55 protein-coding genes (2 of these 55 cut by a window edge) are annotated in these 57,671 nt (G+C 44.7%); 28 read left to right on the top strand and 27 right to left on the bottom strand.

What is annotated here, in order from left to right:
• A protein-coding gene (gene znuA, locus G511_RS0102885) for a zinc ABC transporter substrate-binding protein ZnuA (protein ID WP_036551038.1) crosses the window boundary here: on the bottom strand, positions 1-908 show its 5' portion. 46 nt of this gene lie to the left of the window's left edge; 908 of the gene's 954 nt are visible here — the first part of the coding sequence; the start codon lies at positions 906-908; its stop codon lies beyond the left edge, outside the window.
• A 96-nt stretch (positions 909-1,004) separates the two neighbouring features.
• Here znuA and G511_RS0102880 point away from each other — a divergent pair, with 96 nt between their 5' ends.
• Genes G511_RS0102880 through G511_RS0102865 form a run of 4 tightly spaced genes read left to right on the top strand, consistent with a single transcriptional unit; the run spans position 1,005 to position 4,452 of the window.
• Positions 1,005-1,499, top strand: coding sequence for a Fur family transcriptional regulator (locus G511_RS0102880; RefSeq protein WP_028468296.1), 495 nt, complete (start codon positions 1,005-1,007; stop codon positions 1,497-1,499).
• Positions 1,496-2,293, top strand: coding sequence for a zinc ABC transporter ATP-binding protein ZnuC (gene znuC, locus G511_RS0102875; RefSeq protein ID WP_028468295.1), 798 nt, complete (start codon positions 1,496-1,498; stop codon positions 2,291-2,293). Before G511_RS0102880 ends, znuC begins: the two co-directional genes overlap by 4 nt.
• A complete protein-coding gene (gene znuB, locus G511_RS0102870; RefSeq protein WP_028468294.1) occupies positions 2,294-3,094 on the top strand; it encodes a zinc ABC transporter permease subunit ZnuB in 801 nt (266 codons plus the stop codon).
• A complete protein-coding gene (locus tag G511_RS0102865) occupies positions 3,094-4,452 on the top strand; it encodes an MATE family efflux transporter (protein WP_028468293.1) in 1,359 nt (452 codons plus the stop codon). The genes znuB and G511_RS0102865 overlap by 1 nt, the downstream gene beginning before the upstream one ends.
• 14 nt (positions 4,453-4,466) lie before the next feature.
• Here G511_RS0102865 and G511_RS0102860 read toward each other — a convergent pair whose 3' ends face one another.
• From G511_RS0102860 to prlC, 3 genes are all read right to left on the bottom strand, one after another.
• A complete protein-coding gene (locus G511_RS0102860) occupies positions 4,467-5,060 on the bottom strand; it encodes a DNA-3-methyladenine glycosylase I (protein ID WP_028468292.1) in 594 nt (197 codons plus the stop codon).
• Between the two features lie 71 nt (positions 5,061-5,131).
• On the bottom strand, positions 5,132-5,410 hold the full coding sequence (locus G511_RS0102855; RefSeq protein ID WP_028468291.1) for a YheV family putative zinc ribbon protein: 279 nt from the start codon (positions 5,408-5,410) through the stop codon (positions 5,132-5,134).
• Between the two features lie 20 nt (positions 5,411-5,430).
• The gene (gene prlC, locus G511_RS0102850) at positions 5,431-7,461 is read right to left on the bottom strand and encodes an oligopeptidase A (RefSeq protein ID WP_028468290.1); all 2,031 of its coding nucleotides are present in this window, start codon (positions 7,459-7,461) and stop codon (positions 5,431-5,433) included.
• Between the two features lie 190 nt (positions 7,462-7,651).
• Between prlC and G511_RS0102845 the strand changes: the two genes are divergently transcribed.
• From G511_RS0102845 to G511_RS0102835, 3 genes are read left to right on the top strand one after another with little or no spacing between them, the layout of a single operon-like run.
• A complete protein-coding gene (locus G511_RS0102845) occupies positions 7,652-8,191 on the top strand; it encodes a gamma carbonic anhydrase family protein (protein ID WP_028468289.1) in 540 nt (179 codons plus the stop codon).
• A 36-nt stretch (positions 8,192-8,227) separates the two neighbouring features.
• The gene (locus G511_RS21605) at positions 8,228-9,010 is read left to right on the top strand and encodes a DUF4344 domain-containing metallopeptidase (RefSeq protein ID WP_036551035.1); all 783 of its coding nucleotides are present in this window, start codon (positions 8,228-8,230) and stop codon (positions 9,008-9,010) included.
• Positions 9,011-9,026: 16 nt separating this feature from the next.
• Entirely contained in the window at positions 9,027-10,148 is a 1,122-nt protein-coding gene (locus G511_RS0102835; RefSeq protein ID WP_028468288.1) for an agmatine deiminase family protein, read from the top strand.
• Between the two features lie 89 nt (positions 10,149-10,237).
• On the opposite strand, the gene G511_RS0102830 is transcribed toward G511_RS0102835, so the two are convergent.
• On the bottom strand, positions 10,238-10,525 hold the full coding sequence (locus G511_RS0102830) for a hypothetical protein (RefSeq protein WP_028468287.1): 288 nt from the start codon (positions 10,523-10,525) through the stop codon (positions 10,238-10,240).
• 117 nt (positions 10,526-10,642) lie between these two features.
• Positions 10,643-11,581, bottom strand: coding sequence for a LysR substrate-binding domain-containing protein (locus tag G511_RS0102820; RefSeq protein ID WP_028468286.1), 939 nt, complete (start codon positions 11,579-11,581; stop codon positions 10,643-10,645).
• A 156-nt stretch (positions 11,582-11,737) separates the two neighbouring features.
• Here G511_RS0102820 and G511_RS0102815 point away from each other — a divergent pair, with 156 nt between their 5' ends.
• Positions 11,738-11,974 carry a DUF1127 domain-containing protein gene (locus G511_RS0102815; RefSeq protein WP_051221466.1) on the top strand — a complete coding sequence of 79 codons (237 nt, stop codon included), beginning with the start codon at positions 11,738-11,740 and terminating at the stop codon, positions 11,972-11,974.
• Positions 11,975-12,088: 114 nt separating this feature from the next.
• Here the strand turns inward: G511_RS0102815 and G511_RS0102810 are convergent, their stop codons facing one another.
• A complete protein-coding gene (locus G511_RS0102810) occupies positions 12,089-12,376 on the bottom strand; it encodes a hypothetical protein (RefSeq protein WP_028468284.1) in 288 nt (95 codons plus the stop codon).
• Between the two features lie 354 nt (positions 12,377-12,730).
• Here G511_RS0102810 and G511_RS0102805 point away from each other — a divergent pair, with 354 nt between their 5' ends.
• Positions 12,731-13,624 carry a tetratricopeptide repeat protein gene (locus G511_RS0102805; protein WP_028468283.1) on the top strand — a complete coding sequence of 298 codons (894 nt, stop codon included), beginning with the start codon at positions 12,731-12,733 and terminating at the stop codon, positions 13,622-13,624.
• A 44-nt stretch (positions 13,625-13,668) separates the two neighbouring features.
• Here the strand turns inward: G511_RS0102805 and G511_RS0102800 are convergent, their stop codons facing one another.
• Positions 13,669-13,959, bottom strand: a complete 291-nt coding sequence (locus G511_RS0102800) for a hypothetical protein (protein WP_028468282.1) — start codon at positions 13,957-13,959, stop codon at positions 13,669-13,671.
• Between the two features lie 155 nt (positions 13,960-14,114).
• Between G511_RS0102800 and G511_RS0102795 the strand changes: the two genes are divergently transcribed.
• From G511_RS0102795 to G511_RS0102785, 3 genes are read left to right on the top strand one after another with little or no spacing between them, the layout of a single operon-like run.
• Positions 14,115-14,588, top strand: a complete 474-nt coding sequence (locus G511_RS0102795) for an HAD family hydrolase (protein WP_211224850.1) — start codon at positions 14,115-14,117, stop codon at positions 14,586-14,588.
• A gap of 17 nt (positions 14,589-14,605) precedes the next feature.
• A complete protein-coding gene (locus G511_RS0102790) occupies positions 14,606-14,947 on the top strand; it encodes a 5-carboxymethyl-2-hydroxymuconate Delta-isomerase (protein ID WP_028468280.1) in 342 nt (113 codons plus the stop codon).
• 47 nt (positions 14,948-14,994) lie between these two features.
• Complete coding sequence (locus G511_RS0102785; protein ID WP_028468279.1) at positions 14,995-16,035, top strand: NAD(P)H-dependent flavin oxidoreductase; 1,041 nt, start codon at positions 14,995-14,997, stop codon at positions 16,033-16,035.
• Positions 16,036-16,180: 145 nt separating this feature from the next.
• Here the strand turns inward: G511_RS0102785 and G511_RS0102780 are convergent, their stop codons facing one another.
• The 3 genes from G511_RS0102780 to G511_RS0102770 all read right to left on the bottom strand — a co-directional run bounded on the left by G511_RS0102780 (position 16,181) and on the right by G511_RS0102770 (position 18,966).
• On the bottom strand, positions 16,181-16,468 hold the full coding sequence (locus tag G511_RS0102780; protein WP_028468278.1) for a hypothetical protein: 288 nt from the start codon (positions 16,466-16,468) through the stop codon (positions 16,181-16,183).
• 174 nt (positions 16,469-16,642) lie between these two features.
• A complete protein-coding gene (locus G511_RS0102775; RefSeq protein WP_028468277.1) occupies positions 16,643-18,256 on the bottom strand; it encodes a sensor histidine kinase in 1,614 nt (537 codons plus the stop codon).
• The gene (locus G511_RS0102770; protein ID WP_028468276.1) at positions 18,253-18,966 is read right to left on the bottom strand and encodes a response regulator transcription factor; all 714 of its coding nucleotides are present in this window, start codon (positions 18,964-18,966) and stop codon (positions 18,253-18,255) included. Before G511_RS0102770 ends, G511_RS0102775 begins: the two co-directional genes overlap by 4 nt.
• A gap of 389 nt (positions 18,967-19,355) precedes the next feature.
• On the opposite strand from G511_RS0102770, the gene G511_RS0102765 reads away from it, so the two are divergent.
• The gene (locus G511_RS0102765) at positions 19,356-20,024 is read left to right on the top strand and encodes an outer membrane protein (RefSeq protein ID WP_028468275.1); all 669 of its coding nucleotides are present in this window, start codon (positions 19,356-19,358) and stop codon (positions 20,022-20,024) included.
• Between the two features lie 75 nt (positions 20,025-20,099).
• Here the strand turns inward: G511_RS0102765 and G511_RS0102760 are convergent, their stop codons facing one another.
• Positions 20,100-20,390 (bottom strand): hypothetical protein, encoded by a 291-nt coding sequence (locus G511_RS0102760; RefSeq protein ID WP_028468274.1) that lies wholly within the window; start codon positions 20,388-20,390, stop codon positions 20,100-20,102.
• A 178-nt stretch (positions 20,391-20,568) separates the two neighbouring features.
• Entirely contained in the window at positions 20,569-21,744 is a 1,176-nt protein-coding gene (locus tag G511_RS0102755; protein WP_028468273.1) for a cytochrome-c peroxidase, read from the bottom strand.
• Positions 21,745-21,824: 80 nt separating this feature from the next.
• On the opposite strand from G511_RS0102755, the gene G511_RS0102750 reads away from it, so the two are divergent.
• The 5 genes from G511_RS0102750 to G511_RS0102730 all read left to right on the top strand — a co-directional run bounded on the left by G511_RS0102750 (position 21,825) and on the right by G511_RS0102730 (position 27,948).
• Positions 21,825-23,096, top strand: coding sequence for an imelysin family protein (locus tag G511_RS0102750; RefSeq protein WP_028468272.1), 1,272 nt, complete (start codon positions 21,825-21,827; stop codon positions 23,094-23,096).
• Positions 23,097-23,105: 9 nt separating this feature from the next.
• A complete protein-coding gene (locus G511_RS0102745; protein WP_051221465.1) occupies positions 23,106-24,590 on the top strand; it encodes a di-heme oxidoreductase family protein in 1,485 nt (494 codons plus the stop codon).
• Complete coding sequence (locus tag G511_RS0102740; RefSeq protein WP_051221463.1) at positions 24,590-25,717, top strand: imelysin family protein; 1,128 nt, start codon at positions 24,590-24,592, stop codon at positions 25,715-25,717. The genes G511_RS0102745 and G511_RS0102740 overlap by 1 nt, the downstream gene beginning before the upstream one ends.
• Entirely contained in the window at positions 25,704-26,819 is a 1,116-nt protein-coding gene (locus G511_RS0102735; RefSeq protein ID WP_028468269.1) for a DUF1513 domain-containing protein, read from the top strand. Before G511_RS0102740 ends, G511_RS0102735 begins: the two co-directional genes overlap by 14 nt.
• Positions 26,820-27,057: 238 nt before the next feature.
• On the top strand, positions 27,058-27,948 hold the full coding sequence (locus G511_RS0102730) for a DMT family transporter (protein WP_036551029.1): 891 nt from the start codon (positions 27,058-27,060) through the stop codon (positions 27,946-27,948).
• A gap of 48 nt (positions 27,949-27,996) precedes the next feature.
• Here G511_RS0102730 and G511_RS0102725 read toward each other — a convergent pair whose 3' ends face one another.
• The 3 genes from G511_RS0102725 to G511_RS0102710 form a co-directional block, all read right to left on the bottom strand.
• Entirely contained in the window at positions 27,997-28,440 is a 444-nt protein-coding gene (locus tag G511_RS0102725) for an Lrp/AsnC family transcriptional regulator (RefSeq protein ID WP_245573801.1), read from the bottom strand.
• 43 nt (positions 28,441-28,483) lie between these two features.
• Positions 28,484-29,389, bottom strand: a complete 906-nt coding sequence (locus tag G511_RS0102720; protein WP_245573800.1) for a DUF2971 domain-containing protein — start codon at positions 29,387-29,389, stop codon at positions 28,484-28,486.
• A 156-nt stretch (positions 29,390-29,545) separates the two neighbouring features.
• Positions 29,546-34,309, bottom strand: a complete 4,764-nt coding sequence (locus G511_RS0102710) for an NAD-glutamate dehydrogenase (RefSeq protein ID WP_028468265.1) — start codon at positions 34,307-34,309, stop codon at positions 29,546-29,548.
• Positions 34,310-34,668: 359 nt separating this feature from the next.
• Here G511_RS0102710 and G511_RS0102705 point away from each other — a divergent pair, with 359 nt between their 5' ends.
• Positions 34,669-35,052 carry a c-type cytochrome gene (locus tag G511_RS0102705; protein ID WP_028468264.1) on the top strand — a complete coding sequence of 128 codons (384 nt, stop codon included), beginning with the start codon at positions 34,669-34,671 and terminating at the stop codon, positions 35,050-35,052.
• 56 nt (positions 35,053-35,108) lie between these two features.
• On the opposite strand, the gene G511_RS0102700 is transcribed toward G511_RS0102705, so the two are convergent.
• The 6 genes from G511_RS0102700 to G511_RS0102675 all read right to left on the bottom strand — a co-directional run bounded on the left by G511_RS0102700 (position 35,109) and on the right by G511_RS0102675 (position 42,203).
• The gene (locus G511_RS0102700) at positions 35,109-37,487 is read right to left on the bottom strand and encodes a Lon protease family protein (protein ID WP_028468263.1); all 2,379 of its coding nucleotides are present in this window, start codon (positions 37,485-37,487) and stop codon (positions 35,109-35,111) included.
• Between the two features lie 99 nt (positions 37,488-37,586).
• The gene (aroE, locus tag G511_RS0102695) at positions 37,587-38,411 is read right to left on the bottom strand and encodes a shikimate dehydrogenase (RefSeq protein WP_028468262.1); all 825 of its coding nucleotides are present in this window, start codon (positions 38,409-38,411) and stop codon (positions 37,587-37,589) included.
• 2 nt (positions 38,412-38,413) lie between these two features.
• On the bottom strand, positions 38,414-39,328 hold the full coding sequence (gene hemF, locus G511_RS0102690) for an oxygen-dependent coproporphyrinogen oxidase (protein ID WP_028468261.1): 915 nt from the start codon (positions 39,326-39,328) through the stop codon (positions 38,414-38,416).
• Positions 39,329-39,357: 29 nt separating this feature from the next.
• Positions 39,358-39,915, bottom strand: a complete 558-nt coding sequence (tsaC, locus tag G511_RS0102685; protein WP_028468260.1) for an L-threonylcarbamoyladenylate synthase type 1 TsaC — start codon at positions 39,913-39,915, stop codon at positions 39,358-39,360.
• Between the two features lie 72 nt (positions 39,916-39,987).
• On the bottom strand, positions 39,988-41,130 hold the full coding sequence (gene dprA / locus G511_RS0102680; protein ID WP_028468259.1) for a DNA-processing protein DprA: 1,143 nt from the start codon (positions 41,128-41,130) through the stop codon (positions 39,988-39,990).
• 35 nt (positions 41,131-41,165) lie between these two features.
• Positions 41,166-42,203 (bottom strand): LysM peptidoglycan-binding domain-containing protein, encoded by a 1,038-nt coding sequence (locus tag G511_RS0102675; protein ID WP_028468258.1) that lies wholly within the window; start codon positions 42,201-42,203, stop codon positions 41,166-41,168.
• Between the two features lie 159 nt (positions 42,204-42,362).
• On the opposite strand from G511_RS0102675, the gene def reads away from it, so the two are divergent.
• The 5 genes from def to G511_RS0102650 all read left to right on the top strand — a co-directional run bounded on the left by def (position 42,363) and on the right by G511_RS0102650 (position 48,054).
• Entirely contained in the window at positions 42,363-42,875 is a 513-nt protein-coding gene (def, locus tag G511_RS0102670; protein ID WP_028468257.1) for a peptide deformylase, read from the top strand.
• Between the two features lie 66 nt (positions 42,876-42,941).
• Positions 42,942-43,901 (top strand): methionyl-tRNA formyltransferase, encoded by a 960-nt coding sequence (gene fmt / locus G511_RS0102665; RefSeq protein WP_028468256.1) that lies wholly within the window; start codon positions 42,942-42,944, stop codon positions 43,899-43,901.
• The gene (gene rsmB / locus G511_RS0102660; RefSeq protein ID WP_084628987.1) at positions 43,898-45,196 is read left to right on the top strand and encodes a 16S rRNA (cytosine(967)-C(5))-methyltransferase RsmB; all 1,299 of its coding nucleotides are present in this window, start codon (positions 43,898-43,900) and stop codon (positions 45,194-45,196) included. The genes fmt and rsmB overlap by 4 nt, the downstream gene beginning before the upstream one ends.
• 17 nt (positions 45,197-45,213) lie before the next feature.
• Positions 45,214-46,590: a Trk system potassium transporter TrkA gene (gene trkA, locus G511_RS0102655; RefSeq protein WP_028468254.1), complete on the top strand. Its 1,377-nt coding sequence runs from the start codon at positions 45,214-45,216 to the stop codon at positions 46,588-46,590.
• Positions 46,591-46,605: 15 nt separating this feature from the next.
• Entirely contained in the window at positions 46,606-48,054 is a 1,449-nt protein-coding gene (locus G511_RS0102650; protein ID WP_028468253.1) for a TrkH family potassium uptake protein, read from the top strand.
• A gap of 2 nt (positions 48,055-48,056) precedes the next feature.
• Here G511_RS0102650 and G511_RS0102645 read toward each other — a convergent pair whose 3' ends face one another.
• Entirely contained in the window at positions 48,057-48,953 is an 897-nt protein-coding gene (locus G511_RS0102645) for a lysophospholipid acyltransferase family protein (RefSeq protein ID WP_028468252.1), read from the bottom strand.
• 225 nt (positions 48,954-49,178) lie between these two features.
• On the opposite strand from G511_RS0102645, the gene glyQ reads away from it, so the two are divergent.
• Positions 49,179-50,144: a glycine--tRNA ligase subunit alpha gene (glyQ, locus tag G511_RS0102640; protein ID WP_028468251.1), complete on the top strand. Its 966-nt coding sequence runs from the start codon at positions 49,179-49,181 to the stop codon at positions 50,142-50,144.
• A complete protein-coding gene (gene glyS, locus G511_RS0102635) occupies positions 50,144-52,195 on the top strand; it encodes a glycine--tRNA ligase subunit beta (RefSeq protein ID WP_028468250.1) in 2,052 nt (683 codons plus the stop codon). The genes glyQ and glyS overlap by 1 nt, the downstream gene beginning before the upstream one ends.
• Positions 52,196-52,285: 90 nt before the next feature.
• Here the strand turns inward: glyS and G511_RS21600 are convergent, their stop codons facing one another.
• Positions 52,286-53,185 carry a DMT family transporter gene (locus G511_RS21600; RefSeq protein ID WP_051221461.1) on the bottom strand — a complete coding sequence of 300 codons (900 nt, stop codon included), beginning with the start codon at positions 53,183-53,185 and terminating at the stop codon, positions 52,286-52,288.
• Between the two features lie 146 nt (positions 53,186-53,331).
• Here G511_RS21600 and G511_RS0102625 point away from each other — a divergent pair, with 146 nt between their 5' ends.
• Positions 53,332-54,261, top strand: coding sequence for an AraC family transcriptional regulator (locus G511_RS0102625; RefSeq protein WP_051221459.1), 930 nt, complete (start codon positions 53,332-53,334; stop codon positions 54,259-54,261).
• A 65-nt stretch (positions 54,262-54,326) separates the two neighbouring features.
• Here the strand turns inward: G511_RS0102625 and G511_RS0102620 are convergent, their stop codons facing one another.
• Positions 54,327-55,211, bottom strand: a complete 885-nt coding sequence (locus tag G511_RS0102620) for a LysR family transcriptional regulator (RefSeq protein ID WP_028468248.1) — start codon at positions 55,209-55,211, stop codon at positions 54,327-54,329.
• A gap of 55 nt (positions 55,212-55,266) precedes the next feature.
• Positions 55,267-56,736 carry an SLC13 family permease gene (locus tag G511_RS0102615; protein WP_084628986.1) on the bottom strand — a complete coding sequence of 490 codons (1,470 nt, stop codon included), beginning with the start codon at positions 56,734-56,736 and terminating at the stop codon, positions 55,267-55,269.
• Between the two features lie 304 nt (positions 56,737-57,040).
• On the opposite strand from G511_RS0102615, the gene G511_RS0102610 reads away from it, so the two are divergent.
• Positions 57,041-57,331 carry a hypothetical protein gene (locus tag G511_RS0102610; protein ID WP_028468246.1) on the top strand — a complete coding sequence of 97 codons (291 nt, stop codon included), beginning with the start codon at positions 57,041-57,043 and terminating at the stop codon, positions 57,329-57,331.
• Positions 57,332-57,548: 217 nt separating this feature from the next.
• On the opposite strand, the gene G511_RS0102605 is transcribed toward G511_RS0102610, so the two are convergent.
• Positions 57,549-57,671, bottom strand: the 3' end of a protein-coding gene (locus tag G511_RS0102605; RefSeq protein WP_028468245.1) for an Lrp/AsnC family transcriptional regulator. It continues 297 nt past the right edge of the window; 123 of the gene's 420 nt are visible here — the last part of the coding sequence; the start codon falls outside the window, past its right edge; it ends in the stop codon at positions 57,549-57,551.

Genomic DNA, 57,671 nt, shown 5'->3' with positions numbered 1-57,671 from the left:
AACGCCAGATAAGCACCTTTTCCAGGTGTTATGCTCTGCCCCAGAGGGTCTAGCTCTGCAGTACGAACATTCGTCCCAGAAGCAATTGTTTTCAGTATGGATGCACTAAATTGTGGCTCGCTAAAAATACAGACAGCTTTACTCTGGATGACCGCCTCACGTAGCTCGCTTAAATGCTTTGCCCCTGCTTTGCGTGATGGATTAATAGTCACCGCGCCGAGTTGTTGCAGGTTGTAGTGCTTAACAAAGCGGCTGTATGCATCGTGAAATACGACAAAACCTTGATCACTTAAAGGGGCCAACTGAGACATTATTAGTTGGTCTTTTTCTAATAAACCGGCTGCAAATTCTGCATAGTTTTGTTCGAGCAACGCTTGCTTGTCTGGCGCTACTTTGATTGCTGCATCACGAATTATTTCAGCCATTTCCAGTGCATGTGCAGGGTCAAGCCAAAGATGAGGATCAATACCTCCGTGGTCGTGCTCGTCATGTTCTTTGCTGCTTTCTAAAAGGTTTTCATCGCTATCATGATGCTGTGACCCGTGCTCATCTTCCTCTTCATGAGCCGCTTCGCCTTCGTGTTGATGCCCTTCCTCTTCTTCCAGAAAAGACAAGACTGTCGCATCTGTTTTACTGAGCGTTTTTTCTAGAAAACGCTCCAATTCAGGTCCAATCCAAAAAATCAGATCAGCTTGTTTCACTTTGCGCACATCCGAGGGGCGTAAAGAGTATTGATGCGGTGAGGCACCAGGGGGCAATAACACTTCAGGCTGTGAAACACCGGCTAGTACTTCACTCGCGATAAGCTGTACGGGCGTAATACTCGTGAGCACTTTTAACTCTGCTGCCCCTGCAACAGGTATAAATAAGGTAAGTAGTAGTGACGATAATAATCTTTGTAGGTGCATGCTCTTTTTCCAGCGTAATTTGATGTTACAATATAACAAGCTCATATAGTTGTTACAATATAACAAAGCTTAATTGTTGCCCATGGTTCATTACCTATGAATAACTCAGAAATTGCTTTCCAACCAGAACATGACCATAGCCGCTGCATTACCCAGGCTTTAAAAGACGCGGCTGAACTTTGCTCTAGCCGCCAACAGCGTTTAACGCCTGTTCGCGAACTGGTACTACAGCTCATTTGGCAAAGCCATAAGCCACTGGGTGCTTATGATATTTTACCGGCTCTAGCTAAGGCAGGCTTTAACTCTGCGCCCCCTACTGTTTATCGGGCACTAGACTTTCTTCAAGAACAAGGCTTAGTCCACCGTATTGCCTCTCTCAACGCTTTTATTGGTTGTAGCCACCCAGAACACCAGTGCAACAATACCTTTTTGATCTGCACTCGCTGCCACAGCGCTGTTGAGTTAGAGTCTGCTAGCGTCTCTAAAGCCATTAAGGCTTCTGCCAAGGCTGTTGGTTTTAGCGTAGAAACCGAAATGTTAGAAGTCGCAGGCATATGCCCAAATTGCCAACAGGAAGACAACACCCCATGAGTCACCCCGTCGACTTAATTAGACTCGATAGCATTAATGTTCAGTTTGGGCATAGCCATGTACTGCAAGATGTTAACCTAACTCTTCATAAGGACTGTATAACCACACTGATAGGCCCAAACGGCGCAGGCAAAACCACACTCGTTCGCATTGTTTTAGGCTTAATCAAGCCTACGAGTGGGAAGGTCTGGTTGCAACCTAATTTGCGTGTGGGTTATATGCCGCAAAAGTTACACATTGACCGCACATTTCCATTAACAGTTAAGCGTTTTTTACAAACAGCACGTGTAAAAGACCTATCTAAAATGCAAAGTGCCCTTAAAGATGTGAGTGCCGAGCACTTGCTAGAGCACTCCATGCATGACCTCTCTGGCGGCGAAACACAGCGTGTTATGCTGGCACGAGCACTCTTGCGCGAACCTGAGTTATTAGTATTGGATGAGCCTGTTCAAGGTGTTGATATTAATGGCCAGGTTGAGCTTTACAATCTAATCACTAGCATCCGTAAACAGCGCGGCTGTGGTGTATTGATGATCTCTCATGACTTACATCTGGTGATGTCTTCTACTGATCATGTGATATGCCTTAATCACCATGTCTGCTGTTCTGGACGTCCTGAACATGTCAGTACAGACCCATCCTTTATTGACTTATTTGGCAAACAGGGCGCTGAAAGCCTAGCTCTCTATAGCCATCATCATAACCACAATCACGACACCCACGGTGATGTTATTGCGGACCATCCTCACTCCAACGACCATAGCCCAAAAGCACATAGCGAGTGTAATCACTAAATGACTTATGATTTTTTAATTTACGCCATTGTAGGCGGTCTTGGTGTCGCCGCTGTTGCTGGCCCGCTAGGTGCATTTGTTGTGTGGCGTCGCATGGCCTATTTTGGTGACAGCTTGGCACATTCGGCACTTTTAGGCGTAGCACTAGGGATTTTACTCGACATTAGCCTCAACCTTGCCGTTATTGCCTGCTGTGTACTCTTAGCGCTCATATTGGTTTCCCTTCAAAAGCAGCGACTAATCGCGACCGATACCCTACTTGGGATCATGGCCCACAGCACCCTGTCACTGGGCTTGGTTACTATCTCGTTTATTGATGGCGCTAGGCTAGATTTAATGGATTATCTTTTTGGTGATCTACTCGCCATAGCCCCAGCTGACCTTGCATGGATTCTCGTGGGAGGCGCCGCCGTCTTGCTTACCATCCGTATCTTCTGGGAGCCATTACTTGCCATAACAATCAACGAAGAGTTAGCACAGGTTGAGGGCATCAATGTTAGTCGGACTCGTCTTATTTTGATGGTTCTTATTGCTGTTGTGATTGCCGTATCGATGAAGATCGTTGGGATCTTGCTCATTACATCTTTGCTAGTAATCCCTGCTGCGGCCGCTAGGCGTCTTTCTAGCACACCCGAGCAGATGGCTATTTACGCCTCAATACTGGGTTGTGTAGCAGTACTAATCGGCATATGGGGCTCTTGGACGTGGGATACACCAGCAGGCCCATCAGTTGTTGTTGCGGCATTGTTTGAGTTCATGATTATTTACCTGATGCCATCTAGGCACTCAGCAAACGCCTAATGCTTAAGGCACGTCCAACTTACTGGCCCACTCAACGCGACCATAAAGAGGTGTGGTCATTGGCGTGGCCAATGATTCTTTCCAATATTACCGTACCGCTGGTCGGTTTAGTCGATACAGCAGTTATTGGCCACCTGCCAGAGAGCCAACATCTGGCAGCGGTGGCAATTGGCAGCATGATCTTCTCGATTGTCTATTGGGCATTTGGCTTTTTGCGTATGGGTACTACTGGCTTAACCGCTCAGGCTGTTGGCGCAGACGACGACGCCACCAATCGTACTTTATTGGCACAATCTCTGGTGATGGCTACCTTAATTGGTATCTGCATTATTTTGCTGCAAGGCCCTATTATACAGCTAGCATTACATTGGATCGCTGCCGAGCCATTGGTAACAGAGGAAGCGCTTAATTACGCGTCTATTCGCATCTACGGAGCACCCGCTGTTTTGTGTAATTTTGCATTGCTCGGCTGGTTTGTTGGCAATCAAAATACCAAAATCCCTCTGCTGCTATTAACAGTAACCAACCTACTCAATATGTTGATGGATATTATTGCGGTTTACGGACTGGGCATGTTTGCTGATGGCGTAGCCTTAGCAACGGTCATTGCAGAGTATGGCAGTTTATTACTAGGGTTATATCTTTGCAGACGCGTCTTAAAGCCAATGGGAGGCCAGTTATTAAGGAGCTCTCTAACACAAATTAAACATTACACTGAGCTGTTTAAAGTTAACCGCTACCTCTTTGTACGTACGCTCGCTATTCTATTCTCATTGGCTTTTTTTACCGCACAAGGCGCCCGCCAAGGCACTGATATTCTCTCTGCTAATGCGGTACTGCTGAACTTCCTATTATTAATATCAAATGGGCTTGATGGCTTTGCACATGCAACCGAAGCCTTAGTAGGAAAGCGCGCCGGGCGACAAGATATAAAAGGCTTCTATCGTACCATTACTACTGCTGCTATCTGGTCACTCATGACTGCCCTGCTGTTCACACTATTTTTCTGGCTGTTCGGTGGAACAATCATCCGCTTACTCACATCACTTGAAAGCGTGCAGCAACAAGCGATGGTTTACCTACCCTGGCTAATTGTTTTACCCATTATCAGTGTGTGGAGTTACTTACTGGACGGTATTTTTATTGGCGCTACACAGGTTAAAGCAATGCAAAACACTATGCTATTTTCAGTGTTTTGCGTATTTTTGCCTGTTTGGTGGCTGCTGCGTCCATTAGAAAATCACGGTTTATGGATCGCATTTCTAACATTGTTTTTAGCACGTGGAGTCAGTGGTGGCTGGGTGTTCTGGCGCTTATCTCACCACCAGCTGTGGCAAATCAAACGTAAAGGCGTTTAGCTTATTAGCACGCTTTAGCTTAAAGAAAAGGCAGCACCGGCGTCACTACAGGCTTGGTATCGGCAACAGCTCACTTCATGATCATTGACCATGCCAACGGCTTGCATATAAGCATACATAATCGTTGGGCCAACAAAGCGCATTCCCTCTTTTTTTAGCGCCTTTGAAAGCTGTTTTGAGATGTCAGTTTCGGCAGGGACTTCGGTGTAATCTTTCCAGCTATTTTGTATCGGCTTATTATCTACAAAGCGCCACAAATAACGCGCAAAGCTACCATGTTCTTTCTGCAAGCGTAAAAACTCACGCGCATTTGAGATAGACGACGCCACTTTAAGCTTATTACGAATAATGCCCGGATCAGCCAGCATTACCTGCTGCTGAGCATCGTCAAATGCCGCCACGGCTACCGGATCAAAGTTAAGGTAATGATGACGATAACCCTCTCGCTTTTCCAAGACAGTGCGCCAGCTCAAACCCGCCTGAGCTGCTTCTAATACAAGAAACTCAAACAGCACGTTATCGTCTGTTTGCGGCATTCCCCACTCGTTATCGTGGTAATCCTGCTCTAACAAAGTCTGATTGGTTGCCCAATGGCATCGCTGGCACATAAATAACTCCTTTTTTAGCGCTAACAGTCTATTTAAACCTATATCGTTTAAATAGACCGCTTAGTTACCATCTAATCTTTTTTCTTAAGACCCGGGTTGGGTACAAACATCAAAGGTTGAGCAGCAGGGTTAGGGTCTGGCTTAGGCTCTGATTGCTTACTCGATTGCTTATTCACGCGTGTTTCTAACTCAGCCTCTTCAGGTGAGCCATCTAAGTTTTGTCCATCCACATAGTCGCATTTAACACATTCACGGTATTCGCGAATTTCATTGCGATAAACACGAATAGTATCCATCTCTCCACAACGAGGGCACACAGCCCCCGCTACAAAACGTTTAATAACCGACATAACTGTTCCTTACTATAAATCTAAACATTAATACCGGAATGTCTTAACAAGGCATCAACTTTGGGCTCACGACCACGAAAAGCAACAAACAGCTCCATAGGCTCTTTTGAGCCACCCTGCTCTAGTACGGTTTCGCGAAAGCGCTGCCCTGCTTCAGGGTTAAACACACCCTGCTCTTCAAACATAGAAAAAGCATCTGCAGAAAGTACTTCTGCCCATTTGTAGCTGTAGTAACCCGCCGCATAACCGCCACCAAATATATGGCTAAAGCTATGTTGAAAGCGATTAAACTCAGGTGGGGTAATTGCAGCTACTTGCTGGCGAACACCCTGCAATAATGACCGGATATCCGTTTTACCGGCTTCAAACTCATGATGCAGTTTAAAATCAAAAATAGAAAATTCTAACTGGCGAACCATCATCAATGCAGACTGGAAGTTTTTAGCGGCTAGCATCTTATCTAGCAGCTCAACCGGCAGTGTTTCACCGGTTTGGTAGTGCCCAGAGATAATCTCCAGTGCTTCAGGCTCCCAACACCAGTTTTCCATAAACTGGCTTGGTAACTCTACAGCATCCCACGCAACGCCATTAATACCGCTGACATCAGCATACTCCATCTGCGTTAGCATGTGATGTAAACCATGGCCAAATTCATGGAACAAGGTGGTCACTTCGTTATGCGTTAATAACGCAGGGTCACTGCCTACTGGGCCATTAAAGTTACACACAAGGTAAGCCGTTGGCAGCTGTAACGAGCCATCTTCTAAACGTCGGCGGGTACGGCACACATCCATCCATGCACCACCGCGCTTATTAGCGCGTGCATAAGGGTCTAAGTAAAAGCGTGCGATGGTTTCTGCATTACGTTTAACGACAAACAGACGCGCATCAGAATGCCAGCTATCAACCTCAGTGACTTCTTCTATTTCGATGTTAAACAAACGCCCTGCAACCTCAAACATTCCCTCTAGAACTTTAGGAAACGGAAAGTAAGGACGTAACATTTCTTGCGATAACGAATAGCGCGCTTGTTTGAGCTTTTCAGAATAATAAGACACATCCCAAGACTCAACACTCTCTGCGCCATAGTCATCTTTTGCAAACGCACACAGCTCTTTATATTCCTGGCGAGCCACATCAACGCTTTTATCGGCAAGGTCGTATAAGAACTGCAACACTTGCTCTGGCGTATCTGCCATCTTGGTGGCTAGCGAATAATGTGCATAACTATCAAAGCCCAACAGCGCGGACATCTCTTGACGCAATGTCAGGATTTCAGTCATCACCTCTGAATTATCCCACTGGCCAGCATTAGGCCCTTGATCAGAAGCTCGTGTTGCAAAGGCTTCATACACTTCACGGCGTAATGCTTGATCATCACAATGCGTAATCACAGGGAAGTAAGAAGGGAACTCAAGCGAGAGTAAATAGCCTTCTTTACCTTTTTCTTCAGCAGCCTGCTTTGCTGCCGCTAGCGACATTTCAGGCATACCTTTTAACAATGCTGGATCAGCGATTAGCTTTTCCCAGCCTTGTGTAGCATCCATCACATTTTCAGAGAACTTTGTGCTCAGCTCGGATAAACGTTGGCTAATGTCAGCGTAGCGCTGTTTTTTATCCACAGGCAGATCAATACCTGATAAACGAAAATCACGCAGGTTATGCGCTATGACCGTTTTCTGAGCCGCATCTAAGCTTGAGGGTTGTTCAGCAACGCGCTGATAAGCATTGAATAAGTCCTCATTTTGGCCCATCTCCGTCCAATAAACCGATAACTTAGGTAAATTCTCGTTGTAAGCCTCACGCAGTTCATCACTGTTCAACACGCTATTTAGGTGTGATACCGGTGACCACGCCTGGCTTAGCGCATCATTAATGCTATCTAACGGTGCAATGACTTTATCCCAGTCAGCACTGCTCACATCGGTATTTAATTTAGTAATTTGCTCACGCCCTTGTTGCAACAGTTGATCAACCGCTGGTGATATATCAGCCGGTTTAATCAAGCTAAATGGTGGTAGCAGGGTGGATTCCAATAACGGGTTGCTCATTGATTTCTCCAAATCGGGCTTTTGTATATCTGCATGCAGCCATATACACATCAGCACAGCCGTAAGTACTCTCGTAGCTGTTTATGACAGTGCTTGGTAGCTGCTTATACAGTACTTATGTCAATACAACAGAAAATAGTGATTAGTATACAATGGGGACTGATTATGGCGATGCAAGCGAGTGAGTTTAATGAATATTCGATCTTTCCAAGGAATGGCACCCACACTTGGTGATAAAGTCTTTGTAGACCCATCTGCGGTCGTACTGGGTGATGTAATAATCGGCGCAGATAGCTCTATTTGGCCACTTGTTGTGATTCGTGGCGATATGCACCGCATCCGTATTGGTCACTCGTGCAGCATACAAGATGGGTCTATCCTACATATCACACATGCAGGCCCTTACAACCCCGATGGCTACCCTCTAATCATTGGCGACCATGTGACTGTTGGGCACCAAGCGATGCTGCACGGCTGCTCTATTGGCGACCGTGTTTTAGTTGGTATGGGTGCAATGATCATGGATGGTGCAATTGTTGAATCAGATGTTGTTGTAGGGGCAGGAAGCTTAGTACCTCCAGGCAAAACACTGGCCAGTGGCTTTTTATATGTTGGCAGGCCAGCCAAGCAGGTGAGGGCGCTAACAAAGAAAGAGATGAGCTATTTTACCTACACAGCCGGTAACTACGTAAAACTCAAAGACCAGCACCTTCAAGAAGACTGGGCATAAAACGAATTATTCACTTTTGTTAGAGGTAATACAGTGATGCGCCTAGCAAGCAAAATTGTTCTCTTATTTTGCAGTGTGCTTACAACAAGCCTTGTTCACGCACAAAACCAAGTCAGTATTATCTACCAAGCGCCTGTGGATAAAATTGAAACCAGCATTAAGCAGCATCTGAAAGCATCCAGCGAAATATCAGAAACTCTGGCCTTGATAAACGATACATTTCGTTTAGACGCACCATTGCAGATCATCTTTGGCGGCGAAGAAGGCCCATTGTTTGATGGTGATTCGCTACAGATTTTGATTCCCTACCACTTTGTTAAAGAAGTGGAGTCACGTTTTGTTACAGCCGAGTATGATGACTCAGGCCGCAGTATTGCTGAAGCTACAATAGATGCCGTCATGCACACCTTGTTTCATGAACTGGCCCATGCACTCATATTTATGCATGAGCTACCCATTGTTGGCAAAGAAGAAGATGCTGCAGACAGCCTAGCTTCGGTTTTATTAATCGAATTATTTAATGAAGGCCAAGAGATCGCCATTAGTACGGCCGACTTATTTAACTTAGAAAGCACTGATAGCGAAACCTTTGAAGAAGATGATTTTTGGGATGAGCATAGCCTAGACGTGCAACGCTATTACAGCACCTTATGTCATGTATATGGCAGTAATCCAGAAGAATACGCCCATATCGCAGAAGATGCCGACTTTTCTGAGGATCGTACAGAGCTGTGTATAGAAGAATATAACAGTCTAAGCCATAGTTGGTTTACTCTATTGGCGCCGTATACACATGATGACCAAGCCTCTCAAAAGTAAGATTGGAGTGTATTAAATGCCCAGTAGACGTCGTTTTTTACACCGATTATCGCTTCTCAGTGGTAGTTTTTTAGCACAGAGTGCTTTTGGACAAAGCCACATGCCAAATAAATATTCTCAGAACTACATGCCCGATGAGAGCGCTCCACATAAGCGAACTTGGATGGCATTTATCGCCAGTTACGATATCTGGGAAGCGCGCCAAGTACCCGAAGTTCAACGTAACTTAGCAACAATTGCTAAAACTATTGCCAAATATGAGCCTGTCTCCTTATTAGTACGCCAGCAAGACTACGACACAGCATTAGCGCTGCTGGGAGGCTTAGATAGGCATAATCATCCCATCGATTTAATTGAGTTCCCCTTAAATGACTTATGGATGAGAGACACTGGACCAGCATTTGTCACCAATAAAGAAGGAGAAAAAGCAGCGGTTAATTTTAACTTTAATGGCTGGGGTGAAGACCAAGCCTATGAATACGATGCAAAAGTAGCTGACTTTGTTGCCCAGCAAGCAGGAGCGAAAAGCATTGTTTCTAGTTTAGTAATGGAAGGGGGCTGCTTTGAGTTAGATGGCCACGGTACGGCTATTCTGACTGAAAGTTGCATTCTTAATGACAATCGCAACCCAGGAAAATCAAAAGTAGAGGTTGAAGTTGAGCTAAAACAGCTACTTGGGCTGACTAAAATTATCTGGCTTAAGGGTATTAAAGGAAAAGACATTACTGATGGCCATACCGATTTTTATGCCCGCTTCATCAAGCCGGGTGTTGTTGCGGTTAGCCGAGATACGGACAAGGACTCTTACGATTACACGATCACCCGCGACAATATCAACATTCTTCGCAAGGCGAGCGATGCACTGGGCAATAACCTTGAACTGGTTATTTTAGATACTCCCTGGGATATCAATACAGGATACGGAATTAAGGACTTTGCTGCAGGTTACGTCGGCTATTACGTCTGTAATGGTGCCGTTATTATGCAAAAGTTCGGCGATAAAAAGGCCGATAATGCAGCTGAAAAACAACTAGCCGATGCTTTTCCTGAGCACCAGATAGAACAGATTTCTATTGATGGTATTGCTAGTGGAGGAGGAAGCATTCACTGCGCTACACAGCAAGAACCGGCTAACTAGCCGGTTCAGACAATGCGCTTTGATGTAGATAAGCAATACCCCTATTGCTTGTTGAAGTCCGTACTATTTTAGTACTAGTCCCCCTAATACTAAGCTTCGCTAGAGTGTGCTGGAACGTCTAAACCAAAGCTCACAACAGCGTCGTTATGTGCCTGGGTTACGTTGCTGTGATGACCACCACCTAAATGCGCTTCTTTAGATACGCCTAAGGTAGACAGTGGGCTGCTAGCAGACTCAAAGCCTTGTGCTGTTACGACATGGCCTGCAGCTAGGTTAGCTTCAACAGACTGAGTAGAAAAGTCACTTAAACCACCGGCAAATGCCTGTGAAGCGAAAAGAGCTGAAGAAAGAAGAGCAGTCGTTAGTAAAGTTTTCATGGTGTTTTCCTTAAAGTTGTTCAGCGTGTTTCGCTGTGATGGTGCTACTTTAAAAGCTGTAGCTGAAACCAAACTGAAATAAGAAAACATTTTTAATATTATTTTAGTTATATGTAATTAAGCATGGTCACCTTCAGTTGAGAGCCCAGTAAACTGCTGCCAACTATGATCTATTTCCTTAATCTCTTGCCGTATCCACCCCTCAAATTGTACAACCTTAGGACGTTTAAAATAAGACTCGGGGGCTACTAAGTAATAGTCATAAATAGATTTAATATAGATAGGAAGAGGGCAAATTAATTGCCCACGTTGTAGCAGCTCATACGCCAAACTAAAGCGCAGCATCGCAAAGCCTTGACCGCTTAATAATGCCTCAACAAGCATTGTAGAGTCAGACACATACAAGCGCGTTGTGTTTTGCGGTAAAGGCATGCCCAACGCCTGCTCAAACTGGGGCCAGACTAGTTTCATATCGGGAGCATCATCAGCTAACAACGGCAGCTCTATTAATTGTTCGGCAATTGGCAGCGAATTATCAAGCAGCGACGGATGACAAACCGGTAATAAATACTCTTTTTGTAATAGCCGTGAACTCAATCCGGGGTATTTACCCTGGCCAAAACGTACCGCTAGGTCAAGATCATTGGCCTCGAAAGAGTCTAGCTTTAAGCTTGGCGTCAAATGAATAATAAGCTCAGGGCAGTGCTGTTGGAACACACCCAATCTTGGTACTAGCCAGCGCCCGGCAAATGAGGGTAGAACACTCAACGTTAACCTGTTTGGCTGAGCGTCCTGCCCAAGTTCAGCCACTCCTTGCTCAAGCAAAGCAAAAGCCTTATTAACAAAAGGTAAAAGCTGCACACCCTCCGGCGTTAATACCACCTCACGTGTTAAACGCTTGAACAGCGACACTCCAAGCTGCTGCTCTAAGGTTTTAATCTGCTGGCTAATAGCGGCTTGTGTTACATGCAAACGTTCAGCTGCCTGTTTAAAGCTCTGATCTTGCGCAGCGTAATAAAAGGCCTGAAGCGCTTTCAGTGAAGGAAGCCTATTCATAAGCGATCACAATATAGATAAGATTTTCTTAATCATACTAACGAATTACTCGTTTGTCGCCTGCAACACATTCCTTAAAAATAACCTCATGAGCTGAAAAACAGCATTTCTGCATTCTATAACGTAGATAAACTTGATCATAAATGAGGAATAGCCATGAACACTAACGACCTATGCTTAAGAAAAGCCGTGTCAAACGAGGCCCAAAATGCAACATTCGCAGCACTGTTACAACAAAACATACAACGCTGGAAAGAATGCCTGCAGCACTGGCATATGAACTGGAGAACCCGCCAACAGTTATCCCAACTTAGTAGTTATCAATTAAAAGATATCGGTTTCAGCGCTGGAGAAGCTCAACAAGAAGTGGATAAACCGTTTTGGAAAGATTGATAGAAGTGTGTAGAACAAGGAGGTTGTGCTGGACAATCAATGTAACAATGGGAGGCAAGCCTCCCATTTTTTAAGCACCATATTTAAAACAAAATTACGTTAAATACTCAGCACTTATAGCAAAGTTTCTTGTGACTGAGCTGGTACATCCAAGCCCGCTAAAAAATTGTAACTCCTAGTATTAACAGTACTGTGATTATCGTTACTTAACTGTGCTTCAACTGACGTTCCTAAATCAGACAGCGGGCTATCAACTGAGATAAAAACCTGTGTTGAAGTAACATGGTCTGCGGCTAGCGTTGCTTCAACAGACTGTGTAGAAAAGTCACTTAGGCCACCGGCAAACGCCTGAGAAGTGAAAAGAGCGGAGGCAAGAAAAGCGGTTGTCAGTAAAGCTTTCATGGTGGTTTCCTTAAAGTTATTCAGCGTGTTTCGCTGTGATGGTGCTACTTTAAAACCTGTACCTGAAACCAAGCTGAAATAATAAAACAATTTTAAAAATATTTTATATTATTAGAACTAATCAAAAAAACGAATAGAAACCGTATTTTAATTAGCAATGATTCTTAATTAATAGCAGAAAAAATTAAAATAATACTATTTCATAGCTACTTTTTACCTGAATTTTTCATTGCTTTTATTGATAATAAAACCTGCTGCTTTTATAGTCCTTAAATAACTTTTATAAAAATATGCTTTTAGTAACACTCATATTGTGTTTCTAGCTTAAATATTTAAAAGAAAAGGGGTTATATTATGCAGTATTTACGTTTTATTATATTCCTCTGTCTAATTCCTTTATATGTAAATTCTGCAACAATAGACCCTTCATTATCAGCTGACTCTTTATATAAAAAAGGTATTAGTTACCTTGATCGTGCAAACCGCCACCCCCAAAAGGCTCTTGAACACCTTATTATCGCCTCAGATAAAGGCCATATACATTCATCATATTTACTCTATCTTTTATATACGAATGGAATTGGCACTACTATAGATAAGCGTAAGGCTAAAGAATATCTAGTGATAGCGGCGAATAAAAAACACCCCGATGCTTTGCATACATTAGGGCACAACTATGCCGCAGGCATTGGTGTAACAAAGGATACTAAACAAGCAACGTCCCTATTTAGACTGGCAGCAAAAGCAGGGCATAAACATGCCAAATTTGACTATTCAATTCGGCTAATACGGGGTGATGGCGTTACTAAAAATGTACCTTTAGCTGAAAAGTGGATGCTAAAGTCAGCACACGACAATAACCCCATGGCTCAAAAGAAAATTGCTTACTGGTATAGAGGTGGTTATGAGGGGATTGAAAAAAACCAAAAAAAATCCCATTACTGGTTTAAGAGAGCATTCGATAATTTTGAAATTGCAGCGACTAAAAAAAATGCATCGGCTCAATTTGAGTATGCTTACATGCTTTCAAATGGCTATGGAACTAAACAGAATAAAGCCAAAGCAGCAAAAATTTATCAGGCCTTAGCAAAAAATAATCATGCAGCGGCCCAGTTCTGGCTTGGCCAAATGTATGCAAGTGGTGAAGCGGTTACTAAAGATATGAACAAAGCAAAAGAGCTAACTTTAAAGTCTGCAGCACAAAACTTTAGACCTGCTTTAACGGTTAAGCAACAAGCGGGCTGGTAAAGGATTTACATATACTAATGGGAGGCTAAGCCTCCCAATATTCCTTAAAGCTGAGCTTCAGTTGACCCTGCGTGTACAACTAAACCTGTAAACGCTACTGTATTACTGTAAGTGCTGACTAGGTTGTTATTAGCATTACCCAAATGCGCTTGAACAGAAGCACCTAAGTCAGATAACGGACTGCTAACAGAAGCAAAACCCTGAGCCGTTACTGCATGATTTGAAGCTAAGTTAGCTTCAACAGACTGAGCAGAAAAATCACTTAAACCACCAGCAAATGCCTGTGAAGCGATAAGCGCAGAAGAAAGTAGAGCAGTCGTTAATATAGTTTTCATGGTCATTTCCTTAAAGTAGTTCAGCGTGTTTCGCTGTTGATGGTGCTACTTTAAAACTACTAGCTGAAACCAAACTGAAATAAGAAAAACATTATTGAATTATTTTTTACTAGTCTATTAGACCCAACAATACACATGACAAGGAGGCTATCGTAGTGACAACTTACCTATTCGATTGGGGAGATACCTTGATGGTAGACTTCCCTGATGCTAGCGGAAAAATGTGTAACTGGGATCATGTAGAAGCGATTACTGGTGCAGAAGAAACATTGGCACAACTCTCTAAAGATGCCCCCATATATCTAGCGACAGGTGCTGCTGATTCATCTGAAAAAGATATAATAAAGGCCTTCCAACGCGCTGGGTTAAACCCGTATATTACTGGGTACTTTTGTACAGAAAATTTGGGAGTACCCAAAGGGTCTCCTGACTTTTTCAATGCAATTTTAAAGCAATTAGATATTCCCGCTTCACAGGTCATCATGGTGGGCGACAGCTATACAAAGGATATAAAGCCAGCGCTTAGCGTAGGGATTACACCCGTCTGGTTTGCTCCAGATAACAATCAGCCGCCCTCACAAGAGGTGAGGACTATCCGCTGTTTGCGTGAGTTATACGTAGTAACATAATTATTTAGGGCCCTCTCATGCCACACTGTATTATTGAATATTCTGAAGGTTTAGAAGCATCGACAGCCCCAGCAGATTTGATTAATGCCGTTTTTCAAGGTGCACTCTCTTCTAGATTGTTTACAGAGGCAGACATTAAGATCCGAGCGCTCTGCTATAAGCACTATCAAACGGGCTCGAAGCAACAAGAGTTTGTTCACGTAACCTTAAAAATTTTATCCGGCCGAACCATCGAGCAACGCTGCAACCTATCTGAAGCCATTTTAAAAGAGCTTCAAGCAATAGAATTATCAGAAGTCTCATTAACAGTTGAAGTCTGTAATATGGAAAAGTCTTCCTACGCTAAAGCTGTACTGTAAATGCGTTAATCATCAGGAAACATAATAGCAAGAGGCGAATAAGAAATATGAATATCAAGGATTTATTAGGCATTGAATTACCTATTATTCAAGCACCTATGGCTGGAGTACAAGGGAGCGAGTTGGCCATTGCTGTATCTCACGCTGGGGGGTTAGGCTCGTTACCTTGCGCCATGCTTACACCTGACATGATTCGTAGCGAACTAACCGCCATTACTACAAAGACCAGTAAACCTTTTAATGTGAATTTCTTTTGTCACACGCCTCCTCATGTGAGCACAGAACGTGAAGGTATTTGGCGCAACGCGCTACAACCTTACTTTAGTGAATATAAAATCAATGCTGACGAGATTCCAGCAGGCCCTGGCCGCGCACCGTTTTCCCATGACATTGCCGATATCATTGAAGAGTTTCGCCCACCCGTCGTGAGCTTTCACTTTGGTTTACCATCACAAGATTTAATCGAACGCGTTAAAAACTGGGGCGCCAAGGTAATTTCATCGGCAACAACCGTTGAAGAGGCCCTATGGCTTGAGGCAAATGGTGCCGATGCCATCATTGCACAAGGGCTAGAAGCCGGTGGGCATAGAGGAATCTTTTTATCTGATGATATCACCACACAAATAGGTACTTTTTCGTTACTGCCTCAAATTGCTCAGGCCGTAAATATTCCTGTTATTGCTGCTGGCGGTATTGCCGATGCTAACGGTGTTTCAGCGGCACTATCTATTGGCGCAGCAGCGGTGCAAGTGGGTACCGCTTATCTACTTTGCCCAGAAACAAAAACCAGCAAGGTTCACCGCGCAGCACTGAAAAGCCCCTCGGCACAACACACCGCTCTTACTAACCTTTTCTCAGGTAGGCCGGCTCGTAGTATCGTTAACCGTGTTATTAGAGAAATAGGTCCTATTAGTAATAGCACGCCTGAATTCCCATTAGCGACAACGGCTATTACTGCGCTGCGCTCAAAAGCCGAAACCAATGGCAGCGGTGATTTTTCACCATTGTGGTGCGGGCAAAATGCGACAGGGTGTAAAGAGATACCAGCAGCGGAACTGACGAAGCAGCTAGCCAAAGGTCAGCTATAGCAGAGGATGTTTAGATGCACTCGTACAATAGTTTGAGCGTTTAACGCCCTACAAAAAAGCCGCTGAATTGTTCTAAATTAATTAGAATAATTAGCGGCAAAAGGTCTGTGTTAATTGAGGGAGGGCACGCCTCTCTAATAAGAAATTAAAGCTGTGTTTCTGTTGATCCAGCCGGTACGACTAAACCTGTTAGCGCAATTGTGTTGCTATAAGTACTGACTAGGTTGTTGCTACCTGCCAAGTGAGCCTCTACAGATGCGCCTAGATCAGACAGTGGGCTGCTAACAGAGGCAAATCCCTGAGCAGTAGATGCATGGCCTGTAGCTAGGTTAGCTTCAACAGACTGAGTATCAAAATGGCTTAAACCACCGGCAAATGCCTGTGAAGCGAAAAGAGCAGAAGAAAGAAGAGCAGTAGTCAGTAAAGTTTTCATAATGTCGTTTCCTTAAAGTGGTTCAGCGTGTTTCGCTGTTGATGGTGCTACTTTAAAACCACTAGCTGAAACCAAACTGAAATAAGAAAACTTATTTTAAAAATCTTTTGTTATTAAAACCTTTTCACTTAACTCGCTCACAAAGCATACACCTAACAACTCATCCATCACCTGCTATGACATTAAAGCGGCGCTAGTCCTTGGCAGAGAAAATATAAATCGAGAGCCCTGATTAAGTGTACTTTGCACTTGAATACTGGTGTCATGTAAGTCGAGTATGCGTTTTACTATTGCTAACCCTAAACCTGTCGAATGCGTATCTTCCCGGCTGTAGTCAGGATTGATATAAAAACGATCAAAGATAAAAGGTAAGTCTTCTTCCTTAATTCCACGCCCTGTATCAACAACGCTTACTTTTATACAACTACCTAAAGTTTTAGCGGTATTTTTGCCTTCACTTTCAGCAGCACTGTGCTCTGTCGCTTCTATGAGAAAAAGTATTTCTCCATTATCAGGCGTGTAGGCGATCGCATTACGGATAAGATTCTCAAACACCCGCTGAATCAAGCTAATATCAGCGAAAACGACTGCATTATGTTGGTCGTTGCGTACATCAATATGAATATTTTTAGCACTCACCTCCAAACTAAACTCCTGAATAATATCGAAGATCAACTCAGCCAAAGAGAACTGCTCGAAGTTAGGTACTACATGTGTAGACTCCAGTTTGGACAACTCAAACAAGTCTCCAATTAATTGCCCAAGCCGCTGAGAGCTTTTCATAGCAGTATTTAAGTATTCGAGCCTCTGCGCCTCTGTAAGCTGTCCATTCTTAATCAGCAGCGTTTCAAGATATCCTTGCACGGTAGACAGTGGGGTACGCAAATCATGAGATACATTAGAAATAAGTTCTCGCCTAACTTCATCCGCATCACTAAGCATCTCAAGTTGGCGGCGAATCTTTGTCGACATCCGTTCAAAGGTGAGCGTCAGTAGATCAATTTCATCATTAGAAGATTGGGGCTTAAGCTCTTTAACATCAAACAGCCGAGCATCTAATGTTAACTCACTAAAGCCATGCATTTTGTGACTTAACTTATTCAGACGCCGCACTAACAGGTTAAAAATAAGGACTCCTATGACCGCAGCAGCCAATGTAATCACAAGGATAGTCACCAGTATCATCGAACGGCTATAACTGCTTTGTATGCCATCCTCAATACCATCGTAAACCTCGCTTCCAAGAACGACATACAGGTAGCCTTGTAGTGTATCGGTATAACGTATTTCAGCTGCTGAAAATATCTTATCAATGCCTATATGGCGTGGATCACTGGCACGAATAGGAAATGTTGTGTCACCAGCCAAAAACTGTTTTATAGGTTCTAGTGGAACCGCCGCTTGCACGTTGGTTTCAGGCGGTAGGGCGTGCGCTATGATTTTTCCGTCAATATCGAGTAAATAAACCTCTGCTATCGGGTTGATAATCATAGCTTGGTTCGCCAAAGATTGAATTGCAGCGACGTTAGGTAAACCTTCAGCGCCCTGTATTAGCTGATATTCACCCGTAATATACATGGCAATACTGGCATTCAGTTTTTGCGTCAACTCTTCGTAATATATCCTCATCCACGCCTGACTCGCCGCCATCACGCACATACCAACGGCAATCACTATCATAATTACCGCAATGGAAAGGCGGGAGCTGAGCGTACTTGTGATACCACGCTTCATCGAGTAATCTTCAGCTGAAGGGGGTGACGTCGCCACTGTAGCGGTGGTTCTCATGAGGCGAGCCTTTGTGAATCCAGTTTATAACCAACACCCCATACTGTGACAATGATATTTGGGTTGTTCGGGTCTTCTTCAATTTTTGAGCGTAACCTATTAATGTGTGAATTAACGGTATGTTCATAACCATCATGACCGTAACCCCAAACGCCATCAAGTAGCTCGGAGCGACGAAAGACACGCCCTGGTTGGTTAGCAAAATGCAGCAACAGATCAAACTCGCGTGCCGTTAAATCAATAACTTTCTCAGCGAGTGTTACTTGGTGCAGCTCTTCATCAATACAGAGGTCACCAATGCGAATAATGCTCGCCGTTTGCGGTATCACTTTTTGCATAGCACTCACGCGCCGAAAAATAGCTTTAACGCGGGAGATAAGCTCCATGACACTAAAGGGCTTAGTCACATAATCATCTGCACCTAGGTCGAGTCCTAAAACACGATCAAGCTCACTCGAGCGCGATGTTAGTAGCAAAATAGGTACATAACCAACATTGCGCCTAACATTTCTACAAATTTCTAATCCAGATGGACCCGGCAGTTGGATATCGAGGATAAGCAGGTCCCATTCCACAGAACTGGAAAGGCGTAACCCTTCATGCCCATCAGACACGTGTGTAACCTCAGCGCCCAGGTCAGTAAAGTGCAATGTCAGTAATCCTGCAATATCATCCTGATCTTCGACAATCAGTATTTTTTTGTTTTCCATAAATAGCTTTGAACCCACCATGTCAAAATGGTTGCCTGCAATATCAACAGAGTTAAACCAGTAGCACTCTATTTTCCTTACGAACTACACGCTTTACATGAGCGTTTATTAAGATTCTACCTGCTAAATATCACGAAACTCTCACAATAAAAGCTTAAATATCACATCGAAGCCAACATTATCCCAAGCTGTTATTAATCACAGATAGATTTACCACAAACACAGAAGACTGCTGCGATAACTTTGTGCATAACCCCCCGTAAACTGCGCTTAGCCAGTAACGGTGATTTAAAAAGACTAAACATAATTCGTGCAGCTACTCTAAACAATCCCCTTCAATTGATTTGTGGTAGCAAAGACGCGCAACAACCAACCTAAGGAAAAATAACATGAACAAGAGCGCCAGAATTTTAGGTATCAGCGTCGCTACCGCCCTAGCCACAGCAAGTTTAAGTAATGCAGCACAAGCAGGTGATGGGTTTTACCTAGGTGGACATATTCAAAGCTCTACTTTGTCCCATAGCATTGAACGTAATACAGGACTAGCAACAAGCCCAAGCATCACAAGCTTTGCAGAAGAAAGCGATGTAGCGATAGGTTTGCACCTTGGTTATAAATATCACGTAACTGATGATGTATTTGTTGCTGCTGAAGTCTTCTATAACGATGAAAATGCCAGCACTACAAATATCAACAACATGCTACAAACGAAGATTGATTTGCAATCTAGCTACGGCGTTAACTTTAAAGCCGGTGTAGATGTCACTCATAAGTTCTCTGTTTACGGTATTGCAGGGGCTACTGCTTTAGATTTTGATATTCATAACAGTTACCCATTCGCCCCCCCTATGCGCAGCGGCAGCGAAAGCGAAGTAGGCCTAACACTAGGGCTTGGCTTTGAATACGCAGTCAATGATAAGTGGTCGGTTAAAGGGGAGTACACACGTATTAATGATGTAGATTTCTCACCGTTACCAGAAGTTGCAGTCCCTGGAAAAATCAATCCTAACGAACTTGATTATGACAGCATGAAATTAGCGCTAAGTTACTCTTTCTAACAGTCAGAGTTACGTAAAGTAATAGAGCCTTGAAGCCATACGACGCGGTTATGGCCTCAAGGTTGTAGATATAACTTACAGCTGAGCTTCTGTTGATCCAGCCGGTGCAATCAAGCCTGCAAATACAACAGTGTTGCCATAAGTGCTAACGATATCCTGACTAGCGTTATCTAGCTGTGCTTCTGTTGATACTCCTACGTTAGACAGTGGGCTATCAACGGATGCAAAACCTTGCGCTGAAGCAACATGACCGGCAGCGAGGTTAGCTTCAACCGAGTGTTCAGAAAAATCACTTAGGCCAGCAGCAAATGCCTGTGAAGCGAAAAGAGCAGAAGAAAGAAGAGTAGCCGTAAGTAGAGTTTTCATGATGTTGTTTCCTTAAAGTTATTCAGCGTGTTTCGCTGTGATGGTGCTACTTTAAAATCCGTAGCTGAAACCAAACTGAAATAAGAAAACTTATTTTAAAAATCTTTTGTTATATCCAATCTTTATACTTTTAAGCTTAAGCATGACGCCTTATTTGCTCTGAACAAAACGCTAACCGTTATTCATATCTCTTATCAGTCAGCGTTTTTAAAAAAGCCACCAGCGCATCAATACGCTTATCATCCAAAGCGGGGCCCGTTTCCAGTTCTTTACGTGAGAGAGTTTGCGCAATTTCTGGCTCACGCCATTGCTCTCCCGTTTCTGGGTTGATCTGTCGTTTTACACTACGGCTGTTGTATTTGTTATAGAACAGGATAACGGTGCGTAAGTCGGTAAAAACGCCGTTATGCATATAGGGCCCGGTCACCGCAACATTACGCAGTGTCGGTGTTTTAAATTTGCCGCGCTGGGCTACATCGTCTACGTCAGGATGGTTAAGCAAACCCTGGTCAAGCTGAGTAGTGCCATTAATTGCTCGTAATGCTGTGTTAACAGGCACGCCAATGTTATGGAACTCATAGTTACTAAATGTTTCTTTTTGCTGCTCTGGCAAGGTACGTAATTGGTGACAAAGGTTACAGTTGGTGAACTGCTGGGAGAAGAAAAGGGTGCGGCCTAAATCTTCTTGCGGTGTTAATTGGTACTCGCCGCGTAAATAACGATCATATTTGGCATCAAACGGGGAGAAAAACTCGCTTTCCTCAAAGGCGGCAATGGCATCGCTCATGGCAGCATAGGCTTTATCTGCATCTTCAAAAATAGCGTCTCCATAAATGCCTTTAAAAGCTACTTGGTACTGGCTGTTTTCTTGTATTCGAGCAGCCGTGCTGGCTTTATTTGCTAGCCCCATTTCGCCAGGATTTAGCGGTGGGCCACCCGCTTGTTCCGCTAAAGAATCAGCGCGGCCATCCCAAAACTGTCCACCTTTAAAAACACCCTCTGATGTTTTCTGAAAATGCGGTGAAAACGCGGCATAACTGGCTGATGGAGCATTGCGATCACCCAGCGATTTCCCATCATCACCTAGCGATGCAGCTAAAGCGGTACCTGAACCGCGATGGTCCGAAAAACCTTTGTCAGGCGCATGGCAGCTCGCACATGACTGTGTTCGATTTTGTGACAAATTAACATCAAAGAACAACTGCTGCCCTAGTGTTGCTTTTTGACTCTCTACTTGGGAGCTTTCAAGCGAAGGGGTTGGAACTGCATTTACAGCGCTAATATTGAATAGCGCGACCGAAGCTAACAAAAATACGCTTGCCGTTCTCAACGTAACATCTCCGAAAATATTCATAAAAAATAACAACACTGTTTGTAATGATAACGCTTATCATTTATATTTTCATCCAAGAATTTCATCTCAGGACTTTTCTAATGAAAACATTTACAAAACTAGCACTCACAGTTGCACTTGGAACCATTAGCGGTGCAGTGCTAGCCAACAATGCAACTTCTGTTATCGATACATATGGTGATATTGCCGAAGCGACTTATGGCGACTCCCTTACCACAGCTAAAACGCTCAAAACATCTATTGATGCGCTGTTAGCATCGCCTACTCAAGCAAGTCTAAATGCAGCCAAGCAAGCATGGATTGATGCTCGTGAACCTTACCAGCAAACAGAAGCGTTTCGTTTTGGCAACGCGATTGTTGATGAGTGGGAAGGTAAAGTAAATGCATGGCCTTTGGATGAAGGACTTATCGATTATGTTAACAATGGTAGTTATGGCGAAGAGTCAGACGAAAATTTACTGTATACCGCTAACGTAGTTGCCAACCCTATTCTGAAACTTGGCAATACCACTATTGATGCAACCCACATCACTCCACAGCTACTATCCGAGACATTACATGAAGTTGATGATGTTGAGGCAAATGTTGCGACTGGCTACCACGCTATTGAGTTTTTATTATGGGGCCAAGACCTTAATGGCACAGAAAAAGGGGCAGGCATCCGCCCAGTAACTGATTACAGCCTAACAGACTGCACGGGTGGCAGCTGTGAGCGTCGTCGTGAATACCTAAGTGCGGTTACAACACTGCTAATTACCGATCTAGAAGAGATGGCAAACAACTGGAAAGACGGCGGTGCGGCGCGTAAAGAGTTGGCCGCTAAAAGTGATAACCAAGCACTCGCTACTATCCTTAGTGGTATGGGCAGCCTCTCTTATGGAGAACTAGCAGGGGAGCGTATAAAGCTTGGTTTAATGCTGCATGACCCTGAAGAAGAACATGATTGCTTCTCAGATAACACTCATAACTCACACTACTTTGATGCCAAAGGGATTAAAAACGTTTACCTCGGCGAATACACTCGCGTTGATGGCAGTGTCGTTAAAGGGCCAAGCCTATCGTCAATGGTACGTGCTGAATCATCTGAAGTTGATCAGCAATTACGTGCAGAGTTAGATGCTACAGAAGCGGCTATGCAAGCAATGGTTGACCAAGCAGGCATGGGCAATACATTTGATGTACTGATCGCCAGCGGTAACCAAGCAGGTAATGCTGTCGTACAGAAAACTGTTGACGCTCTCACAACACAAACTCGTTCAATTGAAAAAGCGATGCGTGTATTAAAGCTAGACAATATTGAACTAGAAGGCTCTGATAGCCTAGATAACCCAAGTACTATATTGGCAAATTAATACGAGCGCATGAAAAAATCTTTTTTCATCTTGGTACTTATCGGCGCGGTTGCTGCTTTTACAGCAGTAACCGCGTCTAACCTTTCTTTGTTTTCTAAAGCGTACGCTGCTGCACCTTTGCCCTCTACTCAGAACGCCAGCAGCTCTCAACCTGCGGTTAGCAAACATATTTTTTCATTGCCCCAAGCCAACCTGACTCAAGAAGAGCGACTTTCGTTTGTTCTGGGAAAAAGCTTATTTGAGAAAATATGGGTGTCTTCGCCATCATCGACAACGGCTAGCGATGGTCTTGGCCCACTTTATAATGCTCGATCATGCCTAAGTTGCCATATTCGAAATGGTCGCGGCCAGCCTACAAATACTAAAAATCCCGACCACATGGCAGCATCTATGATGATGCGCATAAGCATTCCCGCACAAACAGAACAACATAAAGCAGACTTAGCAGCAGGTCTCATTGGCGTGGTTCCCGAGCCGACATATGGCACTCAATTACAAGATTCTTCGGTACAAGGGCTGCTTGCTGAAGGAAAAGCAACAATACGTTATAACGAAATACCCATTAAGTTATCCACAGAAGCTCCTAGTCCAACAGAGAAAAGTGCAATCTCGTTACGTGCGCCAGAATATACAATAGAGCAGCTTAACTACGGCCCACTACCAAACAATATACAGATGTCCCCACGCATCGCTCCCCCGATGATAGGCCTTGGGTTACTGGCAGCTATCAGCGAAACAGACATTCTTGCCAAAGAAGACCCAAACGATATCGATGGGGATGGTATTTCTGGGCGAGCCAACCGCGTCTGGGATATCCAGCAACAACAAACCACTCTAGGGCGTTTTGGTTGGAAAGCAGGAAACCCAACACTGCTACAACAAAATAATGCAGCCCTACATTCTGACATTGGTATATCATCACCCATGTTCCCTTCAGGGGCAGGTGAGTGCACCGCACAACAAACTGACTGCCAGTCATTTACCAACGGTAATAGCGCACATTTGGATAATGCTGAGGCATCTGCTCAAATGGTGAGTTTAATAGAATTTTACACACGTAACCTCGCTGTTCCTAAAAGAAGAAATAGTCATACGCCAGCAGTCCTTAATGGACAAGCTACCTTTACACAAATAGGCTGCCAGCGCTGTCATACACCTCGTTATGAAACGCCGAGCGATGTACCTGCAGCTCAAGCTAACCAGGTAATCTGGCCTTACACAGACCTATTACTACATGATATGGGCGAAGGGCTGGCTGACCATCGTCCAGAGTTTCAGGCATCGGGGCGTGAGTGGCGCACTCCACCTCTGTGGGGAGTAGGCTTAACAAAAGCCGTTAGCCGGCATACTCAGTTTTTGCATGACGGCCGCGCTAGAAATTTATACGAAGCCATTCTTTGGCACGGTGGAGAAGCTCAAGCGAGTAAAGCTAGTTTCATGCAACTACCACTACAAGATAGAAACAATTTAATCACTTTTTTGGAGTCTCTCTAATGTTACCTACCGGCTCGCTGACACCTGTGCTACTCGGCGTCACTTTATTTATATTAGGAGCAGGTGTTGTTCACGCTGCATCGTCACAAGCTCCCTCTGAGGAGCAATGGCACACATTAAACAATGCCATTATCGAGCAGCATGTCTTACCACGTTACCAGCACTTAGCAGACAACAGTGCTGTGATGTCACAACAACTGGCGCGTTTGTGTGCAACCCCTAGCAGCGATAACTTAAACGCTGCCCAGACAAGCTTTAAAACCGCTCAAGCAAGCTGGCAAGGTGTACAGCATATACAGTTTGGCCCCGTCACCATGCTGATGCGTAATCACTCGCTACAATACTGGCCGGACAAAAAAAATACGGGCGCAAAGCAACTCAAGTCTATTCTAAAGACAACAGATCAGACATTTGACGATGAGTTTTTCCGCTCAGCTAGCATCAGCTTAAAAGGTTTTCCTGCACTAGAGCGCTTACTGTTTGCCAATAATAAGCATATACAAGATAGCAAAGCCGTTGAATGCAGCCTTGCTGCTGCAATCGCCCAGCATATTCACGAAACATCACTCTCTATCCAGAGCGAGTGGACAGAAGAAGCCCGACAGATCTCACTGGCAGGCCAAAAAGTACTTCCCGGCGCTAGCCATGTTGCGGCCTATCAAGTCTACGAAACTCCTTCAGAAGCCGCCACAGAGTTCATGAAGTCTCTCGTTGAGCCAGTAGAGGCAATTCGTGACAACAAACTACTGAAGCCATTAGCCGCCTCTGCCGAGGAAAGCCGCTGGAAGAAAAGCGAATCATGGCGCAGCGAGCAGTCTGTTAATAATATCCAACAAAATCTGGCTGCTTTACATGAGCTATACAGTGGTACACAGCCCTCCAGCGTTAAAACATTGCTCGAAGCGGCGGGGGATAAGTTAAATGCCCACGCAATTGAAGCAGAGTTTAATCTGATCAGTGAAGAGCTGAAAAACATACCCGCTGTTACTCAATTAAACGTCACAGCTGACACATATCAAACCTTGATGCACACCAGCGACCAGTTAAAAGCTCTGCAGGGTAAATTAGCCGCCGCTATGCAGACTCTCAATATTCAACTCGGATTCAACAGTCGTGACGGGGATTAATCGCCGTACGTTTCTTGGCTGGGCTGCTGCCGCGCCCGCTCTGTTACACAGCCACATAACACTAGCGGCTGTGGATAACTTAGGCACACAACGCTTTGCTTCAGCAAGCCAAGCAGCCGATGGCTTGTTCTATCTGTACTTGTTTGATGGTCTTGGCAAAGAGGTCGCCCAGCATTTATTACCAAGCCGTGCTCATCAAATAGTAAGCCACCCCACACAGCCATGGGTGCTAGCGGTAGCACGCCGTCCCGGCACCACTATTGATATCTTCAACTATCAAACCGGGAGCTTAGTAAAGCGACTTAATTCTAGTCACGGTTACCATCTATACGGGCACGCTCAAGTCACTACCGATGGCCGCTACCTACTCACCACAGAAAAAAAACCCTCACAAGAAAATGGGCGACTAGTCGTTCGTGATATCCAGCAGGGTTTTGAAATAGTAAAAGAGCACTCTACCGCCGGTATTGGCCCGCATGAGTTGCGTCTATCTGCTGACCAAAAAACCATGGTAATTGCTAATGGAGGCATAAAAACCAAAGGCCGCGAAAAAATTAATCTCGAGTCAATGCAGCCCTCATTAGCCTATGTAGATATCCACAGCGGCGAGTTACTAGAGCAAGTATATTTGCCTCCTCAATATCACCAATCCAGCATTCGACATCTTGATATCTCACCCAATGGTCAAGTGATTATGGCTATGCAGTATCAGGGAAACCCTGGCGACTCTGTGCCTCTTGTTGCTCTGCATTCTCGTGGCGAAGCGATCCAGACATTAACTATCCCAGCACAAATCAATGGACGTCTTAACCAATATTGCGGCAGTGCTTGCTTTGATAGCACAGGTGATTTTGCAGCGGTGTCTGCACCGCGAGGTAACTTGATTACACTTTGGAATATAAAAACGCAGCAGTTTCATGCCGCCATTAAGGTAAGCGATGGCTGTGGTATCGCCAAAGCAAAAGACGCCGGGGAGTTTATAGTGAGCTCTGGAACCGGCCGCTTGTATACACTGAATAGCCAAAAAATGACGCGTACAGCCATCCCAACAACGCTCAAGGTAAAATGGGATAACCATCTATCCAAGATCGCGCAGGTTTAATCTACGCGCCTAAACAGCTGTTGCTGGCGTTTCTCTATAGCTTGAGCCAATAAAAATAGGCTTTTTAACCTCTCATCAGTCAAAAAACAGTAAAGCTTACGAAAGCAAAGCAAAAACAGCTAACAACATTGATTATTAAACCATCCTGCTTTGTTTTCGTTAGTTAGTCTCTGTCTCCCACGTGTGTTCCCGCCTTACAATAGCTCCATTCAAGACCCTCTATTGGACGCTTACACATATGAACACACTGAAACCATCTCACGCGCTTCTCGTTTTGGTCGCCGCCATTTGGGGCTTTGCCTTTGTTGCGCAAACCACTGGGATGAAGCACCTTGGCCCGCACAGCTTTAATGCTGCTCGATTTTTATTAGGTGCGTTTTCTCTTGTTCCTTTGTGGCTCATTTTAGGTAAGCACAAACTTCCGCTAAACAAAGACTTGTTCATTGGTGGCTTAGTCGCCGGAACAGTTATGTTTGCAGGGTTTAGTTTTCAGCAAATAGGATTGCAATACACCACAGCGGGTAATGCCGGTTTTATCACCGGTATGTACATAGTTATGGTTCCGATTGCCGGAATTGCTCTGGGCCATGCGACTAATATGAAGACCTGGTGTGGGGTTTTACTTGCACTGGCGGGGCTTTTTGCACTGTCAGTATCTGATGATTTAACCGTCAACAAAGGCGATGCATTAGAGCTTGTGGGAGCGCTTTTCTGGACAGCCCATGTACTCATTTTAGGCTGGTTATGCCGTAAAGTAGACGCCATTAGCTTAACTATCATGCAGTTCCTGGTCGCAACGGTTTTAGCCACTGCCGCCATGCTTATTTTTGAAGAGCCCACTCTTGCGCAATTTGAGCTGGCGCTTTTACCTTTGCTTTATGCTGGTGTCGCCTCTAGTGGTATCGCCTTCACACTTCAGATCATTGCTCAGCGCCAAGTTGAACCTAGCGTCACCGCTCTTATTTTATCCACAGAAGCTGTTTTTGCCGTTATTGGAGGCTGGTTATTGCTCAACGAGCAACTCACTAACAACCAGCTGACAGGGTGTGGATTAATGCTATTAGGAATGCTGATTAGCCAATGGCCTCAGCGAAAAAGCAAAGTAGCCATTGAGCAAAGTGCCGTTTAGCCGCCGCTAACAGAATAAGCTTTACACAAAAAGCTTATTCAAAAAAGTCTACTCAAAAAAAGTATCGGGTAGCGTTCGGTGTACCGGTGTTGAAAGAATCATCATGGTATTGGTGTCACTCATATCACCAAAGAGTTCTAATATTTCATCTAATCTGGCCATCGATACAGTGGCCATTTTAATGACAAACGCTTGCTCTCCAGTGGTGTTATAACATTCGATAATATCCGGAATCGTTAGCAGCAGCTCTTTAAACTGGCGCTCCATAGCGCGAAACACTTTACATTGCACAATCGCTACAACAGGAAGCCCCAACTTATCCATATCCACTGATACGGAATAGCCGCTAATAACGCCTTCTTGTTCTAATTTTCGGATGCGCTCAGCTACTGCCGGTGCTGAAAGATGAACCTGTTTGCCAAGTTCAGCATAGGAGATACGAGCATTATGCTGTAGCGCTTTAAGAATACGGCGGTTTATATTATCAATCATACCTGCAAAATCTTTCCTTAAAAGCGACTAAAAAACAGCAACATTAGCGCTGTCGATAGGGGATCTGACAATAGCCAATTCCTCGCTTAGGCGCTACTCCTTCCTTCGCTAGATACATTGATAAAGAGTTCATTGAGAGGTTAATATTGGGAGTGGGACCTAAAAATATATGCTGAATCTGTAGCTTTTCTTCAGAGGGAGCTACCAGCGAAAACTCAAAGAAGGGCACCAGCATCGAGGTACCTTCACGATAATGCACTGAGGGGTCTTTAAAATCGGTAATGACCGGTGAAACAATGCGCCATTCCTCTTCTTCCTGAAAAGAAGGGTGTTTAAGTACCGCTGCAATACGTAGCAAATCACTCTCAACTTGCTCAAATACTTCGGCAAACACTAAGTCATCACGACAACCATGCGCACCACACGACAAAGCAGCGAGGTCTTCCACAAAGTCTACTATTTGATGGATCAGGGCGCGCTGGCGTTTACGGTCATAGATGCACTTACCCACCATAAACGACTGCTTGCGCGCACATGCGAGTATTTGCTTGGGATCAAAACCAATACTAACGCCTTTGCCTAGTTCACTGTAGCCTCGCCATTGGCTCAATAAATTACCATTGGCTCTGAACGATCCAGCAAATAACATATGACCGTTTGTCACCCGCCGAGCTATCCAATCTTCAAACTGGTTCAGTAGCTTAGGGTTAGGGTGGCCTAGGGTAATACGCTCGTTTACCTCTTCACGTATCAAGGTCACCATGTGGTTCAATTCGGCGGAGTCATTCATGTAGCGAATATCACTGGCCCATAGCGAGCCACTGGCCACTATACCTAACAAACCGGAGAAAGATGTATAGTGGTAAATCGTTTCACTGGGTGTATCGGAGTAGAGTTGTTGGGTAATTTCGCTAACCATATCCTGAGCCGTGCCTCTCAAATTAAACATGCGAACGTACAATTAACATTAGCACACTTTGCGCAGCAGCCTATCTCCAGGAGGCTATGCTCAAACAACGCACAAAGACCGCAATTAGAAAAACACTCATAAAAAAGGGGCCTCATACGCTGTATGAGAACCCCTTTAATTTAGCTCAGCTGTTGCTTATAGCTTTTTAGACAGCTCTGTTAGTTCGCGAATAACAACCGTAAAGGTAGCACTATCGGCATCAGTGGTAGAGCGTAGCTCTCCTAATACACGCTCCCAACGCTTCAAGCCTGGCTCGTTTTTCTCAAGCCAGCTTTGCGCGAGTGCTTGCCCACTTAACTCGCTATCACTCATCAATACAGAGCGTGTTAGACGGCTTTGCTGCGTGTTCAGATCTTCATTGAAGCCTTCACGAGCCAACAACTGCCAGTGGTTTTCAGGCTCAATTTGGCGAATACGCTCACTCACCCAATCCAGCTGTAACCGTTCGCCCAACCAGAAATCAACTTCTGCCGTGTTGAGAATCGGCTGGTTAACCTCATCAGACACTTCACTGATAGCAAGAGCCGCATACAAGCGCTCGGCACACGTAATACGCGCAGCAAGGTCTTCAGGAATGCCTACATCAATGAGCTTCTGGCATTGGCCTAACCAGTGCGTTTTCAAGTCACCTGAAAGCAACTCAGTAAACGATGTTCTGATCTCTGCTACTGCTGGCTTAAAGCGGTTAATCACTTCCTGTACTTTAAAGCAGCCTCGGTTACAGACATTACGTAGCAACCAGTAGCTTGCACGACGCATCAAGCGTAACAAATCAACCATCATTCGCTGCTGCACGCCCGTTGGTACGATGTTATCTAGTGCTTCAATCTGTTCCCAGATCTCACGCAGTTCGAACACATCTCGCGCTACCAGATAAGCAACTGCCACCTGATCTGCAGACTGGCCTGCGGTTTCCATCATGCGGTTAGTGAAAGTGATACCCATATGGTTCACCATCGCATTAGCCACCTGGGTTGCGATGATCTCTTTCTTCAGCTGATGGTCTTGCACCGCCTCAGGGAAACGTTCAACCAGCTGTTCAGGAAAGGCTTCTTTAATCTCATTCTTGACGTATGGGTCGTCAGTAATCCAGGTATGCGTTAACTGCTCTTTAAGCTCCGCCTTGGTATAGGAAATCAAAACCGATAGCTCAGGCCTAGTAAGCTGCAGTTTGGCCTGCTGGCGCTGCTGTAAAGCCTCGTTATCGGGTAAAAACTCCAAATCACGATCCAAACGACCTTCATCTTCAAGACGATCCATCAGACGAACATATTCATCCTGAGATTTTCCGGCATGTTCAAGCGCTAAACTGAGCGCTCTTGCCTGTCTGTCGTTACTTTTCAACACTTGTACTGCTACAGCATCAGTCATGTCACGTAACAAGTCATTACGCTGTTTAACCGTTAAGTCGCCATCAGCAATACATTTATTGAGCAAGATTTTGATATTAACTTCATGGTCGGAGCAATCAACCCCACCGGCATTATCGATAAAATCGGTGTTGCAAGCACCACCGTTGTGACAGAACTCAATACGTCCTAATTGAGTAAAGCCTAAATTACCGCCTTCTCCCAGTACTTTGCAACGCAGCTCATTACCATTGACACGTAATGAGTCATTCGCCTTATCACCCACATCTGAATGACTTTCCTGACTGGATTTCACATAAGTACCGATACCACCGTTCCAAAAAAGGTCGATAGGTGCTTTCAATAAAGCAGAGATCAAATCATTCGGAGAAAGCTTGTCTTCTTTAATATCGAAGTGCTTCTTCATCTCGGGTGTCAGCGTAATCGATTTAGCTGAGCGAAGGAAAACACCACCGCCTTTAGAAATTAGTGAAGTGTTATAGTCTTCCCAGCCAGAGCGCGGCAGTGCAAACATGCGCTGGCGTTCGACAAAGCTACTTGCTTCGTCAGGCGTAGGATCGATAAAGATATGCATATGGTTAAATGCGGCCACTAAGCGGATTTTATCCGACAGCAACATACCATTACCAAACACATCGCCTGCCATGTCGCCTACAGCGATAACGGTGAATGGGTCTGTTTGGGTATTGATACCCATTTCACGAAAATGCAGTTTAACGGACTCCCAAGCGCCCTTGGCGGTAATTCCCATGCCTTTATGGTCATACCCTTGGCTTCCGCCCGAAGCGAATGCATCGCCCATCCAGAAGCCGTAAGTCTCGGCAATCTCATTGGCAATATCAGAGAATGTCGCTGTGCCTTTATCAGCGGCGACCACCAAGTAAGGATCATCCTCATCATGACGGACCACATTCTCAGGAGGGATAACTTCGCCATTTTGTAAGTTATCTGCCACATCAAGTAAACCACGAATAAAGATCTTATAGCTGGCAATACCTTCAGCGAGTATCTCATCACGTGTGCCACCTTGCGGTAGACATTTAGCAACAAAACCACCTTTTGCGCCAACCGGTACAATAACCGCATTTTTTACTTGCTGTGCTTTAACTAAGCCCAGAACCTCAGTACGATAATCTTCCTGACGGTCTGACCAACGTAACCCACCACGAGCAACCTTACCACCACGTAGATGTACACCTTCAACACGAGGTGAATAAACAAACATCTCGAACATAGGTAACGGTTTAGGTATATCAGCGACTAAGTGCGGATTAAGCTTAAAGGATTGGTATTCTTTAGGCTCATTGTTCTCGTTGAGCTGGAAAAAGTTGGTACGTAACGTTGCTTTAATAAGCTCAAGGAAACGTCTCAGAATTTTGTCATCGTTAAGGTTATCAACCTTATCCAACGCATCAAGGATACTGCTTTCAATACGCCCGACTAATGCTTGTACTTTGCCTTTAGCCTGACGAGTTGGATCAAAGCGCGCACGGAACAGCGCCACCAGCAAACGGCTAACCTGTGTATGACGCGTCAAGGTTTCAGCAATGTACGCCTGACTAAAGCCAAAGCGAATCTGTTGGTTGTAACGAGCATAAGCACGCAACATCGCTACTTCACGCCAATTTAAACCCGCGCCCAGTACTAAGCGGTTAAACTCATCATTATCAGCCAGTCCCTGCCAAATAGCGGCATAAGATTGCTGGAAAATATCTTTAACTTCATCTAGCTCAATCGGCTCTGAGCCACCACGGTGTGATAACGAGAAATCATGAATCCAATAGGTTTTTCCGTTAACACAGCTCACCACATAAGGGTGCTCACCCACCACACGTAAACCTAAGTTTTCTAACACAGGAATAACGTCAGATAGAATGAGCGGCTCTTCTGCGGTAAATAACTTAAAGCGCAATACCGATTGAGATTGCTCAAGAAGACGGTAAAAACTCATGCTTAGAGGCTGTTTAGCCAGCAGTTCCATCTTTTCAATATCGTGCACGGCATGTAGCGTCGTAAAATGCTCGCGATACGCAACAGGAAACGACTCTCGATAAAGGTTACTACGAGTTGTACCTTGCTCTTCTCCACAGGCTTCAATCAGTGCGCTCTGCAGGTCATCATTCCATGAACGCGACAACTCTTGTACTTCAGCTTCGAGCTGCTCAAGGTCAGGCGCTTCCTGACCTGGTTTAACACGAAGTACAAAATGGGTACGAGCCAATACGGACTCGCTAAATGAATTGGTAAACTCAATATCCTGTGCATTAAAGACTTTCTCTAGCAAGTGCTGCACATTCAAACGCAGTGCCGTACTAAAGAGATCACGTGGTGCGTAATACAAGCATGAAAAGAACTGACCGCTCTTATCTTCACGCACTAACAAACAGGCACGTCGTCTTTCCTGCAAATAGAATATCTTAAGCGCTATCTGATACAGCTCTTCTTCTGATGCTAAAAATAACTCATCACGTGGAAGATCGATCAATACCTGTTCAAGAGACTTACCACTATGGCCATGAGGATTAAAGCCAGAGTGCGCTAAGACGCGCTCTACTTTCTGGCGAATCATTGGTATGCGCTTAGGTCTTTCACGATAAACAGGTGAGGTGTACAAACCAAGAAAACGCGTGGCGCCAACACATTCGTTTTGTTCGTTGAAGTGGCTAATAATCACTAAATCTAAATACGCAGGACGATGTACTCTGGAGCGCTCGCAATGGCGCTCAACCCGCAAAGGTAATTCAGAGCTCTCAGTATTACCAAGCTGAACCAGCTCAGGCAGCGTTAACATGCCTAGCGCTGAGTTCTCTTGTACAAGCATTTCGGTGCCGTTAAATTCAACCTGATCACTGGCTAAAAAAGTAAAGTGATCATCCATTAGCCATTCAGTAAATGCGTTCTCTTGCTCATAACCTGCATCGGCTAGTGCTTTTGCACATCCTGCGGCGCGGTCTTTCATCGAAGTGAAGTCATTAACCGAAACAGACACCGCGGACATGGCAAGCATCAATTCTGACTGTAGGTCTTTCAGCAGTTCTGGTTCGGTATGACGATCAACTTCTAGATAAATGTACGACTCAGTAACACCCTCGCCATTACTGGTTAACTCATTGAGAGCCTCGCCCTTACGGTCTACCCATAAGACAACATTCTGAATCACATGAATCCCAATACCTTGTCGATTAAGCTCCATACGAATCGAATCAACAATAAAAGGGGAGTCCACCGTCAGAATTTGTACAACCGTGTGGTTACTATGCCAGCCATGCTGTTCTAAATCAGGGTTAAACACCTGAATTTTAGAGCACGAGGCATCAAACTGTTTGAGGAAGGACCAGGAAGATAGAGTAGCGCCGTAAATAGCCTCTATCGGTCGTTGCGCAATTTCGTCTTCAGGGGCGTAAGTGAAAAACTGATCAGCAAACTGCTCAACTTTTGGGGCCTGTTCACCGCCTAGTCTTTTTTGGAGCAATTCCTTTAATTTGATCAAGGTTTTATTATTTTTTTTATTAGCTATCTCGCTGTCCATTTAGTGTGAGCTCCACTGTTTGCTTATCGGGATAAAATGGGATCAATGAAAAATCATAACGCTTAAATTATCAGATCTAGCTGTTTTCAGTATGATATGCCCTGAAAAGGTGCGCATCAAACTTTAGTATACTCTTTGATAGATTTCTGCAAAAACTTCCCGAGAATGGCGCAATTTCTCTATTTCATGGCGCAATTTTATCTTCGCTAAGCACCGCCATACGGCATATCTAGGGCATCTCTAAAGCAGATGGTCAATTCAGGTACTTTAGTCCTATAGAACCGGTGCTTTTGTAGAACAGCCTAAGAAAAGCCTTACTCAATATACTGTCTTTACCTGTTATTGAGAGGGGATACCTAATGAAAGCAACCTTGCTATCGACTTTAATTTTATGCTCTGCACTGGCTTCACCTTTATCGGTACAAGCTGAAGAGGGCGGTATGACTGAAGCCGGACGGCAGATATTTAACCACCATTGCACCGCCTGCCATTCACTTGAACCGAGTAAAAACTCCTTCGGCCCGAACCTGATCGGCGTAGTAAACCGTAAAGCAGCCTCAATGCCTCGCTTCGCTTATTCTGAAGCGATGAAAAAGTCCGGCATAACATGGGATGAAGACAACCTGCGAAAATGGATTTCTGACAACGAAGCCCTTGTACCTGATACACGCATGCGTCATGTGTCCATCACAGACAGAGCAGAACAAGACTACCTCATAAGCTTCTTACGCTCGCTGAAATAGCATCCGTAACGCCTATAACAACCAGAGGGGCACAAGCCCCGTCTGGTTTATTACTTTCAACCCGATGTTGTCGCTTTATGTAACTCTTTAAGGCGCTTCACTACTTGGTGATTAATACTGCGTTGAGTAAAGCTTCCATCAGCTTTACGTTTACCCACTGAACGCCCCATCAAGATTTCTAAGCACTCATCTACTGTAGCAACGGCATATATTCTGAACTCACCACGCTCAACGGCCTCTACAACCGTCTTTTTAAGCATCAGATTACGTACATTTGCCCGAGGAATGATTACGCCTTGCGGGCCCGTTAGGCCTCGGGTTTCACATAGCTTATAAAAACCTTCAATTTTTTCGTTCACACCACCAATTGCTTGGACTTCACCGTACTGATTGATTGATCCGGTGAGAGCGTATTGTTGAAAAATAGGGATATGCGTCAACGCTGAAATAAGCGTACATATCTCAGCTAATGAGGCACTATCGCCATCGATATAACCATAAGACTGCTCTAACGCGATACTAGCAGAGAGCGTTAACGGGAAGTCTTGAGCATACTGATGTCCTAAGTAGCCAGAGAGAATCAATACGCCTTTAGAATGTATCGACTGCCCTAACTGCACCTCGCGCTCTATATCGACAATGCCCCGGCTACCAGGGTGTACTGTCGCAGTAATACGTGCCGGTGTACCAAACGAAACATCACCCACTTGTAGTACGGTTAGACCATTACTTTTCCCGATGGCCTTACCATCGGTATCGATCAGCACTGTTTCGTTTAAGATGCTTTCCAAAATTTTCTGCGCAAGCCGGCCCGTACGTTTTTCTTGAGCATCTAGCGCCATTTCAACATGCTTGGCATTAATCAGGTCTTCACCTGCTGATTTTCGCTTGTAATCTGCTTCACATAACAGATCCACCAGCTCACCAATATGAGCTGATAATAGATCCTGGTCACCCGACAAACGCGAGCTTTGCTCAACTAAACGCGCCACGGCATCACGAGTAAGAGGTGCCAAGCTTTCTTCAGCAGCTAAGGTTTTCATCAAGCGTGCATAATTGCGGATGGTAGCAGGAGCCCGCTCCACGTCTTCGTCAAAATCTACAACGACGCGGAACATCTTCTCGAAATCTTGATCCATCTCTTGCAGCAAATAATAAGTATCACGCCCACCAATCAATACGACTTTTACATGCAGCGGCATGGGAGCAGGGCTTAACGTAATGGTACTGATACCCGAATACTCACTCATTGGGTTTTCTATACGAATTTCATGCGCTTTGAGTGCACGCTTTAGGGCCCCATATACAAAGGGTTGCTCTAGCAGTTTCTCCGCCTCTAAAACAAGATATCCACCGTTAGCGTTATGCAATGCTCCTGGGCGAATCATCTGGTAATTAGTGACCATTGCCCCCATATCATTATTGTATTCCACCCGACCAAACAGGTTCTCGTAACTAGGATGAGCTTCAAAAATAACAGGCGAACCTTTGGTTTTGCTGTTATCCACAAGCAGGTTCACACCAAACTGATCATCCAACAATGTGCGTCGACCGTTCTCGGTACGTGCTTCAATTAGTCTTTCATCATTAATCAAATCGGCGCTATTTTTGACGATATGGCTTTCTAGCTGATTAAAGTAATCAGCCAAACCACTAATATTATTATATTTCTCTTTAACTGTTTGAATCAGGGGAGATACTGTTTGGCGTGCGGTATCACGGTCGAGTATTTTCATTTTCTCGGCGGCTTCACGGCGCCATTGCGGCAATTCAGTCAGACTCTCTGTTAGATAATCTTCTAATTCAGAGATGTTTTTTGAAAATGTATCTCGCACCTCTTCTGATAGCTGAGAAAACATCGCCTCATCCATTGCCTGACCTTCAGCAACGGGAGTAAAACCTACCGTCCCACCTTCTTGATAAACCGCAATGCTATTTTCACGCGCGCGCTTTTCCACACTATCAATTGCCTGATCATAGTGGCGATTAAAATCGCGCTCTATTTTACTTTTCTTGCGCTGATAAGCAGGGTTCTCAAACACCGCGGGTAACTCTGTCATGATCGTTTCAATCATGCGCTTATTATCACGGCGTAGCTGTGAAGCTTTACCTGCTTGCAACTCCATCGCAACAGGGTAGCGGTCATCCAGGAGGTTATTCAGATAACACCAGTCACTGGGCTTTTTTTCTTTTTTCGCAATGCCTTTTAAACTTTCCATCGCGAATGAGAAGCGTCCGGTATGCGGATTACCCATAACAAAAAGATTATAACCGGGGCGACGCATTCCCACGCCGAAGCCCATGGCTTCGATGGCACGTTCCTGACCAAAAAAACCATTGAAGTTCTCCAAAGTTTCCGTGGTTAAAAAAGGCAATATATCGGTGTCACATACTTTATAAAGGGCTTCGGTAGGGAGGGATTTCAACTTTTCCATCAGTACATCCTGAGCCGGAGGGTTTATAAACTTTATAAACCCTGATCGGCAGGTATGCAAGAAAACAGATGAAATTAGTCTAGGTTTAAGGCTTCTAAATCAATGATTTAATATCTGCTCACGTAGGCTGCTAATAAGTGAAGTGGTATCGGGACGTACACCTCTCCATATATAGAAAGATTCGGCAGCCTGCTCAACGAGCATGCCAAGACCGTCTAGCTGCCGACAGGCACCTTCGCTGCTCGCCCAACGGTTGAATACAGTAGGCTGTGCACTATACATCATGTCATAACACCACGACTGTGAGTGCACCATGCCCTGTGGCAATACGGGCATTTCTCCTTGAAGGCTAGCCGCAGTACCATTGATAATCAGATCAAAGGGGCCACATAAGGTATCCAAAGATGATGCTCTAACATTACCAAACGGCGAAAATAACTCGGCCAAGGTTTGCGCTTTTGCAACAGTCCGGTTAGCAATCACGACTTCGCTTGGATTTTGCTCCAGCACAGGCTTCATCACACCGCGAACAGCGCCCCCTGCACCCAACACTAATACTTTTTTTCCGACTATCGAATAACCATAGTTTTCTTGGATATCTCGTACCATACCCACACCATCGGTATTCTCACCACACAGTAACCCTTCATCGTTTAAGTACAGGGTGTTCACGGCACCCGCAAGCTCAGCACGCTCGGAACGAACTTTAGCTACGTGCCATGCATCTTCTTTAAAAGGAACGGTCACATTTAGCCCTTTACCACCTTCAGCCAAGAAACTCATTACCGTTTCTTTAAACTTATCAACAGGTGCACAAATAGCTTCATAGCTCAGCAACTGAGTGGTTTGCTGAGCAAACTGCGTATGTATTGCAGGGGACTTTGAGTGTGATATTGGGTTACCAAAAACAGCATACTTATCCACAACTAAGTCTCCAACCAGTTCTGAGGTTGCAAATAACGCTCATACAATTCGGCTTCTTCACTACCTTCATCAGGCTTCCAGTCATAGCCCCAGCGTACTTCAGGGGGTAATGACATTAAAATTGATTCGGTCCGACCACCTGACTGTAAACCAAATAAAGTGCCGCGATCATAAACAAGATTAAATTCAACATAACGACCACGACGATGTAGTTGAAAATCGCGCTGCTTTTCACCGTAAGGCGTACCATTTCTGCGTTGAATAATGGGTACATAAGCAGGTAAATACGCATCCCCAATAGACTGCATCAAGGCAAAACTCTTCTCAAATCCAAATTCATTCAAATCATCAAAAAATAAGCCGCCGACCCCACGAGGCTCATCACGATGCTTCAGATAAAAGTAATCATCACACCAGGTCTTAAAGCGAGGGTAGATCTCATCGCCAAAAGGATCGCAAGCGGCTTTAGCGGTCATGTGCCAATGGCGGCAGTCATGATCATTGCCATAGTAAGGAGTCATATCAAACCCACCACCAAACCACCATACGGGTTCTTCACCTTCTTTCTCAGCAATAAAGAAACGCACATTCGCATGTGAAGTTGGTATGTAAGGATTTTTAGGGTGCATCACTAATGACACACCCATCGCTTCAAAACTACGCCCAGCGAGTTCTGGCCGGTGCGCCGAAGCCGAAGCGGGTAGGGCATCGCCAAAGACATGTGAAAAGTTAACCCCGCCTTTTTCAAAGATAGCGCCATCAACAATCACTCGCGTACGCCCACCACCACCTTGTGGTCTTTCCCAGCTATCTTCTACGAATTTTTGTTGGCCATCGGCCTCTTCCAACGCTTGGCAAATACGATCTTGAAGATCTAATAAATAACTTTTTACTGCGTCAATATCGGGTGCAGACATAATCAGCCACTCTCCAATGTCGTCAAATATTATGAACGAACTACGCGACTATCACGCAGATCCTGTATACGGGTTGGTTGGGCCGAATCACCTAGGGCCCCTGGAAGGTAGTAATCCAAGCCATGACCAAAGTAAGTACTTACTCTCAACAAAGTCTTTGCAGGCTCTGTCCCGGAGAGGTTTGCCGACGTAGAGACCACAGGCCCATCAAATGCATTACACATTGCGACAATACCTGGATGAGCACTTATTCTAACGGCAACAGATGTGTGCTGCCCTTTAATCCAAGACGGTATGATATTAGTAGGGTCAGGAATCAACCAAGTATTTGGTCCAGGCCAACTGCTCTTTAGACGAGCTAAACTTTCGTTATCTAGATGGTTTAACAACGGTTGTATCTGCAGCATACTCGCGGCAACCAAAATCACCCCTTTATCCACTGGGCGTTTCTTCAGCGCTAATAACCTTTGCACTGCTTTTTCATTATACGGATCGCACCCCAAACCCCATACTGCTTCTGTGGGGTAGGCGATAACTCCACCACCGTGCAATATCCTGGCGGCCTGAGAGAAATGCCACTGATTCATGCCAAAAACTCTTTGTATTAAAGCCGGAAAACTACCTGTTTCACAGCCTACTTGCAACTGTACTTGAGTGTATCAACGTATCCTACGATAGCCACCACCTGTAGCTTCAATCCAGCCAAGTAACTCTAACTCTACTAAGTTTGATTGCAACTGGCAGTCTATACTACCCATGCGTATGGTAATCTCTTCCAGTAATGTTTGCGAGAAATCGACCGCACTCAATATCGTATTTTGAATATCCGATAGACCTTCTTGAAATTCGTTCTGATTCCCCGCAGCCTCTATATTTTCAGACACCCGCAGCAACAAACCCAGCATGACCGATAGCTCATCCAATATATGATCTACAGACTCAACTAGTACTGCGCCCTCCCTAATAAGCGCATGACAACCTCGACTCCCGGGATGATCAATAGAGCCTGGTAATGCAAACACTTCTCGCCCTTGATTGAGCGCCATTCGTGCGGTGATTAGAGAACCACTTTTCAAGGCAGCCTCTACCACCAGAACTCCAGTCGAAAGCCCACTGATTATCCTGTTGCGCCTTGGAAAGTGTGCAGCCAATGGTCCTGCGCCTGGTAACAGCTCAGTGATCAGAGCCCCACCTGTCTCTAATATTTTTTCTGATAATTTCTGATGACGACGTGGATAAATCCGATCACTTCCTGTGCCCATCACAGCGACCGTAGGTAAACCCAGATCCGCAGCCGCCTGATGCGCAGCACCATCAATACCCAATGCCATACCACTCGTTACCACAAAGCCTCCTGCCGAAAGCGCTCTAGAGAACTGGTAAGCATGACGTAACCCCGCTGCGCTCGCATTACGGCTACCCACAACGGAGACCATGGGCAAATGTAAGGCGTTAATATTACCTTGCAAGAACAACATTACAGGATGATCGGGGGCTTCTCGAAGAAGAGCAGGGTAAGCATCATCATCTGCCAACAAACATTGAACGTTTATAAGCTGCAGCTGCTCAACAAGCTGCTGTGTTGAATCCCACAAAGGCCCTCGCTGCATAACGTAATTATGCAGCTGAGCTTTTTGTAGCTTGTTTAACCGAGGAATATTACTTGAAGTAGCCTGCTGGCTATCTTGATCTGCTATCAGCTTCTTAGGTGTCCATTTACCACGGAATAACTTACCTAATGTTGCAGGGCCTATACCCGGCAACTGACTGATAGCGATCCAATCCTTTGGATCGCTTGGCATAGTACGCTCTCATTTTTTCTAATTGGTATTATTTCTTAATTATCAGCGTCAGGAGAACGGATCGTATCCCCGATAGACAACACATTTGTTGCTGTCATGATCAAACCGTAACTGACTTTTTCATAGGTTTTAAAAACCATTAACGTGCCAGCCTCTTCAGCTGGAAGTGTGACTTTCTCTTTAGTAAGAGGGTCTTTAATCGTTTCACCACGAGTGAATACCTTAAAGACATGTCCTGTTTTTAAGCCTTCACGTTTACCCAAATTAATAGTCACGGCATCGTAACGACCAATTTTGGTTACACCGCGCAAGACAGCAAGGATCTGACCTTTCGATTCAAGAGGTGCCGCTACTGGATAAAAAACCGACTGTATGCGCGCTTCAGGAGCAGGAATAACACGGTCTAATACACGAACTTCTTCACGAGATTTAATAATCTCCAAGCTCGTAATATCACCATTTAAAGCGCTAATTCTCGCTTCCGCTACTTTTAGTAACTCATAGCCCAACAACTCTTTAGTGCTAGGGTCGATATACTCTTTGGCAGGACGGTAAACGTTTTGTGCTATATGCCCTTGATCAATTTCACCACGCGCATAAATTCGATCACCTGCACCCGCAATAATTCGCTCATTACGACCACCCAGTACATAAGGGGTTTTCTTCAGTAACTCTTCATCCAGTACAACGTTATCACTGAGGAAGGCATACAAGTCTTTTAATGGAATAGCGGGAATCGCACTATCAAGTTTAGAAACGCGAGCACGCGGTTGCATGCGATCATTTTTAAAACTTAATTTCGGCTGGCCATTCACCCATGTGAGATAAAGAATGTCTCCTGGGTAGATCCAATGCGGGTCATCAATCTGCGGATTTACATCCCACAGTTCAGGCCAGCGCCAAGGTTTTTTCAAAAAGTGTCCTGAAATATCCCACAGAGTGTCGCCTTTAACGACCACATATTCTTGAGGATAATTCTCTTGCAGCTGTATTTGATCAGCTCTTGCTTGCACTTGAGTAGGCGTTGACAAAGCAAGCCATGAAGCCAAACATATACCAAACAGTCTTTTCATCTCAGTTCCCTTGCTGAGTGCCCGGAATGATCCATTGCACCTATAATAAACAATGGTAAACGACAAATGCATCGTAGCGCCATATCAGTATAATAGGTTAAATGATATTTTGTGCCGAATATGGCTCTTATAATAATTTTGTGAAGAATATGTGAATTTATGGCCCTGTTAACCGTTCTAGAATTTCCTGATCCACGACTGCGCACCATCGCAGAGCCCGTTGAACACGTCGATGATGCATTACGCCAAGTGATCGACGATATGTTTGAAACCATGTATGACGCGCCTGGTATTGGTCTTGCGGCAACACAAGTCAATATTCATCGTCAAATCATCACTATTGATGTATCAGAAGATAGTGATGAACCTTTGGTGCTGATAAACCCTTCATTTGAATCTATCTCGGATGAACTTGAACAGATGCAAGAAGGCTGTTTGTCAGTTCCGGGTTTTTATGAAGAAATTAAGCGCCCCAACCATATTCGTGTAAAAGCTTTAGATCGAAATGGCGAATCTTTTGAAATGGAAGCGCATGATCTACTGGCCGTTTGCATACAGCATGAGATTGATCACCTTAATGGCAAGCTGTTCGTTGACTACCTATCTAACTTAAAGCGAAGCCGTATTCGCTCTAAGCTAGAAAAAATACATAAACTTGAACAGTCTAACTAGAATTGTTCGATATTGATTACCAACAGGTTTGCCAGATGCAAGCCTGTTTTTGTTTATGGACACCTAATGACAACACCTTTAAGAATTATCTTTGCTGGCACACCTGACTTTGCAGCGAGCAGCCTAGCGGCTCTCATTAAGAGTGAACATCAGGTCATTGGCGTTTACACTCAGCCCGACCGCCCCGCAGGTAGGGGCCGTAAGCTTAAAGCCAGCCCCGTTAAATCACTTGCCCTTGAGCATGATATTCCGGTGTACCAGCCTCAACGTCTTAAAGGGGAAGTAGAGCAAGCTGAGCTAGCATCGCTTAATGCAGACCTGATGGTTGTCGTGGCTTATGGGTTATTACTGCCTTTAGCTGTCTTAGAAGCGCCCAAGCGTGGCTGTATCAATGTCCATGCCTCTTTACTACCAAGATGGCGCGGAGCGGCTCCTATTCACCGCTCACTACTTGCGGGCGATGCTGAGACTGGCATAACGATTATGCAGATGGATGAAGGTTTAGATACAGGTGATATGTTATTTAAAAACACCTGTCCTATTTTACCGGATGACACCAGTGGCAGCTTGCATGACCGCTTAGCCACTTTTGGCGCTAGTGCCTTAGTTGAAACACTCCAGCTGCTTCAATCAAACCAACTCAACCCTCTTAAGCAAAACGACGCTGATGCGTGTTATGCACACAAGTTAACAAAGGAAGAGGGGCTAATCGACTGGTCGAACGCTGCAAAAACTATCGATAGGCAGGTGAGGGGGCTTTCACCTTGGCCCATTGCTTACACCTCTCTAGGTAACGATAACTTGCGTATACTAAGCGCAACTCCTCAGCCAGAAGTAGAAAACGTTAGCGCACAACCCGGCACTATCATAGAAACACACAAAGACCGCATCATTATTGCTTGTGGTAACGCTACAGCACTTGGTGTGACCCGTCTCCAACTACCGGGAGGCAAGCCACTAGCGACCAGAGATGTGCTTAACTCTCGTAAAGAGCTCTTCTCTACAGGAGTACAATTAGGCATATGATTAACGTTCGTGGTTTAGCCGCTCTCGCCATCGCGCCTCTGCTTGAAGAAAGGGGTTCATTAAAGCAATCGTTAGCTGACTCATTACAACAGTGCGATGAAAAAGATAAGTCACTCCTTAGGCAAATATGCTTTGGTACCGCTAGAAACTACCCAAAACTACAGCTAATAGCCGACGCGCTACTTGAAAGACCGATTCGCAAATCTGACACACACATCCGCGCATTACTACTTGTGGGTCTTTATCAGTTACTAGAGATGCGAATTCCGGCCCACGCCGCCATTAGCGAAACTGTTGAAGCGGCACACCAACTGGATGCGATGAGAGTTACTGGTCTTCTTAATGCCGTTCTTAGACGTTTTAACAGAGAAAAAGATCAAATCATTGAAACCTTATATGATGAGCCAGTTTTCTTGTTTAATCATCCGAGTTGGTTTATAGAAAAACTTAAACACAACTGGCCGCATTTTTGGCAAGAAATTCTGGTGCAAAATAATCAACAAGCACCAATGACAATCCGTGTAAACCAGCAACATGTTTCACGTGAAACATACTTATCCACTTTGGCTGATATGGATATTAATGCGACCCCATGCCTTTATTCTGAACACGGCATAACACTTGCCACACCCATCGATGTATCAAACCTTCCAGGGTTCGATGACGGAAATGTTAGCGTACAAGACGAAGCAGCCCAGCTGAGTACATCGTTATTAGCAGCACAAGAGGGCGAGCATATCCTCGATGCTTGCGCAGCTCCGGGCGGAAAGCTATGCCATTTATTAGAATCAGTGAAAGGCATTTCAGTTGATGCATTAGAAATATCTGAAAAACGAGCCAACAGAATTAACGAGAATCTTGAAAGGCTTAGACTTAATGCAAAACTCATCATTGGTGACGCATCCATGAATGAGTGGTGGGATGCCACTCAGTACGACAAGATTCTAGTAGATGCACCATGCAGCGCAACGGGCGTGATTCGCAGAAACCCAGACATTAAGATTTTGCGTAAAGCAGAAGAAATTTTAGCCATATCAAATCTTCAGCTGAAGATACTTAATAATTTATGGGACATGCTAAAAAGTGGCGGGACGTTAGTTTATGCGACATGTTCAATTTTCCCTCAAGAAAACGAACGTCTTATCGAACGTTTCTTAAAACAGCGCGAAGACGCGAGCCACCTCCCTATTGAGGCAAGCTGGGGAGTAGAAAGGCCATACGGAAGACAACTGTTCCCTCAGCCAAATGGCCATGACGGATTCTTCTACGCAAGCCTAAAAAAAGCTGACGATTAACCTTAGCGGAAAAGCGGATGAAAATAGTTATTCTAGGAGCAGGTCAGGTTGGCGGCACGCTTGCAGAAAACCTAGCAAACGAAGCCAATGACATCACTATTGTCGATACTGATATAAATCGATTACGTGAGCTGCAAGACCGATTGGACATCCGCACCGTGGAAGGTAACGCATCTTACCCAAGCCCTTTAGCACAAGCGGGAGCCCAAGATGCAGATATGCTTATTGCGGTAACCAACAGTGACGAAGTAAACATGGTGGCGTGCCAAATAGGGCAAACTCTATTTAACATCCCAACCAAAATAGCGCGCGTCCGAGCCCATGATTATCTAGAACAAGACAAGCTCCTCTTTAATAAAGAAGCCATGCCTATTGATGTACTAATCAGCCCAGAACAATTAGTAACTCAACATATTAAGCGACTGATCCAGCAACCCGGCGCACTACAAGTGCTCGACTTTGCTGATGGCAAAGCCCAACTTGTTGCGGTTAAAGCTTACTATGGTGGCCCTCTGGTAGGCCGAGAAATAGCTTACTTACGTACGCATATGCCTGCAATCGACACCCGTGTTGCTGCTATTTTCCGACAAGGCAAACCAATCATTCCTCAAGGGGATACTGTCATCGAGGCTGATGATGAAGTGTTCTTTATTGCTGCCAAGAAAGATATAAGAGCAGTAATGAGTGAGTTACGCCGTTTGGATAACCCTTATAAGCGTATCATCATTGCCGGCGGCGGTAACATTGGGGCTCGTTTGGCCAGCAATATAGAGTCTGATTTTCGAGTCAAAATTATTGAACGCAGCATGCAACGCTGCAACCAACTCGCACGCACACTGAATAACACAATTGTTTTGAATGGTAGCGCCTCAGACAAAGAACTATTGTTAGAAGAGAACATTGAAGACACCGATGTATTCTGCGCATTAACGAATGATGATGAAGCAAACATAATGGCTTCGATGCTGGCAAAGCGCCTTGGTGCAAGAACCGTCATGACGCTCATCAACAACCCAGCGTATGTAGACCTTGTCCAAGGTGGTGTCATCGACATTGCTATATCACCACAGCAGACCACCATTGGCGCTCTACTAACTCATGTGAGACGCGGCGATGTAGCGGCAGTACATTCTTTACGCCGTGGTGCTGCGGAGGCTCTAGAAGCAGTAGCACACGGCGATAAACGCAGTTCCAAAGTAGTTGGCCGTGCCATTGAAGATATAGACCTTCCCCCAGGCACCACTATTGGGGCCATCGTACGAAACGATGAAGTGTTAATCGCGCATGATGATGTTGTGGTTGAAAACGGAGATCATGTGATCTTATTTTTAGTTGATAAACGACGCATTAGCGAAGTCGAGCGGCTATTCCAAGTCGGCCTCGCATTCTTCTAACCCTGAGATCTCGTCATGCACTATCGCGTAATACTAAGAATTTTAGGCATACTTTTAATGGTGTTCAGCATTACTATGCTGCCGCCAATCGCTGTTTCATTATTCTATGATGATGGCCATGACTACGCCTTTGTAGGTGCCTTTGCGATTACTATAACCACCGGATTTCTCATATGGCTACCAGTTTATCGTGTTCGACAAGATTTAAGAACACGAGATGGCTTTCTCATAACAGTACTATTTTGGGTAGTACTGGGGATGTTCGGAGCCGTCCCATTAATACTTTCACAAAGCCCACATCTCATCGTTGTAGATGCCGTTTTTGAATCCCTCTCAGGCTTAACCACAACCGGGGCGACCGTCATAACCGGCATTGACACTCTCCCCAAATCCATACTCTACTACCGCCAACAGCTTCAATGGCTTGGTGGTATGGGTATCATCGTTCTCGCCGTTGCAATACTCCCAATGCTGGGAATCGGGGGGATGCAGCTATACCGAGCAGAAACGCCAGGACCAGTAAAAGACAGCAAGCTAACACCACGGATCACAGAAACAGCAAAAGCACTCTGGTATATCTATCTATCGCTCACTATTGCCTGCGCACTAGGTTACTGGGCCGCGGGCATGACTCCCTTTGATGCTATAGGCCATAGCTTTTCAACCGTAGCTATAGGTGGATTTTCAACACACGATGCAAGTATTGGTTACTTTGACAGCTCTGTTATCGAAGCAATCTGCATCTTCTTTATGGTGATTTCTGCCGTAAACTTCAGTTTGCACTTCTTTGCATGGCGCCAAAAAACCATACTGCATTACTTCCAAGATCCTGAGTTTCAATTTTATGTAAGCATACTCGCTGCTGTCACACTGATCACAATGCTCGTACTTATTAGCACAGAAACATACGCACCAATTGAATCTATGCGAAAATCTATTTTCATGGTTGTTTCTATAGCGACCACCACAGGTTTTGCTACAGCAGACTTTGCGCACTGGCCCGTCATGTTGCCATTCATGCTATTTGTAGCGGCTTTTGCTGGAGGTTGTGCAGGCTCTACCGGCGGCGGTATGAAGGTGATTCGCGTATTGCTTATTCTTAAGCAAGGCTACCGAGAGATCATGCGGTTAGTACATCCCAATGCGGTAATACCCGTTAAGCTTGGCAACAAACCAATCTCTGATCGCGTGCTAGAAGCAGTATGGGGCTTTTTCTCTGTGTACTTGATTGTATTCATTATCATGCTAATTGCACTACTAGGAACAGGGCTTGATCAAGTCACGGCATGGTCTGCGGTTGGTGCAGCACTGAACAACTTAGGGCCAGGCCTGGGTGACGTTGCCGTTTACTATGGCAACCTAAACGAAACAGCCAAATGGATACTGTGCTTTGCTATGCTACTAGGGCGCTTAGAAGTATTTACACTACTCGTACTATTTACGCCAGCATTCTGGAAACGCTAGTCTCAGTGCTTCCGATAGGGCCTTAATACACCTTCAGGCTGATGATCAAAACGCTTATATTCCCACTGATACTGCTCAGGAAGCGCTCTAACACAGCGCTCTACTGAGCGATTCATCCCGTCAATTGCTACTGACAGGTCTTTCTCGTAGATAGAAGGGTCTGCTTCAATGAAATGAAGATTAAAGCCTTCACCATTTCCCAAACGCTCGGCATAACCACAGATAACCTTAGCCCCCGTTTGTTTGGCGAGTTGTGGTAGCAGCTTCATAGTGTAAGCAGAATTACCAAAAAAAGAAGCGTACTCACCACCAATAGCTGGCTCTTGATCGGGCAGTATTCCAACCATCTCACCTCGCTTAAGTGCCTTCATAACAATCCTGACACCTGAAGCATCAGCAGCAGCAAGCTTTGTACCTAAGCGTGCCCGCATCTTTTTAATCATATCGTCCATCAATTTTAGTTTTGGAGGACGATACATAGCCGTAAAAGTATAACGACCAGACAAATATAAATTGAGAATTTCCCAGTTACCAAGATGAGGAGCAATCAGGATAACGCCCTTACCATGTGACAAGCTCTCTTCAACGAGTGACTCATTATTTACTTGCTTAATAGTTTTAAGAGAGCGCGCGGGAGGCCATAACCAAGACATACCCATCTCTGAAAATGTCTTACCAGTTTCTATAAGGCTGGTAGTAATAAGCTTCTTTTTTTGTTCGGGAGACAGCTCAGGAAAACACAGATCAACATTAATCTTAGTAATACGATACAAGTTTGAGCCATGATTTTTTGATGATCGCTTACCAATAAAAGCACCTAACGACTGAGCCCACTTTAATGGAAGTAATGACATCAACCCTAATACTACAATAGCGAGAATAGCTTTCAAGTGCTTCATCGCACGCCCTCAAAACAAAAATGACATTATATATAATCCTGCTCAAAAAAATTAATAAAACAGATATTCATAATTAATTTGTACTAATTACTACAATTAGCTGAGCTCACATTTAACAGGATACCACCCACTTAGATGATTTCGGCCCGTTGTGCTGCGTTTTGAAAAGGAAAAACAAAGCCAATGGTGTATAATTTAGCGCTAAATTTTTCACTCTATTTCAAAATGGTGGTTTCCGTGACGGACAATGTGACTCCGGATGTAAGTACGTTCCAGGGATTGATCCTGGCACTCCAAACCTATTGGGCTGAACAGGGCTGCGTTATCATTCAGCCTCTGGATATGGAAGTGGGTGCGGGGACATTCCATCCTGCTACATTCTTGCGTGCAATAGGGCCAGAGACATGGCGCTCAGCCTATGTTCAACCAAGCCGACGCCCAACAGACGGCCGCTATGGTGAGAACCCAAACCGCCTGCAACATTATTATCAATTCCAAGTTGCACTGAAGCCTTCACCAGATAATATCCAAGAGCTGTATTTGGAATCACTACAACGTGTTGGTGTTGACCCACTGGTCCATGATGTGCGCTTTGTAGAAGATAACTGGGAATCACCGACATTAGGTGCTTGGGGTTTAGGCTGGGAAATCTGGCTTAACGGAATGGAAGTATCGCAATTCACATACTTTCAACAAGCCGGCGGATTAGAATGCTACCCCGTTACAGGTGAGATCACTTATGGCCTTGAACGTATTGCTATGTATTTGCAAAACGTCGATAGCGTATATGATCTCATTTGGGCAAAAAGCCCGGACGGCAGCGTAGTGACCTATGGCGATGTATTCCACCAAAACGAAGTAGAGCAATCTACTTACAACTTTGAACACGCCGATGTGCCAAAACTTTTTGAGAATTTTGATCACTACGAAGCAGAATGTAACAAGCTTCTTGAAGTCAATTTGCCACTACCAGCTTACGAGCAAGTTCTAAAAGCTTCTCATACATTTAACCTGCTTGATGCTCGCCATGCCATTTCGGTGACAGAACGACAGCGCTATATATTACGCGTTAGAACCTTAGCCCGCGGTGTTGCACAAGGCTACTATAACACGCGTAAAGAGCTTGGCTTCCCGCTGGCGCCTGAAGCATTACGCAACGAAATATTAGCAGCTCATCAGGAGGATAAGTAATGACAGCACGTGATTTCCTGGTAGAACTCGGTACTGAAGAGTTGCCACCGAAGGCCCTCAATAACCTATCTAATGCCTTTACCAAAGGCATTACCGATGCCCTGACTAAAGCCAATATTAGCTTTGGAGAAGTCAGTTCATTTGCAGCTCCGCGCCGCTTAGCCGTTAAAATTTCTGCATTGAGCAGCGAACAACCCGATACCGCTGTTGAGAAACGCGGCCCATCTTGTAAAGCACCGCAGCAAGCCATAGATGGCTTTGCTCGCTCTTGTGGTATTTCGGCTAGCGAGCTCGAAGTGCTTGAAACTAACAAAGGTGATTACTTTGTATTTCGCGCAACAGAAAAGGGTAGCGATACCATTTCGTTGCTGCCTAGCTTTATACAAGATTCAATTAATGCACTACCCATTCCAAAGCGCATGCGCTGGGGTGCGAGCCGCATTGAGTTCGTAAGACCATCTAAATGGTTAGTAATACTATTTGGAGATGAAGTAGTTCCAGCTGAAATTTTGGGTGTGACTTCAGGACGCAAAACACGCGGCCATCGCTTCCATTACAACCAAGAAATTGAGTTGATGGCAGCCTCCGAGTATGAAGAAAAACTACTTTCACCAGGCTATGTCATTACTGATTTTGCAAAACGCCGCGCTAAAATTGAAGCTCAGATCATTAAAGCAGGCAGCGATATTGGTGGCACAGCAGAAATCGACCCTGAACTGCTTGATGAAGTTACTGCCCTAAATGAGTGGCCAGTCGCACTTACTGGCCGCTTTGAAGAGCGCTTTCTTGATGTTCCTCCTGAAGCACTCATTCTATCCATGAAAGAAAACCAGAAGTACTTTCATGCAGTAGACAGTGAAGGCAGCCTGATGCCTTACTTCATTACTGTTGCCAACATTGAATCTAAAGACCCTCAACAGGTTATCGCAGGTAACGAAAAAGTTATTCGTCCTCGCTTAGCTGATGCTGCATTCTTCTTTGAGACAGATAAGAAGACTACACTTGAGTCACGAGTGGAAAAGCTATCTAGCGTAGTTTTTCAAAACCAATTAGGCACTGTACTTGATAAAGCCAAGCGCATTTCTGAGTTGGCAGGCTATATAGCAGAGCTTCTGAACACTGATGTAGATAATGCTAAAAGAGCAGGGTACCTTTCAAAAGGTGACTTACTTAGTGACATGGTATTCGAATTCACAGACCTCCAAGGCCTCATGGGTTATCACTATGCATTGAATGATGGTGAAGCTAACGAAGTGGCTACAGCTATCAACGAGCAATATCTTCCAAAATTTGCTGGGGACGAACTGCCTGCAAGCAATGCCGGTATTGCTGTTGCCTTGGCGGATCGTTTAGATACACTGACTGGCTTGTTTGGTATCAAGCAGCCACCTACAGGCTCTAAAGACCCATTCGCACTTCGTCGTGCTTCATTAGGTATCCTTCGCATTATCATTGAACGCGAATTAAACCTCGACCTAACAGACGTTGTTGCTAAAGCGGTTTCTTTGCATAAAGATTTACCCGCTGCAGATACTGCAACGAAGCAGGTAACAGACTTTATGCTGGAGCGACTACGCGCATGGTATGAAGACAAAGGGGTTTCTATTGATAGCTACCTTGCCGTTGTTGCTGTTCGTCCAACACAACCTTTAGACTTTGATAAGCGTGTTAACGCTGTAAATAACTTTAAGGCATTGCCACAAGCCGCATCACTGGCTGCTGCGAATAAACGTGTTTCTAACATTCTTGCCAAAAATAAAACCAGCGAATCAGCTTCTGTCGAAGCACCACTACTTAACCAAGCTGAAGAAGTTGCTCTAAACAACAGTGTTGATGCATTGCAAAGCCGTATACAGCCACTTTTCGAAGCCGGTGACTATACCAAGGCACTTGCTGAGTTAGCTACACTCCAGACTGATGTTGATGCGTTCTTCGATGCTGTAATGGTTATGGATGAAGACATTAAGGTTCGCAATAATCGTATAGCGATTCTTGCCAAGCTTCGTGCTTTGTTCTTACGTACTGCAGATATTTCGTTGCTGAACAGCTAAACAATACTTATTTTACTGTATATAAAAAAACCGGCTTAGGCCGGTTTTTTTATTGCCTGCTATTACAATGTTTCACGTGAAACATTAGGCTTAAGCACTTTTATTTAAAAAGCCACGTCCAGGTAAACGAACACCCAATATTAAACCATTGCCTAACAAAACCAATAACAAGCCAACCACGCTGCTAAGGCTCCACACATAACCTTCAAAAACGGTCGAAAGGCTAAGCGCGACAACAGGAAACATTACAGTCGCATAGGCTGCTTTGTTAGCGCCAATACGACCAACTAAAGACAAGTAAGCAGTAAAGCCTATAACCGTCCCAATAATAGCCAAATACAGCAGACTCCCGACATAACGAGAACTCGAATCCCATATCAAAGGCGTACCAGTAATCCATATCAAGCCTGCAAGAAAGAGTGCACCATAGATCATTGCATAACCATTGCTTGTTAACGGCTTCAGCCCTTGTTTGCTGTGCCTCAAGGAAATCATATTTCCTAATGAGAAAAGGTATGTACCCAATAGCCCCAAACCAATTCCTTTTAAATCAGATAGCTCAAAACCGTTACGGCTAAGCTCAGGCCAAAACATTAAGCAAAGCCCAAACACGCCTAAAATTCCTGCGAAAAAAACTTCAGAAGAGGGGCGCTCTCCCCAAAACAATCGACTATTCATTGCGTTGAATAAGGTGGCAGCAGAGAAAATAACTGACAACAGCCCACTAGCAATAGTATGACTTGCTGTGTAAAAACATACGAAATTCATTGAGAACAAACATACACCTTGCAGCAGCATAAAGCCGTGATCCGCTCGCGTTGTGGTTTGTACACGTCGGAACAAGTAGAGCAACGGCAGCAGCACTACACCCGCAATAGCAAAGCGATAAAATACTGATGCGAGAACAGGCACCTCACCTGCCTGCCAATGGATGGCTATCCACGTCGTACCCCAAATTAATACCGTGTTTAAATATAAAAATGCATTCATGGCTTTCTCCTAAGACCTAGCATGCTAAGACTTATTCCTAGGAGCAGATATCATGATCTTGCTATTTTGTTCTTATCTTGCGGTTAGCTGGTAGCAACACATCAATTAACAAACACCCTGTCAAACACTGGTGATAGACTAAAACCATGACGCAGCTAATTACCGCACGAGAACATAGCCCCTGTAAGCAGCCATCCAGTAGGGTGGATGACACACTAGCGGCCTCAAATGCTGTACAAAGAAATATCTGTGAACTACCTGGAGGTCTTAGCTTTGCCCATTGGGCTAACGACTGGGATCGTGTGACCTACCAAAACCTTAGTCACCATACACTGAGTATTTATCTTCAAGGTGGAGGCACGCAGGTCCGTCGATGCGATCTACCGCAACTCAGAGGGGAACCAGGCAGTGTTTGTCTTTTCCCGGTTGGGCATGATTCAAAATGGGAGATAGAAAGCCATCTTGAATTCATACATCTGTACTTCAGTGACGATGCTATTCGAAAGCTAGCCATCACGGCTTTCGACCTAGATCCACGCTGTATAGAATTGCCTGACTTAACCTATGTAAATGATCCGCAGTTAGTACAAATACTGCATAACGAAGTCTTGCCACTGCATTGGCAAGACAGTAGTGACTTCCTAGCTTTGCAACAGGGCAGCGAAGCAATAATGCTGCATCTGCTTAAACAGCATATACGCCTTGGCACTGCACCTGAGTTATTTCGTGGGGGTTTAACAACAGCTGTGCGTAATCGTGTTATTGAATACCTTCACAGCAGATTAGGAGAGGCCGTATCATTAGAAGATCTTGCTGGCGTAGCACAGCTGAGCCCCTTTCATTTTAATCGAATGTTCCGAACGAGCATGGCATGTACTCCACACCAATACCTTACCCAACTAAGAATTGACCATGCTAAAGAGCTACTAGCCAGTTCACAGCATGAAGAGGAGCTGACATCCTTAAGCGCTATAGGACTACAATGTGGCTTCAGTAACCAAAGCCATTTTGGGCGTACCTTCAGGCAGTATGTTGGTATAACCCCCGCTCAATATCGCAAACTAATACGCGAGTGACTCATAGTAATGCCGGGTAGATAAGACGAACTACAACAAGAAAAACTATCCATCTGCGGGGGTGTTCACAGAGCAAGTGCCTCACCTAACAGAGAACTTACCGCGTTTAGTAAAGGGTCTTGGTTACGTCTAGAAAGGTGTGCAAATAGTACTCTAACCGTACTTTGCACCTCACACAGCAATTCCACATCACCATTAGTGAGTGCATCCTTAGCTGCATTAGCATGTAAGAGGCCGATACCAACACCACCCGCAATCAAGGTGCGTGTAACGCTTTCACCATCAATACTGATAACTTGCTTAGGCTGTATCGAATGTTCCTGAAATAGACGCTCTGCTGCACGCCCACAGCAAGTACTAGACGTAGGACATATCCAAGGCAACTCTGCGAGCACAGACCAGTCTAGGGGCTGCTCAATAGCCACCAGCCCTAAAGGCGCCGCTAAAAAAATACCAAAGCGAGAAACCTCTACCGTAGTAAACATTGCATCGGATTCTCCCACTTCACTGTAGAAACCCGCATCTAAATGCGCATCACGGATACCGTTAAGAATATCGAGCGAAGTTGCATATTGATGAACAACTACCTCTAGCTGGGGATAGCTATCAGAAAGGCGCATAAGCAGCTGACCTAGTATTTCTGTACTCTCGTTACCACCAGCACCAATATGCAACTTCCCAGAAACACTCTCTTTAATACTGGCGGCTTCCTCAATAAACTCTCGATGCACTAATAAGGTGTGCTCTGCTTTTGCAAGTAACCGCTTACCGTCGCTAGTCAAACTCATTCCTTTAGGAGTACGCTCAAACAAGGTAAGACCCAGTGTTTCTTCAATGGCTTTTATATGTGCACTCACCGCAGGTTGACTTAAATAAAGCCGTTCAGCTGCGCGAGTGATACTCCCTTCTCGCGCAACAGTCACTAGTGTTTTTAGTTGATGAATTTCCATTTAGTTCCTACCAGAAAGTTCTTACTATGATCTATCAATAAAAAAGAAGAGCCTCTTAAAACACGTCTAGAAAGTGCCACCACAATATGTCTAGTGGAATCAATATTAGCGTGCTACAGACGAACAATGCTATGCACAACTTGCTCATTGCACCCAACGGTAGGTTACCCAGCTGCATAGCCATAATTAAGGGTGGAGACTGATAGGGCAAAAACACGTTGGAAAAGGCTAAGACCTGTGTCATGAGTACTGTGCCCAAAGGTAAACCTGTAATGCTCGCCAAGTTATCACTAATAGGACTCATAACCGCGGGCACACTCGGTAAACTTGCCAACAATGCAACCAATGTAGAGATTACCGTCAACGCGATAACATTCCACAACGGTCGCTCGCTTGAAAAGCCAGCGAACCCACTCAAACTTTGTACCATTACTTCACCCAAGCCAGTTGAAGAAATAACCGCACCTAAGCCCATAATGCCCGCGACAAAAAAAAGTGACCCATACTTTATATCTTTATCTAAGCAGTTTTTTGAGGTCAGGTTAGAATACGGCCAAAGGCAATAAAGTGCAGCGGCTAAGCCTACCCACCCAGGGGAAATATGATGAATACCATCACAGAGCCAAAAGGCAAGACACACACCCAGCAAGGCAACTAAGTGCCATTGCGTAGAGTTCATTGCGACGTTATCGTCTTTATATAACTCTTTATGGACAGGGTCTCTGTCTGGAAACATCCAAACAATGAGTAAAACCAAGCAGCCCGCTTTAATAAGACCTAATACAGGAAAGTGCAGCAGCAAATAGCTCCAATAAGAAACGTCGTATGCATATAGATTTTCTGCCATTCCAGCCAAAATCATATTAGGTGCATTGGAAGGTAAAATAGCGAACGCGGGTAACCATGTACCGAAAGCCGCCGCCGTAAGCATTCCTATGCGCCCATTAGAGGTTGAGCTGTATTCCATATGATCCGCAAGAGCAATAATAATAGGAATCAATAAAACAATACGTCCCATCGAAGAGGGCATCACAAAAGCAAGTAAGACGCTAAAGACAACAATACCTAAAATAACACGGCTATAGCGCAACCCTAACATGCGTGACAAAAGGCCCGCTGCACGTTTACCAATTCCTGTATGGCGTATAGCTACACCAATAACCATACCGCTAAATAACAGCCAAAAAGTTGATGAGTGAAAGCCTGAGAACACAACCTCTGCAGGTGCTATTTCAAAGACCACAGCAACGAGAAAAAACGCCAGCGCTGGCCAATACTCAGGAACGGCAGCCGTGGCCCATAAGCCAATACAAAATACCGTTAGCCCAGCGACAACAGCCATATCGATAGAGACAAACTGTACCGCGGTCCCTGCAGCACATATAGCAGCAACTACGATAATAAAAATGTGCCATATACGATTATTGAGTATCTGTAAGAGTCTATTCTTCAGTATTGATGAACTATTGGTTTCGACAATATTTTCTGCCAATGGGCTATTCGAAGGGGATGTTTGTTTTGTCATAAATAAACCTTGCTTGCGGCACTTATCCTGTAATGGGGTAACTTTGCCACCTAAGCACTAGGCTAATCTAATTGTTTATCTGGAGGTTCTACCTCAGAAAAATTGAGGTAGATAATTACTTGTATACGAGCGTTGCTAGCATGAGTGACGGCAAGGTGTCGGTATTGATGAATCAAGAAATATATAAGCTTTACTTAAAAAGTAAAAAGTAAAAAGTTTTCCTATTTCAGTTTGGTTTCAGCTGCTGGTTTTAAAGTAGCACCATCAACAGCGAAACACGCTGAACTACTTTAAGGAAATGACCATGAAAACTTTACTAACTACAGCTCTTCTTTCTTCTGCTCTTTTAACTTCTCAGGCATTCGCCGGTGGTTTAAATAATTTTTCTGCTCAGTCTGTTGAAGCTAACCTAGCTACGGGCCATGTGGCAACTGCCCAAGGTTTTGCATCTGTTGGTAGCCCACTATCTGACTTAGGTGCTTCTGTACAAGCCCATTTGGGTAATGGTAATAACAACCTAGTTAACGCTTATAGCACGACAGTTGCGCTGACAGGTTTAGTCGCTCCCACTGGATCCACTGAAGCCCAACTATAATATTGTGATATTGCATAAGGGAGGCACGACCTCCCTTAAACATTCCAACAACTATATAAAAACTTTACATTACTATTGGCATGTATTATCTGTCGGGATAACGTTGCAGCCAAAGCACTACGGTAATCCTGCCATTCAGACAGATAACAGACTGCCCGAGTAGTTCTTATCTAAATACTGTTAAATAGAATACTGAGCCAGTAGCAGTGTTTGCATTTCAGACTAATTGCTCTAGCGCTGTTGAAGTAACAATTTTCTCTAATTGCGGTAACTCTGCTAGCTGTTGGCGTACATGAGTCAAGCGCTCCATTGATCGAGCCTCTACAAACACTAATACATC

It is taken from the genome of Neptunomonas japonica DSM 18939 (genome assembly GCF_000422765.1).
In the GTDB taxonomy this organism is placed as follows: domain Bacteria; phylum Pseudomonadota; class Gammaproteobacteria; order Pseudomonadales; family Balneatricaceae; genus Neptunomonas; species Neptunomonas japonica.
Note: the sequence above shows the minus strand (reverse complement) of the source record. Positions and strands in the feature narration are given on the sequence as shown.

Coding starts and splice junctions, on each gene's coding strand:
- G511_RS0102880 (WP_028468296.1), top strand. CDS start 1,005: ATGAATAACTCAGAAATTGCTTTCCAACCAGAACATGACCATAGCCGC.
- znuC (WP_028468295.1), top strand. CDS start 1,496: ATGAGTCACCCCGTCGACTTAATTAGACTCGATAGCATTAATGTTCAG.
- znuB (WP_028468294.1), top strand. CDS start 2,294: ATGACTTATGATTTTTTAATTTACGCCATTGTAGGCGGTCTTGGTGTC.
- G511_RS0102865 (WP_028468293.1), top strand. CDS start 3,094: ATGCTTAAGGCACGTCCAACTTACTGGCCCACTCAACGCGACCATAAA.
- G511_RS0102860 (WP_028468292.1), bottom strand. CDS start 5,060: ATGTGCCAGCGATGCCATTGGGCAACCAATCAGACTTTGTTAGAGCAG.
- G511_RS0102855 (WP_028468291.1), bottom strand. CDS start 5,410: ATGTCGGTTATTAAACGTTTTGTAGCGGGGGCTGTGTGCCCTCGTTGT.
- prlC (WP_028468290.1), bottom strand. CDS start 7,461: ATGAGCAACCCGTTATTGGAATCCACCCTGCTACCACCATTTAGCTTG.
- G511_RS0102845 (WP_028468289.1), top strand. CDS start 7,652: ATGAATATTCGATCTTTCCAAGGAATGGCACCCACACTTGGTGATAAA.
- G511_RS21605 (WP_036551035.1), top strand. CDS start 8,228: ATGCGCCTAGCAAGCAAAATTGTTCTCTTATTTTGCAGTGTGCTTACA.
- G511_RS0102835 (WP_028468288.1), top strand. CDS start 9,027: ATGCCCAGTAGACGTCGTTTTTTACACCGATTATCGCTTCTCAGTGGT.
- G511_RS0102830 (WP_028468287.1), bottom strand. CDS start 10,525: ATGAAAACTTTACTAACGACTGCTCTTCTTTCTTCAGCTCTTTTCGCT.
- G511_RS0102820 (WP_028468286.1), bottom strand. CDS start 11,581: ATGAATAGGCTTCCTTCACTGAAAGCGCTTCAGGCCTTTTATTACGCT.
- G511_RS0102815 (WP_051221466.1), top strand. CDS start 11,738: ATGAACACTAACGACCTATGCTTAAGAAAAGCCGTGTCAAACGAGGCC.
- G511_RS0102810 (WP_028468284.1), bottom strand. CDS start 12,376: ATGAAAGCTTTACTGACAACCGCTTTTCTTGCCTCCGCTCTTTTCACT.
- G511_RS0102805 (WP_028468283.1), top strand. CDS start 12,731: ATGCAGTATTTACGTTTTATTATATTCCTCTGTCTAATTCCTTTATAT.
- G511_RS0102800 (WP_028468282.1), bottom strand. CDS start 13,959: ATGAAAACTATATTAACGACTGCTCTACTTTCTTCTGCGCTTATCGCT.
- G511_RS0102790 (WP_028468280.1), top strand. CDS start 14,606: ATGCCACACTGTATTATTGAATATTCTGAAGGTTTAGAAGCATCGACA.
- G511_RS0102785 (WP_028468279.1), top strand. CDS start 14,995: ATGAATATCAAGGATTTATTAGGCATTGAATTACCTATTATTCAAGCA.
- G511_RS0102780 (WP_028468278.1), bottom strand. CDS start 16,468: ATGAAAACTTTACTGACTACTGCTCTTCTTTCTTCTGCTCTTTTCGCT.
- G511_RS0102775 (WP_028468277.1), bottom strand. CDS start 18,256: ATGAGAACCACCGCTACAGTGGCGACGTCACCCCCTTCAGCTGAAGAT.
- G511_RS0102770 (WP_028468276.1), bottom strand. CDS start 18,966: ATGGAAAACAAAAAAATACTGATTGTCGAAGATCAGGATGATATTGCA.
- G511_RS0102765 (WP_028468275.1), top strand. CDS start 19,356: ATGAACAAGAGCGCCAGAATTTTAGGTATCAGCGTCGCTACCGCCCTA.
- G511_RS0102760 (WP_028468274.1), bottom strand. CDS start 20,390: ATGAAAACTCTACTTACGGCTACTCTTCTTTCTTCTGCTCTTTTCGCT.
- G511_RS0102755 (WP_028468273.1), bottom strand. CDS start 21,744: ATGAATATTTTCGGAGATGTTACGTTGAGAACGGCAAGCGTATTTTTG.
- G511_RS0102750 (WP_028468272.1), top strand. CDS start 21,825: ATGAAAACATTTACAAAACTAGCACTCACAGTTGCACTTGGAACCATT.
- G511_RS0102745 (WP_051221465.1), top strand. CDS start 23,106: ATGAAAAAATCTTTTTTCATCTTGGTACTTATCGGCGCGGTTGCTGCT.
- G511_RS0102740 (WP_051221463.1), top strand. CDS start 24,590: ATGTTACCTACCGGCTCGCTGACACCTGTGCTACTCGGCGTCACTTTA.
- G511_RS0102730 (WP_036551029.1), top strand. CDS start 27,058: ATGAACACACTGAAACCATCTCACGCGCTTCTCGTTTTGGTCGCCGCC.
- G511_RS0102725 (WP_245573801.1), bottom strand. CDS start 28,440: ATGATTGATAATATAAACCGCCGTATTCTTAAAGCGCTACAGCATAAT.
- G511_RS0102720 (WP_245573800.1), bottom strand. CDS start 29,389: ATGTTTAATTTGAGAGGCACGGCTCAGGATATGGTTAGCGAAATTACC.
- G511_RS0102710 (WP_028468265.1), bottom strand. CDS start 34,309: ATGGACAGCGAGATAGCTAATAAAAAAAATAATAAAACCTTGATCAAA.
- G511_RS0102705 (WP_028468264.1), top strand. CDS start 34,669: ATGAAAGCAACCTTGCTATCGACTTTAATTTTATGCTCTGCACTGGCT.
- G511_RS0102700 (WP_028468263.1), bottom strand. CDS start 37,487: ATGGAAAAGTTGAAATCCCTCCCTACCGAAGCCCTTTATAAAGTATGT.
- hemF (WP_028468261.1), bottom strand. CDS start 39,328: ATGTCTGCACCCGATATTGACGCAGTAAAAAGTTATTTATTAGATCTT.
- tsaC (WP_028468260.1), bottom strand. CDS start 39,915: ATGAATCAGTGGCATTTCTCTCAGGCCGCCAGGATATTGCACGGTGGT.
- dprA (WP_028468259.1), bottom strand. CDS start 41,130: ATGCCAAGCGATCCAAAGGATTGGATCGCTATCAGTCAGTTGCCGGGT.
- G511_RS0102675 (WP_028468258.1), bottom strand. CDS start 42,203: ATGAAAAGACTGTTTGGTATATGTTTGGCTTCATGGCTTGCTTTGTCA.
- def (WP_028468257.1), top strand. CDS start 42,363: ATGGCCCTGTTAACCGTTCTAGAATTTCCTGATCCACGACTGCGCACC.
- fmt (WP_028468256.1), top strand. CDS start 42,942: ATGACAACACCTTTAAGAATTATCTTTGCTGGCACACCTGACTTTGCA.
- rsmB (WP_084628987.1), top strand. CDS start 43,898: ATGATTAACGTTCGTGGTTTAGCCGCTCTCGCCATCGCGCCTCTGCTT.
- trkA (WP_028468254.1), top strand. CDS start 45,214: ATGAAAATAGTTATTCTAGGAGCAGGTCAGGTTGGCGGCACGCTTGCA.
- G511_RS0102650 (WP_028468253.1), top strand. CDS start 46,606: ATGCACTATCGCGTAATACTAAGAATTTTAGGCATACTTTTAATGGTG.
- G511_RS0102645 (WP_028468252.1), bottom strand. CDS start 48,953: ATGAAGCACTTGAAAGCTATTCTCGCTATTGTAGTATTAGGGTTGATG.
- glyQ (WP_028468251.1), top strand. CDS start 49,179: ATGGTGGTTTCCGTGACGGACAATGTGACTCCGGATGTAAGTACGTTC.
- glyS (WP_028468250.1), top strand. CDS start 50,144: ATGACAGCACGTGATTTCCTGGTAGAACTCGGTACTGAAGAGTTGCCA.
- G511_RS21600 (WP_051221461.1), bottom strand. CDS start 53,185: ATGAATGCATTTTTATATTTAAACACGGTATTAATTTGGGGTACGACG.
- G511_RS0102625 (WP_051221459.1), top strand. CDS start 53,332: ATGACGCAGCTAATTACCGCACGAGAACATAGCCCCTGTAAGCAGCCA.
- G511_RS0102620 (WP_028468248.1), bottom strand. CDS start 55,211: ATGGAAATTCATCAACTAAAAACACTAGTGACTGTTGCGCGAGAAGGG.
- G511_RS0102615 (WP_084628986.1), bottom strand. CDS start 56,736: ATGACAAAACAAACATCCCCTTCGAATAGCCCATTGGCAGAAAATATT.
- G511_RS0102610 (WP_028468246.1), top strand. CDS start 57,041: ATGAAAACTTTACTAACTACAGCTCTTCTTTCTTCTGCTCTTTTAACT.